This is a genomic window from Streptomyces pyxinae (genome assembly GCF_024756275.1).
GTDB classification, from domain to species: domain Bacteria; phylum Actinomycetota; class Actinomycetes; order Streptomycetales; family Streptomycetaceae; genus Streptomyces; species Streptomyces pyxinae.
Window position 1 is genome coordinate 1 of sequence record NZ_JANUGQ010000032.1, and the last position, 57,671, is coordinate 57,671.

General features: G+C 71.8%; 47 protein-coding genes, 1 other RNA gene, 1 pseudogene and 2 CRISPR repeat arrays (1 of these 51 running past the window's edge). Of the genes and pseudogenes, 22 read left to right on the plus strand and 27 right to left on the minus strand.

From position 1 onward, the window contains the following. Positions 1–96: 96 nt before the first annotated feature. A complete protein-coding gene (locus tag NX801_RS26770; RefSeq protein WP_258790569.1) occupies positions 97–1,791 on the plus strand; it encodes a CDP-glycerol glycerophosphotransferase family protein in 1,695 nt (564 codons plus the stop codon). Positions 1,792–1,853: 62 nt separating this feature from the next. Here the strand turns inward: NX801_RS26770 and NX801_RS30860 are convergent, their stop codons facing one another. From NX801_RS30860 to NX801_RS26820, 10 genes are all read right to left on the minus strand, one after another. Next, positions 1,854–4,307 carry an ATP-binding protein gene (locus tag NX801_RS30860; RefSeq protein ID WP_309505911.1) on the minus strand — a complete coding sequence of 818 codons (2,454 nt, stop codon included), beginning with the start codon at positions 4,305–4,307 and terminating at the stop codon, positions 1,854–1,856. Between the two features lie 276 nt (positions 4,308–4,583). Then, positions 4,584–5,854: direct repeats of the CRISPR family, unit length 29 nt; unit sequence GTTGCGAACCCTCCAGGGCTGATGAGGAC. A 133-nt stretch (positions 5,855–5,987) separates the two neighbouring features. Next, positions 5,988–6,251: a CRISPR-associated endonuclease Cas2 gene (gene cas2, locus NX801_RS26780; RefSeq protein WP_258790516.1), complete on the minus strand. Its 264-nt coding sequence runs from the start codon at positions 6,249–6,251 to the stop codon at positions 5,988–5,990. Between the two features lie 7 nt (positions 6,252–6,258). Further along, on the minus strand, positions 6,259–7,239 hold the full coding sequence (cas1b, locus tag NX801_RS26785) for a type I-B CRISPR-associated endonuclease Cas1b (protein WP_258790517.1): 981 nt from the start codon (positions 7,237–7,239) through the stop codon (positions 6,259–6,261). Between the two features lie 2 nt (positions 7,240–7,241). Next, on the minus strand, positions 7,242–7,760 hold the full coding sequence (locus tag NX801_RS26790) for a CRISPR-associated protein Cas4 (protein ID WP_258790518.1): 519 nt from the start codon (positions 7,758–7,760) through the stop codon (positions 7,242–7,244). Continuing rightward, a complete protein-coding gene (cas3, locus tag NX801_RS26795; RefSeq protein ID WP_258790519.1) occupies positions 7,757–10,174 on the minus strand; it encodes a CRISPR-associated helicase Cas3' in 2,418 nt (805 codons plus the stop codon). Before cas3 ends, NX801_RS26790 begins: the two co-directional genes overlap by 4 nt. 41 nt (positions 10,175–10,215) lie before the next feature. Further along, on the minus strand, positions 10,216–10,920 hold the full coding sequence (gene cas5 / locus NX801_RS26800) for a CRISPR-associated protein Cas5 (RefSeq protein WP_258790520.1): 705 nt from the start codon (positions 10,918–10,920) through the stop codon (positions 10,216–10,218). 13 nt (positions 10,921–10,933) lie between these two features. Continuing rightward, positions 10,934–12,007 (minus strand): type I-B CRISPR-associated protein Cas7/Cst2/DevR, encoded by a 1,074-nt coding sequence (gene cas7i, locus NX801_RS26805; RefSeq protein ID WP_258790521.1) that lies wholly within the window; start codon positions 12,005–12,007, stop codon positions 10,934–10,936. Continuing rightward, a complete protein-coding gene (locus NX801_RS26810; RefSeq protein WP_258790522.1) occupies positions 12,007–13,449 on the minus strand; it encodes a hypothetical protein in 1,443 nt (480 codons plus the stop codon). Before NX801_RS26810 ends, cas7i begins: the two co-directional genes overlap by 1 nt. Next, complete coding sequence (gene cas6, locus NX801_RS26815; protein WP_258790523.1) at positions 13,437–14,138, minus strand: CRISPR-associated endoribonuclease Cas6; 702 nt, start codon at positions 14,136–14,138, stop codon at positions 13,437–13,439. Before cas6 ends, NX801_RS26810 begins: the two co-directional genes overlap by 13 nt. 239 nt (positions 14,139–14,377) lie before the next feature. Next, positions 14,378–15,252: a CRISPR direct-repeat array (repeat unit 29 nt; unit sequence GTTGCGAACCCTCCAGGGCTGATGAGGAC). 130 nt (positions 15,253–15,382) lie between these two features. Continuing rightward, positions 15,383–15,910 carry an HD domain-containing protein gene (locus tag NX801_RS26820; RefSeq protein ID WP_258790570.1) on the minus strand — a complete coding sequence of 176 codons (528 nt, stop codon included), beginning with the start codon at positions 15,908–15,910 and terminating at the stop codon, positions 15,383–15,385. A gap of 172 nt (positions 15,911–16,082) precedes the next feature. Between NX801_RS26820 and cutA the strand changes: the two genes are divergently transcribed. Next, positions 16,083–16,403 carry a divalent-cation tolerance protein CutA gene (cutA, locus tag NX801_RS26825; protein WP_258790524.1) on the plus strand — a complete coding sequence of 107 codons (321 nt, stop codon included), beginning with the start codon at positions 16,083–16,085 and terminating at the stop codon, positions 16,401–16,403. Positions 16,404–16,531: 128 nt separating this feature from the next. Here cutA and NX801_RS26830 read toward each other — a convergent pair whose 3' ends face one another. Together NX801_RS26830 and NX801_RS26835 are read right to left on the minus strand one after the other, a co-directional pair. Continuing rightward, positions 16,532–16,882 carry a hypothetical protein gene (locus NX801_RS26830; RefSeq protein ID WP_258790525.1) on the minus strand — a complete coding sequence of 117 codons (351 nt, stop codon included), beginning with the start codon at positions 16,880–16,882 and terminating at the stop codon, positions 16,532–16,534. 127 nt (positions 16,883–17,009) lie between these two features. After that, positions 17,010–18,368 carry an NsdA family TPR-like regulatory protein gene (locus tag NX801_RS26835; protein WP_258790526.1) on the minus strand — a complete coding sequence of 453 codons (1,359 nt, stop codon included), beginning with the start codon at positions 18,366–18,368 and terminating at the stop codon, positions 17,010–17,012. 123 nt (positions 18,369–18,491) lie between these two features. On the opposite strand from NX801_RS26835, the gene NX801_RS26840 reads away from it, so the two are divergent. The 7 genes from NX801_RS26840 (at position 18,492) to NX801_RS26870 (ending at position 22,510) form a co-directional block, all read left to right on the plus strand. Further along, complete coding sequence (locus NX801_RS26840; protein ID WP_258790527.1) at positions 18,492–18,947, plus strand: ATP-binding protein; 456 nt, start codon at positions 18,492–18,494, stop codon at positions 18,945–18,947. Next, complete coding sequence (locus NX801_RS26845; protein ID WP_258790528.1) at positions 18,917–19,495, plus strand: hypothetical protein; 579 nt, start codon at positions 18,917–18,919, stop codon at positions 19,493–19,495. Before NX801_RS26840 ends, NX801_RS26845 begins: the two co-directional genes overlap by 31 nt. Before the next feature lie 81 nt (positions 19,496–19,576). Beyond that, positions 19,577–20,548: a hypothetical protein gene (locus NX801_RS26850; protein WP_258790529.1), complete on the plus strand. Its 972-nt coding sequence runs from the start codon at positions 19,577–19,579 to the stop codon at positions 20,546–20,548. Positions 20,549–20,681: 133 nt separating this feature from the next. Then, positions 20,682–20,846 carry a hypothetical protein gene (locus tag NX801_RS26855; protein WP_258790530.1) on the plus strand — a complete coding sequence of 55 codons (165 nt, stop codon included), beginning with the start codon at positions 20,682–20,684 and terminating at the stop codon, positions 20,844–20,846. A 146-nt stretch (positions 20,847–20,992) separates the two neighbouring features. Then, on the plus strand, positions 20,993–21,154 hold the full coding sequence (locus tag NX801_RS26860; protein ID WP_258790531.1) for a hypothetical protein: 162 nt from the start codon (positions 20,993–20,995) through the stop codon (positions 21,152–21,154). 53 nt (positions 21,155–21,207) lie between these two features. Beyond that, a complete protein-coding gene (locus NX801_RS26865; RefSeq protein ID WP_258790532.1) occupies positions 21,208–21,888 on the plus strand; it encodes an NUDIX domain-containing protein in 681 nt (226 codons plus the stop codon). A gap of 217 nt (positions 21,889–22,105) precedes the next feature. After that, on the plus strand, positions 22,106–22,510 hold the full coding sequence (locus tag NX801_RS26870; protein WP_258790533.1) for a hypothetical protein: 405 nt from the start codon (positions 22,106–22,108) through the stop codon (positions 22,508–22,510). A 62-nt stretch (positions 22,511–22,572) separates the two neighbouring features. Here NX801_RS26870 and NX801_RS26875 read toward each other — a convergent pair whose 3' ends face one another. Beyond that, positions 22,573–23,832, minus strand: a complete 1,260-nt coding sequence (locus NX801_RS26875) for a beta-ketoacyl-[acyl-carrier-protein] synthase family protein (protein ID WP_258790534.1) — start codon at positions 23,830–23,832, stop codon at positions 22,573–22,575. 64 nt (positions 23,833–23,896) lie between these two features. Here NX801_RS26875 and NX801_RS26880 point away from each other — a divergent pair, with 64 nt between their 5' ends. Next, on the plus strand, positions 23,897–24,529 hold the full coding sequence (locus NX801_RS26880; RefSeq protein WP_258790535.1) for a TetR/AcrR family transcriptional regulator C-terminal domain-containing protein: 633 nt from the start codon (positions 23,897–23,899) through the stop codon (positions 24,527–24,529). A gap of 575 nt (positions 24,530–25,104) precedes the next feature. Here NX801_RS26880 and NX801_RS26885 read toward each other — a convergent pair. Then, on the minus strand, positions 25,105–25,458 hold the full coding sequence (locus NX801_RS26885; protein ID WP_258790536.1) for a hypothetical protein: 354 nt from the start codon (positions 25,456–25,458) through the stop codon (positions 25,105–25,107). A 16-nt stretch (positions 25,459–25,474) separates the two neighbouring features. Further along, positions 25,475–26,728: a helix-turn-helix domain-containing protein gene (locus NX801_RS26890; RefSeq protein ID WP_258790537.1), complete on the minus strand. Its 1,254-nt coding sequence runs from the start codon at positions 26,726–26,728 to the stop codon at positions 25,475–25,477. A gap of 276 nt (positions 26,729–27,004) precedes the next feature. On the opposite strand from NX801_RS26890, the gene tgmA reads away from it, so the two are divergent. Genes tgmA through tgmC form a run of 3 tightly spaced genes read left to right on the plus strand, consistent with a single transcriptional unit; the run spans position 27,005 to position 29,393 of the window. Beyond that, complete coding sequence (gene tgmA, locus NX801_RS26895) at positions 27,005–27,265, plus strand: putative ATP-grasp-modified RiPP (RefSeq protein WP_258790538.1); 261 nt, start codon at positions 27,005–27,007, stop codon at positions 27,263–27,265. 5 nt (positions 27,266–27,270) lie between these two features. Then, complete coding sequence (gene tgmB, locus NX801_RS26900; protein WP_258790539.1) at positions 27,271–28,230, plus strand: ATP-grasp ribosomal peptide maturase; 960 nt, start codon at positions 27,271–27,273, stop codon at positions 28,228–28,230. Further along, entirely contained in the window at positions 28,227–29,393 is a 1,167-nt protein-coding gene (tgmC, locus tag NX801_RS26905; RefSeq protein WP_258790540.1) for an ATP-grasp peptide maturase system methyltransferase, read from the plus strand. The genes tgmB and tgmC overlap by 4 nt, the downstream gene beginning before the upstream one ends. Before the next feature lie 320 nt (positions 29,394–29,713). On the opposite strand, the gene rnpB is transcribed toward tgmC, so the two are convergent. Next, positions 29,714–30,112: RNase P RNA component class A (gene rnpB / locus NX801_RS26910), an RNA gene on the minus strand. A 78-nt stretch (positions 30,113–30,190) separates the two neighbouring features. On the opposite strand from rnpB, the gene NX801_RS26915 reads away from it, so the two are divergent. Both NX801_RS26915 and NX801_RS26920 read left to right on the plus strand, forming a co-directional pair. Next, entirely contained in the window at positions 30,191–30,988 is a 798-nt protein-coding gene (locus tag NX801_RS26915; RefSeq protein WP_258790541.1) for a MerR family transcriptional regulator, read from the plus strand. After that, a complete protein-coding gene (locus tag NX801_RS26920) occupies positions 30,985–31,617 on the plus strand; it encodes a hypothetical protein (protein WP_309505912.1) in 633 nt (210 codons plus the stop codon). The genes NX801_RS26915 and NX801_RS26920 overlap by 4 nt, the downstream gene beginning before the upstream one ends. Positions 31,618–31,639: 22 nt before the next feature. Here the strand turns inward: NX801_RS26920 and NX801_RS26925 are convergent, their stop codons facing one another. Then, a complete protein-coding gene (locus tag NX801_RS26925; protein ID WP_258790542.1) occupies positions 31,640–32,572 on the minus strand; it encodes an NmrA family NAD(P)-binding protein in 933 nt (310 codons plus the stop codon). 237 nt (positions 32,573–32,809) lie between these two features. Between NX801_RS26925 and yaaA the strand changes: the two genes are divergently transcribed. Continuing rightward, on the plus strand, positions 32,810–33,595 hold the full coding sequence (gene yaaA, locus NX801_RS26930; protein ID WP_258790543.1) for a peroxide stress protein YaaA: 786 nt from the start codon (positions 32,810–32,812) through the stop codon (positions 33,593–33,595). Positions 33,596–33,739: 144 nt separating this feature from the next. Further along, positions 33,740–34,456, plus strand: a complete 717-nt coding sequence (gene eda / locus NX801_RS26935) for a bifunctional 4-hydroxy-2-oxoglutarate aldolase/2-dehydro-3-deoxy-phosphogluconate aldolase (RefSeq protein WP_258790544.1) — start codon at positions 33,740–33,742, stop codon at positions 34,454–34,456. Between the two features lie 178 nt (positions 34,457–34,634). Here the strand turns inward: eda and NX801_RS26940 are convergent, their stop codons facing one another. The 3 genes from NX801_RS26940 to NX801_RS26950 all read right to left on the minus strand — a co-directional run bounded on the left by NX801_RS26940 (position 34,635) and on the right by NX801_RS26950 (position 37,764). After that, positions 34,635–36,044 carry a bifunctional RNase H/acid phosphatase gene (locus NX801_RS26940; RefSeq protein WP_258790572.1) on the minus strand — a complete coding sequence of 470 codons (1,410 nt, stop codon included), beginning with the start codon at positions 36,042–36,044 and terminating at the stop codon, positions 34,635–34,637. A 68-nt stretch (positions 36,045–36,112) separates the two neighbouring features. Then, a complete protein-coding gene (locus tag NX801_RS26945; RefSeq protein WP_309505914.1) occupies positions 36,113–36,856 on the minus strand; it encodes a zinc ribbon domain-containing protein in 744 nt (247 codons plus the stop codon). Beyond that, positions 36,853–37,764, minus strand: coding sequence for a Nif3-like dinuclear metal center hexameric protein (locus NX801_RS26950; RefSeq protein WP_258790546.1), 912 nt, complete (start codon positions 37,762–37,764; stop codon positions 36,853–36,855). The genes NX801_RS26945 and NX801_RS26950 overlap by 4 nt, the downstream gene beginning before the upstream one ends. A 356-nt stretch (positions 37,765–38,120) precedes the next feature. On the opposite strand from NX801_RS26950, the gene NX801_RS31065 reads away from it, so the two are divergent. Further along, positions 38,121–39,902, plus strand: a complete 1,782-nt coding sequence (locus NX801_RS31065) for a hypothetical protein (RefSeq protein ID WP_428986245.1) — start codon at positions 38,121–38,123, stop codon at positions 39,900–39,902. A 416-nt stretch (positions 39,903–40,318) separates the two neighbouring features. On the opposite strand, the gene NX801_RS26960 is transcribed toward NX801_RS31065, so the two are convergent. The 4 genes from NX801_RS26960 to NX801_RS26975 all read right to left on the minus strand — a co-directional run bounded on the left by NX801_RS26960 (position 40,319) and on the right by NX801_RS26975 (position 43,064). Next, complete coding sequence (locus tag NX801_RS26960; protein WP_258790547.1) at positions 40,319–41,758, minus strand: MFS transporter; 1,440 nt, start codon at positions 41,756–41,758, stop codon at positions 40,319–40,321. Positions 41,759–41,826: 68 nt separating this feature from the next. Beyond that, on the minus strand, positions 41,827–42,009 hold the full coding sequence (locus NX801_RS26965) for a hypothetical protein (protein ID WP_258790548.1): 183 nt from the start codon (positions 42,007–42,009) through the stop codon (positions 41,827–41,829). Between the two features lie 287 nt (positions 42,010–42,296). Next, a complete protein-coding gene (locus tag NX801_RS26970; RefSeq protein WP_258790549.1) occupies positions 42,297–42,485 on the minus strand; it encodes a hypothetical protein in 189 nt (62 codons plus the stop codon). Positions 42,486–42,587: 102 nt separating this feature from the next. Further along, positions 42,588–43,064, minus strand: a complete 477-nt coding sequence (locus NX801_RS26975) for an NUDIX hydrolase (protein WP_258790550.1) — start codon at positions 43,062–43,064, stop codon at positions 42,588–42,590. Between the two features lie 78 nt (positions 43,065–43,142). Here NX801_RS26975 and NX801_RS26980 point away from each other — a divergent pair. After that, positions 43,143–43,538, plus strand: a pseudogene (locus NX801_RS26980) (tyrosine-type recombinase/integrase); the annotation flags it as partial. Between the two features lie 162 nt (positions 43,539–43,700). On the opposite strand, the gene NX801_RS26985 reads toward NX801_RS26980, so the two are convergent. From NX801_RS26985 to NX801_RS26995, 3 genes are all read right to left on the minus strand, one after another. Then, positions 43,701–44,171, minus strand: coding sequence for a DUF4262 domain-containing protein (locus NX801_RS26985; protein ID WP_258790552.1), 471 nt, complete (start codon positions 44,169–44,171; stop codon positions 43,701–43,703). A 13-nt stretch (positions 44,172–44,184) separates the two neighbouring features. Next, positions 44,185–51,198, minus strand: a complete 7,014-nt coding sequence (locus tag NX801_RS26990) for a polymorphic toxin-type HINT domain-containing protein (protein ID WP_258790553.1) — start codon at positions 51,196–51,198, stop codon at positions 44,185–44,187. A 142-nt stretch (positions 51,199–51,340) separates the two neighbouring features. Then, positions 51,341–55,057: a LamG-like jellyroll fold domain-containing protein gene (locus tag NX801_RS26995; protein WP_258790554.1), complete on the minus strand. Its 3,717-nt coding sequence runs from the start codon at positions 55,055–55,057 to the stop codon at positions 51,341–51,343. Positions 55,058–55,520: 463 nt separating this feature from the next. On the opposite strand from NX801_RS26995, the gene NX801_RS27000 reads away from it, so the two are divergent. The 3 genes from NX801_RS27000 to NX801_RS27010 all read left to right on the plus strand — a co-directional run. After that, a complete protein-coding gene (locus tag NX801_RS27000; protein ID WP_258790555.1) occupies positions 55,521–56,183 on the plus strand; it encodes a class I SAM-dependent methyltransferase in 663 nt (220 codons plus the stop codon). Positions 56,184–56,402: 219 nt separating this feature from the next. Continuing rightward, positions 56,403–57,344, plus strand: coding sequence for an N-acetylmuramoyl-L-alanine amidase (locus NX801_RS27005; RefSeq protein WP_258790556.1), 942 nt, complete (start codon positions 56,403–56,405; stop codon positions 57,342–57,344). A gap of 75 nt (positions 57,345–57,419) precedes the next feature. Further along, positions 57,420–57,671 carry the 5' end (the start) of a DUF5336 domain-containing protein gene (locus NX801_RS27010; RefSeq protein ID WP_258790557.1) on the plus strand. 642 nt of this gene lie beyond the right edge of the window, so 252 of the gene's 894 nt are visible here — the first part of the coding sequence; its start codon is at positions 57,420–57,422; the stop codon falls past the right edge of the window.

Here is a 57,671-nt window from a genome sequence, read left to right on the forward strand (position 1 = left end):
CCGCGAGCCGCGAGCCGCGAGCCGCGAGCCGCGAGCCGCGAGCCGCGAGCCGCGAGCCGACGCGGGCGGGGTTGCGCGTAGCGTTCCGGGGTGGCCATGCACTCTAGTCCGCCCCTCCGGGTGCCGGTGGGACCCGACGCCCACCGGTGGAGCACCTTCCGCGCCGAGCGGACCCTTGTCGTCGCCGCCCGTACGGTCACCTCGACCGTACGGGTCCTGGAATGCCTGCCCGCCCTGATCCGGAATGACAGCAGGGTCTCGGTCGTCTTCGCCCACGACCCCACCTCGGCCTTCGGTGACGGCGTCCTCCAACTGCTGCACGACGCCGGTTGCCGGATCATGCCCTGGGACCAACTCGCGGAGGCCGCACCGGATCTGATCCTCACGGCCAGCGAGAACATCGACGTCCCCGAGGGGGACTGCCCCGTCCTGGTCCTGCCGCACGGGGTGGGGTTCCAAAAGCTGGTGCCGGACTCGCGGAGCGAACGGGTGCGGCTCTCCGGGGTCGTCCCGGCCGGGCTCCTGGAGGCCGGCCGGGCCTGGCTCGCCGTCTCCCACCCCGAGCAGGAGGAGCAACTGCTGGGCAGCCACCCCAAGACGGCCGGCCGCACCCTGCTGATCGGTGACCCCTGTTACGACGAGTTGCTCGGCAGCCGTCAGGAGCGGGACGCCTACCGGCGGGCGCTGGGTGTCCCGGACGGGCGGCGGCTGGTGTTGGTCAGCTCCACCTGGGGCCCCACCTCACTCATCGGCCAGGACCCGGACCTGCCGGGCCGGCTGCTGGCCGCGCTGCCGTACGACGAGTACCGGGTGGCGCTGGTGGCGCACCCCAACGTCTGGGCCGGCCACGGCTCCTGGCAGCTGCGCACCCTCCAGGCATCGGCCCTGGACGCCGGGCTCGTCCTGGTGGACCCGGTGCACGACTGGCGTCCCGCGCTGGTCGCCGCCGACCTGGTGATCGGTGACCACGGGTCGGTGACGCTCTACGGCGCCTCGCTGGGAACCCCGGTGCTGCTCGCCGCCTTCGGGGCGGACGCGGTGCCGGGGACGGCGGCCGAGGCCCTGGCGCGGGTCGCTCCCCGGCTGGACGACCGCGCGGACCTGGCCAACCAGGTGGCGGAGGCCCTGCGTTCGTACGACCCGGAGCCCTGCGCGGCCGTGGCCCGGCGGGCGTTCGCGGATTCCGGTCGGGCCCATGCCCGGCTGCGCAAGGAGTTGTACCGGCTGCTGCGACTGCCCGAGCCCGCCGGCGCCTCCCCGCGCGCACCGGTCCTCGCCCCGCCCGCACCGGCCGGGGCCCGCTGCACCGCCTGGCGGGTGACCACCACCGTGACCGCGGCGGGGCCCGGCCGCCCGGAGGTCGCGGTACGCCGCCTCCCGGCCGCCGTCGCGGAACCGGGCACGGAGGCGGCCGGCACCTTCGTGCACCTGGCGTGCGAGGAGGGCGAGCGGGACCGGCACCTCGCCGAGAGCGCCTCCGTCATTCTGGGGCGCCGCCCGGCCGGGGCCGACGCCCCGCGCTGGATCGCGGACGCCCTCGACCGCTACCCGGGCTCCCGGATCGCCGCGGTGCCCACGGGCCCGGGTGCCGTCCTGGCGGGGCTGCGCGACGGCCGGCTGCTCGCGGCGACGGTGGCCGTGCCGGACGTCCCCGACCCGGGTCCGGTGGCCGCCGGGCTCTACGCCCTGCTCCGGGCCGGCCTCCCGCTCCCGGACGCCCGGCTCACCCTCCGTACCGGCACGGCCCCGTCGACCGGGGTCACCCTCCACCCGTACGTCCCGCCCGCCTGACCCGACTGACCCGCGAAGGCCCCCGGAAGCCCCCGGAAGTCTCCGAAAGCCCCAGGGAATCCCTACCCCTCGCCCAACCCCTCCAGCCGGGCGCGCAGTTCGGCCGCGTCCCGCTGCCCGCTGCGCTCATGGATCTCCACCGCCCTGGCCAGGTCGGCCCGGATGTGCGTCCGGTCGCCGCCCGGCCGCTCCGCGATGGCCACCAGGTCCAGCAGCGCCTCCGCCTCGTAGTGGCTCGCCTTGCTCTCCCGCAGGGCTTCCACCGCCTCGCGCAGCACCGGGACCGCCTCCTCGGTACGCCCCAGACGGTCGAGGGCCCGGCCGATCGCGGCGGTCGCCCGGGCGGCCATCCGCAGGTCCGGCGGTGTCCGGTCGAGCAGCAGGCGGTGGGCGCGCCGCAGGGTCTCCAGCGCCCTGGCGTGCTCCCCGGCGGCATCCTGCGCCCGCCCGAGGAACAGCGTCACGATGGCGACACCGCGCTCTTCTCCCGCCTCAAGGTTCAACTCGATCGAGCGCCGGTACGCCCCCATGGCGCGCGCCGGGTCGGCGTGGTCCCAGTAGCGCCCGAAGAACTCCATCACCGAAGCGGTCACTTCGGCCCGTCCGGCCACCTCCGCGCAGGCCAGCGCGGTCTCCAGCTGACGGCGCGCCTCCTCGTACTCCCCCAGGTCCATCAGCGGCCGGGACAGCAGGCTGCGCAACCGGGCCTCGGCCGCCGGTACGAGTTCCTCGGCGGCGGCCGCCGCGGTGGCGCCCAGCTCCAGGGACTCCCGCCAGTCGGCGAGATACCGGCCGTGCAGAAAGAGCACGGTGAACGCCTCGGCCAGCTGCCACACCGGTGTGTGCAGCCCCAGCGCGGAGGCGGCCCGGAGCACCGTCATGATGGTGGCCCGTTCCGCCGCCAGCCAGTCCAGCGGAGCCGGTCCGCCCGGCTTCGCGAACGGATCGGGGACCCCCCGCAGCAACTCTTCCAGGTGCGCGATGCGCAGCCGCTCGGCCCGGACGGCCCGGTCCGCGAGGGCGGTCAGCACCAGATAGTGGCGGATCAGCCGCTCCGTCACGGCCCGCCCCGCCTCCGGGGGCTCCCCGGCGAGCGCGTGTTCACGGGCGTGCAGCCGTACGAGATCGTGGAACCGGTAACGGCCGTCCGGTCCCCGCTCCAGCAACCCGGCGCCCACCAGCATGTCCAGCCGCCCCGCCACCACCTCCACCTCCGTCCCGGTGACGGCGGCCGCCGTGCCCGCGTCGAAGGTGCGGACGGGCAGCAGCCCCAGCAGCCGGTAGACCCGGGCCACCTCGGGCTGAAGCTGCCGGTACGCGGAGTCGAAGACCGCTGTCACGGGACGCTCCCCTCGAAGTGACATCGCGTCCAACCGGCGGCTGTCGTCCGCCAGTTCGTCGGCCAGCCCGGCCGCCGTCAGCGCATTCCCACCCGCCGCCAGCCGCGCGGCCACCACATGCAGGGCCACCGGCAGCCCACCGCAGAGCTCGACCAGCCGGCCCGCCGCCTCCGGATCGGCGGCGACCGCGCCAGGACACCGGCCGGCCAGCAACCGGAGCGCGCTCTCCCGATCCAGCGGTGCCAGCGTCAGCAGCTCCGCCCCGGACACCGCCAGCTCCCCCAGCCCGCCCGCGTTACCGGTGACCACCACCGCGCTGCCCGGCCCGTTCGGCAACAGCGCCTCCACCTGCGCCGGTTCGCTCACATCGTCCAGCACCAGCAGCACCCGCCGCTTCCGCAGGTGCCACCGATACATCCTCCCCAACGCCGCCCGGTCCAGCGGGAGATCACCCTCCACTCCCAGGGAGCGCAGGCACTTCTCCATCGCGGCGGAGACGTCCGCGCCACCCGACAGGCCGCGCAGCTCCGCGAAGTCCACATACAGCCGACCGTCCGGGAACAGCGGCTTCGACGCGTGTGCCGACCGGATGGCCAGAGCCGTCTTACCCACCCCCGGGGGGCCGCACAGCACCATCACCCCCACCCGCCCTCCGTCCCCGTCGCGCGCGGCTCCGCTCAGCATCTCCGCAGCGGCGGCCAGCTCCGTGACCCGGTTGATGTACTCCACCCGGAGCGGGGGCACGTCGTCCGGCACCTCCCCGGGCGTGCCGTGCGGCCTCACCTGGTACGGGATGCCGCCATGCACCACCGTCCCCGCGAAGACGACGCTCTCCCCCGCCGCCCCACCACCGGGCGCCCGCTCGGCATTCAGCTCCCGCGCCAGCAGCCGCAACTCCCGCACCAGACCCGGCTCGTCCTCGGCCATCCGTACCAGCCGCAGCCGCCAGTCGCCCTCGATCCGGTCCGCCGCCGCCTCGTCCCCCGCCGCCCGGGCCTGAGCCAGCTCCTGCCCGTCCTGTTCCAGCTCCTCCGCCACCACCGCCTCGTCGTCCCGCGAGCGCCGGGCCAGGAACCGCGCGATCCGGTTCTTCGCCTGCGTGTACGAGTCCGTCACCGCGGCCCCGAGCAACGTCGTCGCCACCGACGCCACGAGCGCCACCAACTCCGCTTCCACCCGGCCCCCTCGTCCACCCGGCGCCACCCGCCGTGAACAACACCGTAGAGACCCCGGCCACCCCACAACACCCCCTCCCCGGCGCGCCGCCCAAACTCACCAACCCAGACCACCGCCCCCGCCCGCCACAAGCGCGTCCCGGAACCCTCCAGGGAATGGATGAGCCCCCACTAGACCCCCGAGGCGCAGGAACCCGGCCAGGCGTACATGTTGCAAGCCCTCCAGGGGCTGATGAGGACCCAGCCTCCTCGCCCGCGAGCCCCACCTGACCGTCACGTTGCGAGCCCTCCAGGGCTGATGAGGACAACGTTCGCCGCCTACCGGCTGCCCAGCCTGCCCAAGTTGCGAACCCTCCAGGGCTGATGAGGACCCCTCGCGGTCGGCGCCACGCCTACGCGCACGTACACGATGTTGCGAACCCTCCAGGGCTGATGAGGACAGCCGACCGGGACCCGGAATGGTGGCGCACGGAGCGGTTGCGAACCCTCCAGGGCTGATGAGGACCGTGGGGTGCGACGGTCCCGGACGCTACGACCAGGCGTTGCGAACCCTCCAGGGCTGATGAGGACGGCCGAGGGGCTGGGTGGGGGGGATGGGCTGGCCGGGTTGCGAACCCTCCAGGGCTGATGAGGACCGGTGCCGGGCCGGCTGCGAGATCCTGGCGGGCATGAGGTTGCGAACCCTCCAGGGCTGATGAGGACGCGCTGGCAGGAGACGACGCGGTCCTCGTGGCCCGGGTTGCGAACCCTCCAGGGCTGATGAGGACCCCCGGCCTGCGAACCCGTGAGCTACCGGCGGCGTCGTTGCGAACCCTCCAGGGCTGATGAGGACCCCGCGCCGCCCGCGCGGCCCGGCGCACCGCACCGGAGTTGCGAACCCTCCAGGGCTGATGAGGACCGCCGGGAAGGCGCGGCCGGAGCCCGCCTTGCTGCGGTTGCGAACCCTCCAGGGCTGATGAGGACCCGTTTCGTCACGTGACGGAGCCGGGGCGTCCGGGCGTTGCGAACCCTCCAGGGCTGATGAGGACGATGGACACGAGACGAGCAGCTTCCACCCTGCCCAAGTTGCGAACCCTCCAGGGCTGATGAGGACGCCGCTGGGCGGGTGTGAGCACATTGGCGAGGTGCTGTTGCGAACCCTCCAGGGCTGATGAGGACGGCGGGCCAGCGGGAGGACCACGTCGTTGACGCAGGGTTGCGAACCCTCCAGGGCTGATGAGGACCGACGGCCGGCCGGCACGCCAAGCCCTACCCGTACTGTTGCGAACCCTCCAGGGCTGATGAGGACCGGCGAGCGGGTGCTCGGGCCGGATCCCGGGGTAGGGTTGCGAACCCTCCAGGGCTGATGAGGACTGACTCCTCCCCGGCGGGCGCGGCGGACTTGCCGGCGTTGCGAACCCTCCAGGGCTGATGAGGACCCAGAAGCAGGCGCGCCGCCTTGGCCGCTCCCTCCCGTTGCGAACCCTCCAGGGCTGATGAGGACCCCGCCTGGAGTTCACCATCGGCGGTGGCCGTGATCGTTGCGAACCCTCCAGGGCTGATGAGGACCCGAGGGTAAAGCCCCAGGTCAGGCGCGTCCACCCACCGGCATCCGGCGCCGCGTTTGCAGCGACCCGGCGGTAGTGCATCACCGCAGGTCAGAGCCTCGGGTAAGAGGCCACGCACACCACCGCCCGGCCCCTCACAGGATGTCCCCCGGTCCACCCAGGTCCACCCCCAGCGTGGCCGTCTCCACGAGGTCCGGGGAGCGGACGACGTACGTGACGATGCTGTCGTGGTCGGCGTCGATCACCGTCCGGAGCGCGGTCGTCAGGGCGCGGTACTGGGCGGCCGACAGTTCGCCCTGGAAGACGCTGCGCTGCGTCCAGTGCAGGTACTTGCGGCAGGTCTTCAGCACCTTGGGGTTGCGCTCGACCGCCGTGTCGTAGACCAGGATCACGAACACCGGCCGCTCACCACCACGGCCGGAACGGCTTGTACGGCTCGTTCCCCAGACAGAGCCGGACCAGCTTGAGCGCCTCCAGGTGGATAATCTCCTCGTAGCTCACCTTCCGCTTCAGCGACCGGTGGTACACGGTGGTCTCCAGCTCGTCCCGCACCATCCCGGCCACCTTCTTGCGGCCGTCCTTGCTCAGCGAGGCCCGGCCGACCTCCGTCTCGAAGTCGGACGGCTTCAGTGTCTTCCGCGCCGCCGCCCGCTTCAGCAGCCGCTCGGCGAACAGCGGCTTGAAAGGTTCGGCCAGGTCCAGCGCCAGGGTGTTGCGGCGGCGGTCGGTGTCGGCGTGCAGGAAGCCGATGGCCGGGTGGAGCGGGGTCGTACGCAGGGCGGTGAGTACCCGGGAGTACACCAGTGCGTTGAGATAGCTGATGAAGGCGTTCCCGGCGTTGGTCGGGGGTCGGCGGCTGCGGCCGTCCAGCCGCAGCCAGGCCGGCAACTGGGTGTCGAGCACCGCCCAGCCAGTACGCCGGTAGTTGCCCTCCTGGGCCATGGTCTCGTCCCGGTCCTTCGCGTCCGGAAGGGCCGTACGAAGCGCGGCGAGGGCGGAGTCCAGCAGGTCGGTGTCCAGCGCCCAGCGCAGGTTCTCCGCGGTCGCCAGGACGAGCGACCTGCCGATGGCGACCCGCCGTTCCGCATCGGCGGTGATCTCCACTTGGCGGCGCAGCACACTGGCGGAGGCCATGGACTCGGTCGGGGCGAAGTGCCCGGCGTGGTTGCCGTAGTGGTCCAGGACGTGCAGCGTGACACCGTTGCGGCTGAGGAGCGACAGGACGGAGGTGTTCACGTCCACGTGGTCGAAGGCCACCAGGTCCCGGATGTCGGTGACGGGGAGGCGCACCGGGCTGCCGTCGGCGCGTTCGATACGGACACTGTTGTCCTCGCGGCGGATCCGGCACGGCTCGGTCAGCCAGTACGTACGGCCGACAGCGGGCATGGTCAGTCTCCCCAGCAGTAGTCGAGGTAGGAACAGCCCCGGCAGGCGGCCCGCTTGAGCCGGCCCGGTGCGGTCGAGGCCGCGATGACGGCCTGGGCCTCGTCCTCCGACCGCTCGGCCTCGTCCCGCGCCTCCGCGTCCCAGGTGACATCGACCGTCCGGCGGATCAGCGGGTAGTGGACGACTCCGCCCCGGACTGCCACGCCTCGGCGCTCCAGGAGCAGGCAGTAGTGACGTACCTGGGCGGCGTGGGCCGGCGCAGGGGCGCGGGAGGACTTGGTCTCGTGGACGACGGCCCCGGCGGTCACCCAGTCGATCTTGGCTTCGCCCAGGTCCACGTCCCGGCGGCGGGTGAAGGTGGTGTCATCGACCACCTCCCCGAAGGCCACCAGGCCGCTGCGCTGCTCGGGGCGGTAACCGCGCCCGTACAGCCAGAGCTGGCGCGGGCAGTGGTACAGGTACTTGATGTGGACGCCGCCGATCTGCCCCTCCTCGCCGGCACCGGCCGAGCGCCCGCTCACAGGACCGTCTCCGGTACGAGCGCGGGGCTCGCGGCCCCGGGGCGCAGCCCGGTGTCCCGGTCGTAGACGCCGCGTACCACCTGGACCCGGAGGCTCCGGTCGAACACGGCGTCGTACTGCCGCAACTGGCTCCACCGCAGCGGGATGAGCAGTCCCGAGGCCAGCAGCGGATCGCCCTGCTTCCCGCGCGCCAGGCTCCGGTACTCCTCCACGTCCTCGTGGTGCAGCACCTCCACGGTGTCGAACCGCTCACTGAGCCGGTCCGCGAACTCCGTCCGGTCGTGAAAGGGGTCGGTGAAGGTGAGGAACTCCGCCGCGAAGCCGTCCCGGGCCACACGCGCGGCACGCTCCCACTTCTTCCCCCACGGCGTGTCGTACGCCAGCTCCAGCAGCCGGTCGATGTCCTGCTCGCTCAGGGTGTCGGCGCCGGCCCCGACCAGTTGACCGAGCGCGCTCCAGGCCGTCTCCATCGCTTCCCGCGCATACGGCAGATGCTCCGTCTGCGCGTGGACCCGGAACTCGACCGGGCCCTCGGGGTGGCGCCCCCGGCGGTTGACGCGGCCGGCGCGCTGGGCGACCGCCTCCACCGGCGCGCACTCCACCGCGCCCCGGTCGAAGTCGAGTTGCAGCGACACCTCGACCGCCTGGGTGGCGACGACCAGTCCACCGCGCCGGCCGGTCTCGCCCGGCTCCCGCTCCGGGTGCCGCCGGAGCAGCTCCTTCTCGATGGCGTCGCGGTCGCGGTTCCTGAAGCGCGAGTGCAACAGCAGCGCCGCGCACGGGTCGTCCGGCGACGCCGCCCTGGCCTCCTCGGCAAGTTCGCCGTACAGCGCCTGGGCGCGAGCGACCGTGTTGGTCACGGCGAGCACACTGTGCCCGTCCGCCAGCCAGTCGCGCAGCCGCTCGACGCTCCCGGGTGCCGTCAGCGCGGAGTCGTCCAGCACGAGCCGATGACGTACCGGACCGGTGCCCGGCTCGGCGCGTACGGTGGTCACCGGGGCTTCCAGGCTGTTGTCGATCAGCTCCCGCACCGGCCGGGCGAGGGTGGCGGACAGCACGGCGACCCGGCTGCCGAGGCGTTCCCAGAGCCCCATCGCGGCGCAGATCCGGCCGAAGGTCTCGGGATCGTAGGCGTGCAACTCGTCCATGACGAAGAGCGAGTTGGCCTGCTCCAGCAGCACGGAGGAGTACGCGGGTCCCGCGATGGCGGCCCGCAACAACTGGTGCGGGGTTGCCACCCGCATCCGCTGGGTGAAGAGCCGCATCGCGTCGGCCCGGACCCGCGACCGGCGGGCCTGTGTGGCGCTCGCTCCCTCCCGGCCGGCGGCGCAGTCCTCCTCCACGGCCTCGGTGAGCAGCACATGGGCCACCGTGCCGTGCAACAGCCCGATGTCCGCCGCCCGCTTGCCCGGCTCGGGTGCGAGTTCGCGGCGGAACCGGAGCCGGATGGCGTTGAGCGACGCCCGGTAGGGCAGCGTCCACACCAGCCGCGGCAACCCGGGCATGCTCTCCAACTGCCGTGCCGCCCAGGCCAACCCGCCCTCCGTCTTCCCGCTGCCGGTCGGTGACACCAGCACCAGGTGCCCGTCCGCCTCGGCTGCCCGGCGTTGATGGGCGTGGAGCGGGAAGGGCAGCCGGGCGGTGTAGTCGGGCGGTAGGGGCATGTGCCGCTGAAGCCGTACGTGGGCCGAGCCCGCGTGGTCCGCGAGGGTGAGCGCTCCCTGCGCCAGCACCGCCAGCAGTCCCCGCCGGGCCTTCACCGGCCGGCGCCAGGCGTCGAGCAGGTACTCCAGCTCCCGCCGGGCCCGGGCCGCCAGGTTCGGCGCGTCCGGCGGCGGCTGCGGCGGGTCCGTACCGAGCGCCCCGGCCAGCCACGCCACCCACTCCCGGTGCACCCCGCGCGGGACCTGCACCTCGGTGCCACCCGCACCGTCCGACGTGGCCGTGAACGCCTCGTCCCAGTCGGTATGGGGGTTGTAGAGGTCGGACAGGGTACGGCCGGTGGAGCCGTGCAGCGACCGGTGGTGGGTGGCGACCAGGGAGCCGATCAGCAACCGGTCCTCGTCCCCCCACCCCGCCGCCGAGGCCAGCAGATCCAGATAGGCGAGGGACAGCACCTCGTGCCGCTGGCCCCAGGGCCGCGCGCCGGGCCGCAACTGGTTCTGGAACCCCTCCGCCACCTTCCCCGCATCGTGCAGCAGAGCCGCCCGGCGGACCCGCTCCCAGAAGTACGGCTCGGCCACCAGAACCCCGGCCGACCCGACCCGTTCCTCGATCTGGGCGACCGTGTCGTGGACCGTACGGGAGTGGGTGGTCAGCCGCTCCGGATCCGACCGGGGCTCCGACTTGGCCCGTACGTCCGTCAGCACCCGCACCGGCCGCCGGGCGGGCCCCTCCGCAGAAGCCGAATTCACCCGGGCCGGACTCACCGAGGCCGGATTCACGGGGGGCGGATTCACGGGGTGAGCAGCCATACCGCCTGCCCCTCCTCGTCCTCGTACGCACCCTCCACCGGTTGGCTCCCGGTCTGCCGGTCACACCACAGGTAGTCCGCCCACCTCGTGGTGAGCCGGTCCGGGGAGACCGCAGTCGCCATCCGGTGCACCCACGCCGCGCCGACGCTGTGCCCGTCCGCCGGCGCCAACGCATGGTCGACCCTCGCCGCTCCGGTCGGCCGCAGAAGAGTCCGCCGAGCGACCGTCCGGCGCTCCCCGTCCCTCTGCGGCAGCATATGGGCCACGTCCTGGGAGCGTCCCAGCCGCAACGGCCAGCGCGGTCGCCGCAAGGCGCCAGCGATACGCTCCCCGTCCGCCCCCGGCAACCACAGCACCAGACGCACATCCACCAGGAACGGCCGGTCCCGAATCGTCATCCCGCCCTTCCCCGCTCGCACCCGCCCGCGCACCGACGGGTTGGACCGGTTGGCGGCGATGGGGTGATACGTCTCCGCATCGATCCCGGCGCCCTCCGCCCAAGCGGCCATCCCCAGCGGGACAGGTTCCGCTTCCTCCCCCGTGGCGGCGGCCAACAGCCCCCGTACCGTCGACGGCGGAGGCACCGGCAACCCCCGCGTCACACCCGGAAAGAGCGGGTCCCGGAACGACGCGACCGGCGCGTAGAACTCCACCCGCCACGCCACCACTTCCTCATCGCTCACCACGCGTACGCCACCCTCAGCTCGCCGCTTCGGGCCCCATGGGCGCGGGGTCCTCGAACCAGGCGTCGTACTCGCCCGCCCGCAGCTCGTCGGCCAAGCTCCGCAGCACGGTCCGGGGATGGTCGATGACGACCTGGCTCTCCTTTCCCTTGACCTGTCGGATGAATTCCTCCCGTGCCTCGTCCCGGAAGCCAGGCCGCCAGCCCACCCGTACCGGCGCCTCCCACTCCCCGTCCCATGCGGCCAGCTCGTCCAGCAGTACGTCCCCGCGCACCCGCAGGCCGGCACCGGGCTCCCAGCCGACACAGTTCGCGAGCGGATTGACCCCGCCCTTGAACGGGACGAGGAACAGCAGGCTCGGTACCCGGTCCCCGTAGTGCAGGGCCTGCTTGGCACCACCGCTCAGCTGGGCCAGTGCCTCAAGGAGCCGCGCCGCCCGGTCCCGCCGGGCCTCGATCGGCAGCCGTACGGCCCCCTGTCCCCGGAACTCCACCTCCTGCGCTCCCTGCTGCACCGCTCCCGACACCTGAAGCGCCTGCTCCTTGGTGAGGTAGTTGGGCCTGCCGACCCCGGTGCTGCTGGGCAGGGTGAACGTACCGATCCTCGGCAGGTCCAGCAGGAATGGTGCGGCCAGATCTGCGGTGTAGAACTCGTGCCCGTGCAGGACGGGTTGGTCCACGCCGCGCGCCATCACCCCGAAGTCCTCGGTGACGGTGACCGGCTCCACCGACATCAGCGTCCCCAGCATGAACGGGCTGTCCCGCAGGGTGGTGGCCTCGTCCGCGCTCTTGGCGCCCGCCTTCATATAGCCGAACAAGTCGTCGTCGGCGTACCGCATCGGATCGGCGTCGGTATTGGCCTTCTGCGCCTTGCCCTGGGCCTTCCCCACCCGGGTGACCGGCGAGGGCGCGGCCCCCAGCTCGGCCATGCCGTCCCGCACCCAGCGGCGTACCGCCTGCGCGGAGATGTAGGGGTAAGTACGTCCCCGTACCCGCGCGAATTTCACCCGGGCCCGGGTCTCCTCACCCCTGCCGTTGTTCGGCGCGCCGGCCTCCACGGCCAGCACCATCTTGCCTGCCAAGTACGCCATCAGGAAGGTCCGTTCACTTCGTCGTCTTCATACGAGAGGATCGGGCTCTCCACCGCTTCCCTCACCCGGCGCTCCTCGTCCTCACTCACCCGCTCATTGAGCCGGACTCCTCGATCGGCCAGGATCTTGGAGACGGTCGGGGTCAACAGCATCCGGTGCTCCCAGTGGCCCGACCGCTGGCCAATGAGCGGCCTCCAGTCGTTTGCCGTCGCGGGAACGTCCCGGCCGTCCAGCATCAGCCGGTTCTGTGCCTTGTTCAGCAGCAGCCCGAGCCGGTAGCCGTTCTGGGAGACGTTGTAGTACTCGGCCCACCGGCCCCGTGGGCTTCCGCTGCCGTGCTCGATCCAGTCCGCGAGCAGGGTGGCCACCGGTACCAAATCCGGTTCCATGCCCAGAATCTCCTTGGTGTAGGTCAGCGCCAGCCCCATCAGGTCGGCCTCGTCCTGGGCGTACCGGGGGCGTCCCTTGTCATTGAGCAACTGGCACAGCTTGTACAAGAACGAGACGCTGCGCCCGTCCTCCGCCTCGAACAACAGCCGGGCGGCCTCCGCCGATCCGCTGCTGACGACAGCTCCCTGCTTGTCCCTGCGGGTAAGCCAGAGCTCCAGCAGCCGCCAGGCCCGCCGGAGCGGGGCGTTGCCCTCCACCACGGCGAGGAAGCACGGCACCGCCCGGCGTGTACGCGTGACGCGCAACCACGGTTCCTGGTTGTCGTTCTTGAAGCTCCACAGCGTGGTGCCGGACAGCTCGGCGCGTACGGCTCGCAGGGCCCGGAGCGCCACCAACTCCGGCCGCACCCCCGCGCCCAGCACCCGATCGAAGCCCAGCTGCATCACCCGCCGGGCCCGCCGGACATTCCCCTCCGCGAACTCTCTTTCGGCCGCGTCCCTCTCACAAGTCAGCACCGTGGCCGACCCGGCCGTCACCCATGACCCGTACGGCAGGGCCCAGACGGCGATACGGCACCCCCGGCACACCGGCCACCCGGGCACACCCGGTGGCAGTGTGTTCAGCGCCTTGTTGGTGTCGAACAGCGGCAGATTGCTCTTCGCCCACACCACGGAGGCCCCGCCCCTGCAGAACGTACAGCTCCGGACCGCCACCCCACCCCCCTCCGCATCGACCACGAACAGCTCCTCCACGGCGGCCTTCAACACCACACGGTCCTGCGGTCGCTTGCTATGGGTCGCCTTGGAATTCGGATAGAGGGCGAAGAGCGCCTTCCACCAGTCGTACGCCGCGCTTCCCTTGGCAGCCGTCGCGGCCGCGCACACCTCCTCCACGATCCGCTCGGCCACCTGGTCCAGGTCCGCGGCACTCACCTCGTCCACCGTGGGCCGGCCCGCCAGCACCACCACGGCCCACGCGCCGGCCCGTTGGAACGGGTGCCCGGTCAGCGTCAGCGACGCCGTCGTCAATGCCGGGCCGTTCACCGCACCCATCCGAACCCCTGTACGTTGTCCAGCCCCAGCCCCCAGGACCTCAGCGCCTTGACGAGCCGGCCGTCCGCCTCCAGCACCACCCGCACCTGCGCCCCGATCCTGGGCGCACCCCGTACCGTGAACCGGCGGCGCGGCCCCGCCTCCAGCACCCGCAGTCCACTCGGCACCGGCAATCCCAGGACATCGGCCTTGTGCGCCAGGTTGTGCAGCAGCACCTCCTCGAACCCCTGCTCCCCCGGCAGGAGGTACCGGCTGTCCCGCTTCACCACGACGGGCGTGGCCGTGCTGAGTTCGGCGTACCCCCCATCCGACGCCCCCCCGACCTCCACGTTGAACCCGTGCAGTCGCAGCCGTGCCGTGCCCCACCGGATCTCCGCCCGGCCCGCCAGCGCCGCGACCAGCACAGAGACGATCTCCGGCACCGGCGACCCGAACCAGATCGTCCCGTCCCCCGACGCGGCATAGACGCCCTTGCGCCTCTGGGTGCCCCGGAACAGCGGCACGGTGAGCCCCAGCGGCTTCAGCGGCTGTCCCGCCCACCCCTCGTCGTGCAAGGCCCGCGCCAACTCCGCGTCCTCGCTCCCGAGCAGCCCGTACACCACCGCCCGCGCTGGCCCGTGCACGTCCTCCCACGGCAGGCTGGGCACATCGCTGCCCACATCCACCTTGACCCGCACTACGTCCCCCATGTCCCGACACGGCACCGCCGACTGATCCAGTGCGACGGAACGTAGCGGACCAGGGGCACCTACGTCCGAGTTCCGCTGAAGTCGGGACACAGCACGCCTACCTGCGCTATAAGCACGCGATGCAGGGAAGCGGTTGGACGCCGACTCCCGGGGGCTCGGCGCCCACAACCAGCTGCGAACCCTCCCAGGGGCTGATCAGGACGCTTGGAGGCAGCGCGCGACAAGCTCGACAAGCTGCGGTTGGGATCCCTCTGGGGCTGATGAGGACGCCGGGGCGGACGGGGGCCGGGAAAGCCCCGCGCCGTTGCGAACCCTCCAGGGCTGATGAGGACCTCGGAAATCGCCGCCGTGGTCGGCCTCTCCCCGTAGTTGCGAACCCTCCTGGGCTGATGAGGACGCAGCAGCTCCACCGCCTGGTCCGCCACCTGGTGGAGTTGCGAACCCTCCAGGGCTGATGAGGACGCCGGGGGTTCACCGTGGCCCAGGCGCTGGCCCTGCCGTTGCGAACCCTCCAGGGCTGATGAGGACGGCCGAGGGTGGACTTGTCCATCGCCGGGCGCCCGGGTTGCGAACCCTCCAGGGCTGATGAGGACTGGGAGCCGTCCTCGTCGTGCTCGGTGTAGTCCGCCGGTTGCGAACCCTCCAGGGCTGATGAGGACCATCGAACTGGTCGCCCGTGAGCTGTTCAGCACTTCGTTGCGAACCCTCCAGGGCTGATGAGGACCGCAACGCCGCCTCCGGCCGGATCAGCGCCGTCCTCGTGTTGCGAACCCTCCAGGGCTGATGAGGACGAGCGATCCGGCTCGGCCGGTCTCGCGGACGGCCTGTTGCGAACCCTCCAGGGCTGATGAGGACTGGCGGACCACGCCGTAGAGCCGCTCCTGTGCCCGCTGTTGCGAACCCTCCAGGGCTGATGAGGACCGTCGGGCACCTGAGCGTGCGGCCGTTCACCGCCGTGTTGCGAACCCTCCAGGGCTGATGAGGACCACGTTCACCCCGGTCCTCGCCGCCGGCGATAACCTGTTGCGAACCCTCCAGGGCTGATGAGGACGCAAGAACGCCAAGCGTGCCGAGGACGCCGCCCGGTTGCGAACCCTCCAGGGCTGATGAGGACCCGACAGTAAAGCCGCAGCTCAGGCGCCCACTTGTCGGCGTTACGAGCTCCGATTTTGCAGCAGTCCGACGGTAGTGCAGCATCGCAGGTCAAAGGCGCAGTGACACGAACCCCACGGGCTCCCATTAGTTCAAGGCAAGTAAGTCTGCTGCCACTCGATCGAGTTCATGTTGAGCGCCGCCTCAGCGAGTGCCCGAGCTGAAGCCGTCCGGAGATGGGCCACGCTGCTGTCGATCCAGGGCTGGACGTTCGTGTAGCCCTGCTCGCGGTATTCAACCGCCTGAAGGAGGCACTCCAACTTGTCGGCGTCCCGGGCGCAGGTGGCCTCCGGGGAGTCACCGGTCTCGTACTCCTCCACGATCCGCTGGGCGCCCGTCCGCACCGCTGGGTGCGATGCCGACACCTGGTCAGCGGTCACCTTCTGGTTCGAGGCGGCGTCGAGATAACGTCTTCCGATGTGCGGGATGTCGCCGACGCGAGTCTCCTGGGTGTCGTGCCACAGCCCGAGAAGAGCGGTCTTCGCCGGGTCCGCGCCTTCCATCATGGCGAGCACGGAGCCGATGAGAGCGACGCGGAAGCTGTGCTCCGCGATTGTTTCGGGATCCTTCACGCCGGCAATCCACCAGCCTGAACGCTTGGCCCGCTTGAGCATGCCCATCTCCAGGAGGAAGCCCGCTGTCCCATTGATCTGCTCTGATCCGGTGTCATCGGCCACGTGCGATCTCCGATCTCCTTCATCCGAGGCTGGCGCAGTACGTAGTGCGGTTCGAGGGGTGCAGGCAGCCGACACCGAAGGTGGGCGCTCCCCCGGAGGCCGTAGGCTCACCGGCATGACGGACAGCGGACATGCCGTAGTGACCACGACGACGGACACCGAGGAGAAGGCTCACAGCCTGGCCAGCGCTGTGGTGGAAGCCGAGTTGGCTGCCTGCGCCCAGGTCTACCCCATCGCCTCCGTCTACCGCTGGCAGGGGAAGATTGAACGCGACAAGGAGTGGCGGATCGACTTCAAGACCCGAGCCGATCTGGTCCCGCGGTTGCAGGAGTTCATCATCGAGCATCATGACTACGACAAGCCGGAAGTCATCGGACTCACGATCACGAGCGGCACCGCCGGGTATCTCAACTGGGTGTCGGAAGAGACCAAGTAACACCGCCGTACCACAGCGGCGCGAGGTCTCCTGGCGGAAGTCCTGCGCCGCCTTGCTGCCCGGGAGCACTCGGGTCTGCCCATACACGCTCGATCCGGCCCAGCACCGTCGCTCTACCCACCTGGCTCTCAACGGGGCCGCAACATGACCATCAGGTCCGGGGAGTCGGGCGACGGCTGGGACTGCCCTACGTCCTTGTATCCCCACGTCTCATAGAGACGGTGCACCTTCCCCTCCCCCGCCCGGAGGTTGACCATGAGGGCGTAGATGTAGCCGACCGCTTCCCCTCGGTCGTATTCGACGACGACCTCCCACCCGGGCTCGGCGGCATGGCGAGCCAGGCGTTCACCGCACCGTTCGATGGAGTAGTGAGGGTCGTGAAGCCGGTCGGCCCGAACCTCGGCGTAGATTTCGATCAGTGTTTCCCAGACTGCTCCGACATCGGAGAAGCGCCGGAGTTCGAAGCCCGTCGTGTTCACGACTTCTCTCCCGGTGTCGATGGGGCAGGTCGAGGACTACGGACATGACACGGATGTCCGGTGAGGCGCGGAGCGCCCGGTGCGCACACCGCGCCACCGGCCTGGACGAGATCGCCGCGCAGGCCGGCTAAGCGGCTTTGACCAGTTCCCGGGCGCGTTCACTGAAGTCGGCGGCGAGCCGGTGCCTCCCGAAGCGGCTCATACGCCGGTCCAGATCCTGCACCGCTTCCACGGCACGCGAACTCTGCACTCGCCCGGCCAGCGACAGCGTGCGCAGACCCGCCTGGTAGGCCGAGTCGAGGTCTCGTCGTTGAAGGTGGGAAACGGCAAGCGCGGCCTGGGACATGGCTCCGCGCCTGGCCCGGTTCTGCTTCTTGGCCTGCTCGATGGAACGGTGTGCATGCTCTGCCGCCGAGAAGGGATCACCCGAGTCCCGGAAGGTGTGCGCGTGCTCTCCGTGCAGGTAGGCCGCGTCAATGAACTCGGCCCACGCCTGCTCCGTCCCTGGCCGGACCTTCTCGAATTCCTTCTCCGACTTGGCCACCGCGGTTGCCGCAGCCGCCTTGTCCCCGAGCCGGGCCAGGGCTCGGGCCTCAAGGCACCAGAGGTCGGCCAGACAAGCAGCCGATCGCGTACGGGCGAGACCCTGGCGGCCGGCCTGAGCGAGGCGTCGACCTTCAGCCGGGTTGCCCAGGAGTGTCGCCTGGTCGGCCATGCCCGCCAGTACATGTGCTCCAAGAGCGGCGTTCCGGGACTCTTCAGCAAGTCGCAGAGCTTGAATGAGATAGCGCTGGGCCGTGCCGTGCTCTCCGTTGTCGTACGCCATCCAGCCGAGCAGGTACGTCTGCTCGGCCGCCGCTTCACACAGAGCCCGTCGCACCTCGTCGGAGTAAGCCCGACGCAGCAGTGGATAAACATGGGCGGTCATGTACTGGGCCAGTGCCATCCTGCCCGACCCCCCGCCCTGAAAGATGTCCATGCGCTGGAACGTCGCGAACATGTTCTTCACGGCCGTTACGTCTTCCAGCCTCACGCGAGGGCCGGGCTCCGGCTCCTGGTCCAAGGTGTTGAGCAGCCAGTCGCGGGACGGGCCCATCCCGGCGACGGCGGCGAAGGGGGCGGTGGCAAGCAGTTTGCGGCGGTCCACGTCGGCTCTCCCCAAGTCGGCTACGGCTTCAACGGTAGCGGCATACGAGGGGTTGTAAACGAGCGCCCGATCCGCCCCCGCGCAGTCGCCGTACCCGATGTCGTACGTGGTGACGCGGCGCCCGAAGTGCTCGGAGAACACATCGGCGAGGATCTCCGGCACAGGCCAGCGAGGCGTCCCGCCTGCGATCCAGTCCCGAATCCGCGAGGCATCTGTCGAGATGTGGTGCTGCCTCCACTCCACGGCCTTCGCTTGCACACGACGGGCCAACTCCTTGCGGCTCAGGCCCGAACGGGCCAGGCAGTCCGCGAGCTTGTCGTTCGGCGCCTTCGTCTTCACGGCCTTCCTCCCGCCAGAGGGTGCGGAAACACCACCCTTCACCACCAGCTCGGACGGTACCCCGACTGTGGCTCTGGGTGTTGCCTGGTTACACAATCCGCAACCTCATGAGGGAGGGCCGCGATGCCGAACGGCACGAGCGCCAGCACTCCTCACAGCAACTCCCCGAGCGTGGTCCCTGCCGCGCCGGTGAACAACCCTCTACCCGACTGCCTGGTGGCGTCATTCCCTTCCCATCCACGACGGGTTGACCACGCCCGTCGACTCACCGCCCTGCATCTGAGAGCCGCGAGCCCTCTCTCGCCCGATGTGCATCACACAGTGCAGCTTCTCGTCAGCGAGTTGGTCACCAACGCGATCGTCCACGGGAGCGGGCCGAGCGTGACCTTTTCGCTTGCCTGTTGCTCCTCCGTGGTCCGGGTGGAGGTGGACGACCACTCGTCCACCCCGGGGTCTCCGGTCGTCAAGTGCCCGGCCCCGGAAGCCGAGAGCGGGCGCGGGATGGTGCTGGTCGACACGCTCGCGACGGCGTGGGGGCGGAAGGGGACGTGCACCTGGTGCACGGTGGCGGTGCGGTGACCGTGCCGTACTTCCGGGGAGAGGTGTTCGTGGAGCGGCGGCTCGGACCGGATGTGAGCGCGCCGTGCGAGTACGCCACCAGGGCAGACCTGTTGGGGCCCGTCCTGGCGCTGCGCTGGCTCCATGGGCGGTGCCAGCGGGTGGCCCGGGTGCTGGAGGCCGAACGGGCATCGGCCTGGGTGCGCCCCGCCGGCCGGTATGTCGAGGTGCCGGGTCCGAGCTGCGCCGCGCGGCTGCTGGCCTGGTGCGAGGACGAGCGGGAGCAGCGCCAGGCCCGGGAGCGGCTGAGGGGCGGCTCGGGGGTGGCGGTCGTCTTCTCCGACAGCTCGCACCGCGTCACGCTCTCCCTTCTCGCCTGCCCGGGGGTGAGCCGGGGCGGCTTGCCCGCGGTGCCAGCCGGCAGGCCCGTACGGCACCGGCAGCGAGCCCGACGGGGGACGACGGGTCGGTGGCCGCTTTCCCGGACGGCGCGTACGGCGCTGGTGACCGCGTCGGCGGTCACCGCGTACGCGGGGCTGGTGTGGGGCCTGATCGCCTCACGCCGCTGAGCGTTCCTCCGATCTCCGTTGCCGTTGCCGATGTCCATGCCTTGTGCGGTGGCCGGGCCATTCCCTTGTTGAGGATCCGCTGTGACAGAAGAACCTGTGTACGACCGGGCCGAGCCGAGCGGGGCCGTCCGGCTGGTCGAGTACCACCTCGGTGTGCTGGGACTGGCGCCCGTGTACGAGCTGCGCGGGGACGGCCTTCGGCACCGGGTGCTCCCCGAGGGCAAGGGGTGGTGCCACGCGGTCGCGGTGTCCGAGGCGGCGTGGCCGGTCGATGCGGAGCTGTGCGTGGCGGTGCGGTGGGTGCCGGACGAGGCGTACCGCCGTGACCCCGCGACCGGGCGCGTCCCCCTGGGCGCGGTGGCGCACTGGTCGGAGCGGCTGATGGCGACCGTCGCCGCGCTGGAGGCCGCGGGCTTCCTCGCGGAGCCGGCGGGACGGCCGCAGACCCCGTACCACCATCCCGGCGCCGATCTGCTGGTGTATCGGATGCGGCCGGGCGACGGGACCGATCGTCCGCCGGTACGGGCATGGGCGCCCGCTGAGCCCGCGCGGCCGAACCATGTGAAGCCGGTTTTCACGGCCGGGGACGAGAGCCCGGAGCGGGAGGTCGAACGGCTGCTGCGGTCGGAGGGGCTGAGCCGCTCGTCGCCGGACAGGAACGCCCGGTTCGAGGGGGCCAACTCCTGCCTGCTGCGTCCGGCGCCCGCCGTGGAGTGGCCGCCGGACGCGGCGGTCTGCACCGCGATCCGCTGGGACCCGGAACCCGGCTACCGCCGCCGGCCGGACGGCACGGTGCCGGAGAGCGCCGGGGGCCACTGGGACCGGTGCACCGCCCTGGTGACCCGGGTGCTCCGGGCCGCCGGATACGAGGTACGGCGCCCCCGACGCCCCTGGTGCCCCGAACGCGACGACTGCGTGGTGCTCCTCGCGCACCGGACGATCGCACCCGGGACGCCCGTCCCGCCGGAGGCCCTCGCCGGGGCCGGCTGGCCCGCCGCCCTGCCACCGCCTTCGTGGCCGCCGACGGGCCGGCCGAGTTGCTGGGCCATGTGAGGCCGGAACCCGGCGGCTGACCGTACGACCGCTCTCTCTTCGACCTCCGCTCGCACGGGTGCGTACCGCCGTGGCAGAGCGGGTCCCGGGCCCGACCGGGCCGGGGCAACCATCAGAGGAAAGGAGGGTCGCCGTGATCGCGACCCAGGAACCACCGACCGACGAGCCCGAGGTCATCGCCACGGAGCCGGACGCCGAGCCGGACGACGAGGGGGCCGTGCCGTCGGAGCCCGAGCCGGCCGGGGGGCCGGACGACCGGGACGACGCGCCGGACGACGAGGGCGTCGACGCCGAGTAGCCGGTCCTCGTCGCGCAGGCCCCGTCCGCGCCCGGGAGGGGCGTACGCGATCCGTCCGGCGCACCGTGCACGGGCCGCTCCGAGTCGGAACTTCCCCGCTCGGGGCGGCCGCTCCCCCGCTCGTTCTCTTCGACAGAAAGGCAGCCATGCCCATCGACCGTGGAAACGCTCAGCATGTCATCGGCTTCTCGGCCATACGAGGCCACGACCGGAGCGGCCTCGCGCGCCAGTTGCCGCACGCGGTCCGCACTTTGCTCACCGCTCAGGCCGTACCGACGGTCCTGGCCTTCGCCGTTGCCGTCCGGTGACGGCCATGTGGTCCTGGCGCAGGGACGATCCTCGGTCCAACTACCGGCGGAACGTGAGGCGCCTGCTCCGGCTGCGCCAGAGCCGGTGGCGACGTCTGGTCACCCTGCTCCATGCCCTGCCGCACCTGGTCGAGGCGTACTGGCTGCGGTACGTCCGTCTGCGCGGGCTCTCCGGTCCGCTCGGCGGTGGTGCGGGATCCCGGGCGACCGGCGAGATGCGGCTCGCCCGGTTCAAGGAGGAGGTCGCGGCGGAGGTCGCGGTCAATATGCTGCTCTACCACTCCCATCCGCTCACCGTGGCCGTGCTGATCACCGACCCGCAGGACCGGGCGCTGGTCGTCCGTACGGTCAGTGGGGGCGACCGGTGGGGCCTGCCGGGCGGGCGCGTGGAGCAGGGCGAGTCCCCGCTGGACGCCGCCCGCCGCGAGGTCGGGGAGGAACTGGGGCTCAGCGTCGCGCTGGACGAGGACGATCTGTTCGCCGTCGAGTGGGTCCGGGCCGCGCATCCCGGCCGGCGCGACCGCCTGGCCTTCGTCTTCGCCGGGCCGGTCGTCGCGGCCGACGCCGAAGTGGTGCTCCAGGAGTCCGAGGTCACCGCGTGGGGCTGGAAGGAGCGTCAAGCACTCGCCGGGGTGCTTCACCCGGCCGTGGCCCGGCTGGTCCTCGGCCCGCGCCGGGCGCCCGGTGCCACCGCTTACCGTGAGACCCGGTGCGAAGAGCGCGGGACGACGTGAACGGTTTCCCTTCCCGCCCTTCGCACTTGGGCGCCCGCACCGGCGCCGAGCTGCTGCGGCAGGGCGCTCGCGACATCACCCGGGGCGCCTGGTACTCGCCACGGGTTCGGCCGGGCCTGCGGCTCGATCATTTTGGCGTGAAGTGAAGCAACCACATCAGCGGATTACTCGTATTCCTGAGTGAAAGCACCAACAGGGTCACCAAGGAGGAAATAATATGAACCGCGCATACCGTCTCGTTGCCGCCGGTGTCCTCAGCGTCGCGCTCGTCGGTGCGAGCGCCGCCACCTCCATGGCCGCGCCGGTCGAGCGCCCGGCCGCCCCTGTTTCCCCCGCCCCCGTTCCGCCCACGGCCACCCTCACGGCCAAGGCGAGCGTGAACAGCGTCAAGGCGTGGGAGGAGTTCCGTATCTCCGGCACCTCCACCGGCCTCACGGCCGGCACGCAGGTCAGCGTCCAGCAGAAGCAGAAGAGCGCGTGGGTGACGCTGCCGGCGAGCGTGGCCGTCAACAAGAGCGGCGCCTACTCGCTGCGCGTGAAGCTCGGCATCAAGGGCAAGAACGAGCTGCGCATGGCCGGTGGGGGCGTGGTCTCCCCGGTCGTCACGGTGACGATTCTCTGATCTCCACCATCTCCTCCCTGTGAAGCGCGGCCCCGGTCGACTTCGGTGCCGCGCTTCACTCATCACTCCGTCGAGGCCGGGCGGGGTGCGGGGTGCCGTGCGCCGGTGACGACGAGTGAGACGTTCTGTCCGCCGAAGCCGAAGGAGTTGCTGAGCACGGCTTCCTGGGGGGCGTCTCGTCGCTCCGTGACGACATCGAGGTCGATGTCGGGGTCGACGCCGGCCTCGGTGAGGTTGCGGGTCGGCGGGATGACGCCGTGCTCCACGCTGAGGACGGCGATGAGTGCCTCGATCGCGCCGGCGGCGCCGAAGAGATGGCCGAGCGCCGCCTTGGGGGCCGTCACAGTGGCGCGGCCGAAGACCTCCCCGATCGCACGCGCCTCGGCCACGTCGCCGACCGGGGTTCCGGTGGCGTGGGCGTTGATGTGGTCGATCTGCCCGGGAGCCAGGCCGGCTTGTGCGAGGGCCTTGCGCATGGCGGATGTCTGGCCGGAGCCGTCGGGGGCGGGTGCCGTGATGTGGTGGGCGTCGGCGGCGATGCCGGCTCCCGCGAGTACGGCGTGGACGCGCGCGCCCCGGGCGGCGGCGTGCTCGGCGCTTTCGAGCACCATGACGGCGGCGCCTTCACTGAGGACGAATCCATCGCGGTCCGCGGCGAACGGCCGGGACGCCGAGGCGGGTTCGGCGGTGTGCCGCGACAGGGCCTGCGCCTGGACGAAGCCGGCGACGGTGATCGGGGTGATCGCGGCCTCGGTTCCGCCCGCGATGACCACGTCGGCCTCACCGGCCCGGATGAGCCTGGCCCCCAGGGCTATCGCCTCGGCACCGGAGGAGCACGCCGAGACGGGCGTGTAGACCCCGGCCCGTGCGCCGTACTCGATGCTGATCAGCGCCGCCGCCGCGTTGGGCATGAGCATCGGGACCGTGCGCGGCGAGACGCGCCGGGCCCCGGCCGACTCCAGTACGTCGTCCTCCTTCAGCAGCGTCCGTACGCCACCGATGCCGGTGCCGATCGACGATGCGAGCCGGTCCGGGTCCACCTCCGGCGCACCGGCGTCGGCCCAGGCTTCGGCGGCCGCGACGAGGGCCGCCTGCTGCGAGCGGTCCAGCCGCCTGGCCCCTACCGGCGGCAGCGACTCGGCCGGGTCGATCGCCATCGTCCCCGCCGGGGTGTCGGGAAGGCCGACGCCCTCGTGGCCGGGCAGGCCGCCGCCGCGGATGCCGGACTCGCCGGCGAGCAGGGCGTCCCAGGTGGACTTGACGTCTCCGCCGAGTGGCGTGAGCGCCCCAAGTCCGGTCACGACGACTTCGGTCCGGTGCATGCTTGACCTCTCTTGTATGCCATACAAGCAACTTCCTTTCCGTTGTATCACATACAATCCCGCCGTGGACAAGAAGCGAACCGAAGCCCGATCGAGGGCGCCCCGAGCGGTGTCGGCCCGGGCGCGTGAGCGCGGGCGCGCGACGAAGCGCCGGCTGGTCGAGGTAACCGCAGAGCTCTGCAAGGAGCGGCCCGGGGGCGAGGTGAGCGTCACGGAGATCGCGGACGCGGCAGACGCCTTCCCCAATCACGTCACCTACTACTTCGGCTCCAAGGACGCGCTGCTCGTGCACGCCGCGTTTCTCGGCCTGCTGCACGACGCCCGGCGGCTGGAGCGCATCGGCCAACAGGCCCCCGACGCGGCGGCGTTCCGGCGCAACATCGCCCGCGCCGTACTGGCGATGCCCTCACTCCCCTCGGTCACCCGAGCACTCGCCGCCGGGATCTCCAAGCCCGACCTCGCCTCCGTGGTCGACCGGCACCTCCAGCTGCTGTTCCGGCAGTCCGAGCGTTACGCGAGCCGGCTCATCGACAGCCGCGGCTGGAGGGCCCGTCGGCCGCTCGGCGTGGAGGCCCGAACGTTCTGGAGCACCGCGCTCGGCGCCGTACTCCTCGTCCGCGCCGGCGCACACGGCACCAATGCCGACCTCGACCTCGCCGGAGCCCTGACCATCCACGACGACTCCGAACCCGGGTAGCCCGGCCGACCGGACCCACGGTGGCGACGTGCGCGGTCGCCGCATTGCGGGCGCGCACCGTCGTCGTGAACCCTCCAGGGTTGATGACCACCCAAGTCCCGCGAGCGCCAGCTCATCGCCGGGCACGCATTGCGAACCCTCCAGGGTTGATGACCGCCCAGCCTGGCCGCGCTCACCGCCCAGGGCCTGCTGGAATTGCGAACCCTCCAGGGGTGATGACCGCCCGCCGGGATCGGGTGCGAGGTCGAGCACCGCCACATATTGCGAACCCTCCAGGGGTGATGACCGCCCGACGGGTAAAGCCGCAGGTCGGAGCCGCTCGCCGGAGCAGTAGCAACGTCGATTCTGCAGCAGTCCGGCGGTGGTGCAACAGGGCAGGCCAGACGGCCTTCCAACGGCGGCGATGACACCCGGTGGAGCGGGGCGGCGAGTCGGGCTGTACGCCGGGAACAGGCACCGCAGCGCTATGACCTGTATAACGTGCAGAACGACGCTTCCGTGGCTACCTTGACGGCTACGCAAGGAGGTCCCCCCGCCCGGCAGAGTCCGGACGGAGGCTTCGTCTTTCTCGGGGTTCAGACGGTCTGTTCGATGCGCTCGAAGATGTCCGAGTCCGTCTCCTGCTGCCAGGTCGGCAGGTCGGCCCAGTCGGCGACGTATCCGGGCTTCGGGTCCTCGAAGTGCTTGAACATCTGGGCGGTCCAGCAGATGGCGACGAAGCGACCCTTCTGCTCACGGGTGAGCCGTGCGGCGTGCCCTTCACTGACGCTGATGAAGTCACGCACCTGTCCGTACACGGCAGCGGCAGCCTCGCGCTCCCACTCGGGCGTCTCATCCCACGGCGTGATGTAGCCGGGCTTCGGCTCGCCAGGGTAGTGCCTGGCCACCCCGGCGATCCACGCCTCGCGGAAGATCCGGCCGTCACTCATGCGCGTGTCCCTCTCGTCATGCGGTGCGCGAAAGCGCCGCGATTCGGTGATCCAGATCTGAGACTCGGCCATCGGTCATGAGTGAGGCAAGACGCCCTCGAAGCCCGTCCAGCTTCTTCCCGATGAATCCCGAGTCCGACCGGTGGGCCAGGCCGAGTACGGTCTCCGCGTACTGCACGACCTGATCGACATCGCCCCGATGCGCTCCGAGGACGGCAAGGTCGCTCAAGACAGCAGCACGGCGGCGCAGCGACAGCGGTTGGGCGAGGGCTGCGGTGAGAGCGTCTTCCGCGAGGTCGGGGCGGCCGAGCTGGAGATAGCAGGCTCCTCGTTCCTCGGGAAGGCGGGAACCGTCGAAGCGGAGCCAGCCACCATTGTGGGAGTGGCTGTCGAGGAAGTGCACCTTCTCGGCTTCGTCGAGAGCCCGGGCGCAGCCGTCGATGTGACCCATGGCCGCATACGCCTGAGCCTGGACAGAGGCGACCCAGTGGCGGGTGGACAAGGTGCTGTCGCCACGCCGGGCGATCTGGGAGGCCACTGCCAGCAGGGTCTGGGCGACGAGCGCGCGGCGGGCGTACAGCTCGACATAGGCGTGACGGGTCATGGCGCAGGCCCAGAGGTCGTTGTCACCACCGGCATGGGCGGCGTTGGCAGCCAGCGTGTAGCACTGGGCGGCATCGGTATATCGATTGGCGTCGAAGAAGACTTCGCCGGCGAGCTGGTAGAGGTCGGCCGTCATCGCGCACAGCCGGGCCCGGTCCGTTGCGATGCACGCCTCGGCCAGACCTTTCGTCAGGACGTCGAGTTGCCGGCGGACCGCCGGGAAGACGGTCTGCTTGGAGTCCGAGAGGGTGAAGACCTGCCACAGGCTGCGGTGCAGCTCCTCCCCCGTCTCCAGAAGCGCCGCTGTCGCATGTCCTTGAGTTGCCTCATCCGAACCGGGCAGGGTGACCAGCGCGCCCGTGACGGCGAGCAGGCCCAGCACATCGCGGCGCTTCACATCGTCACCATCACCGTGGAGGAGGGGCGGGGCGTCAGGCAGCGCGGCGGTTTCGGCCGGGTGTTCTTCGAAGAGAAACCCTCCCAGCTCGGAGAGGGTGACTCCCAACAGGCAGGCAATCTTCGGACGTTGGTGCGGCTGCGGGGTGGCACGGCCGCTTTCCCAACGGACCACGGTGGAAGCGGCCACCGTAAGCGCTTCTGCGAATTTCTCCTGAGAGTAGCCCTTCGCCACCCGCCTCTCGGCAAAGCGCCTACGCCGTGAAGCCATTGGTCTCCTCTCGCGAAGGAATCTTTCCCGCTCGCACCGCCCGATGCCCGATGCCCGGAAAACGCCCGGGCAACGCACGGGGTCCGCTCTGGGAGACGGTAACGGATCGTCGTTCACTGGTCACACGCCGCCCGGAGGTCAAAGGCCCCACCAGGCTCCCCCACGGAGAGGAGCGACCACGTGACGACCTCTGAATTGCCCCGAAGGAACCCTGGCGCCGGCGGACGTACGTACACGCCGCCGGAGCCCCGGCCGGTTGAGCCGAGAAGGAGTCTCATGACCACCTCTGTCGCAGTTCCCTCCTCCACGCGGCCGTGGGGTGCGGGCCGACTCGCGCCCTACCCGACGGTCGTCCGCCGACCCCACGCCACGGTCGCCATCGACCCCATGACGCAGCTCGGAGTGTTCCGCGACCACGCCGGGCACGTGGTCGAGATGGGCAGGCACGGCACCAGCTCCGGTACGGAGACCTCCACGACGACGAACTCGGACTCCCGGAACGACCAGGGTCACGATCAGGACAGCAACCAGGACTGATGGCCATGACCGAGAAGAGGCCGGTTCTGGTGGTCACCGAGGCGGACGACATCACTGCCGACATGGTGATCACCGAACTCCACAGACGCGATGTGCCGGTGGTCAGGTTCAATCCCGCCGACATCGGCGAGGGCCTCACGGTCTCGGCTCGGTTCGGCACCTGCCCGGCCCCGGTGGTCGGGCAGGTGCGCACCCCGTCGAGAACCGCTGATGTCACGCAGATCCGGTCGGTGTACTGGCGCCGCCCGGAGTGGCCCACGTTTCCCCACCTGTCTCCTGATGACTCCCGGTTCGCGGCGGCGCAGGTCCGCTACGGACTCGGCGGCACCCTCTACGCTCTGAGCGGCCCGCTCTGGGTCAACCACCCCCTGCGCGTTGCCGCAGCCGACTACAAACCCGCGCAACTCGTTCTCGCCCAGCAGCTCGGCTTCACCATTCCACCCACTCTTGTCACCAACGACCCGGACGAGGCCCGCGAGTTCGTCCACGCTCAGGGGCAAGCGATCTTCAAGACGCTGCGATGGACCCCCTATACGCGTGAGAGCGTGCCGGTGACCGGCTGGGCGGACCCGGTCACCGTCGACGAGATCGACGACAGTGTCCGGGTCACCCCCCACTTGTTCCAGGCCCGTGTGGACAAGGTCGCCGATGTCCGCGTGCTGATCGTCGGCCGGCATACGTTCGCCGTACGCATCGACTCCAGCCTCCTGGACTGGCGCAAGGACTACAGCGCCCTCACCTACACCGTCGAGCACCTCACGGACCAGATGGAAAGAGCCCTGCACGCCTACCTGAACCGGCTGGGCCTGGCATCGGGAAGCTTCGACCTCTCGGTGGACCGAGGGGGCGATTACTGGTGGCTGGAGCTGAACCCCAACGGCCAGTGGGGGTGGCTGGAGAAGGAAACCGGCCTTCCGATGTCCGCGGCCTTCGCTGACGTACTCATTCAAGGAGACAGCCGATGAACGGCTCGGAGCCCGAGCGGCACCGCCTGGCCGCCCTTCTGGTGAGCCAGGGCGTGCTCACATCCCCCTGGCTGCGGGAAGCCGTCGAAACCATGCCGCGCGAGCAGTTCCTCCATCCCGGTGTGTTCCTCGACGAGGGGCGGAACTGGCGGCCTGTCACCGCGCTCGGCACGGCCTCGGACGAGTGGTCGAAGATCGCGTACAGCGTCGACACCCTCACCACTCAACTCGACGGCCACCTCACCGCCGACCAGGTCGGCGAGCCCGTCGCAGGGGTGCCCACCTCGTCCTCGACCGACCCGACCACGGTCGTCGGCATGATCGAGGCCCTGGACCTCACGGCAGGACACCGTGTCCTGGAGATCGGCACGGGTACCGGCTACTCCACCGCCCTGATGTGCCACTACCTCGGCGAAGACAACGTCACCACGATCGAGGTCGACCCGCAGGTGGCAGCACGCGCCGACGCCGCCCTGGAAGCTGTCGGTCACTCGACGTGGACGATGACGGGCGACGGACTCCTCGGCCATCCCCGCCGGGCTCCGTACGACCGGGTCATCGCCACCTGTGCGGTCCGTCGCATCCCGCACACGTGGATCCGGCAGACCAGGCCCGGCGGCATCATCCTCAGCACGGTCGGCTCCTGGCCCTGGGGAACCGGTCTCGCGAAGGTCACCGTCGGCGACGACGGCACCGCCGAGGGCGCCATCATCGGGCGGTCCTCCTTCATGCAGGCGCGGGCCCAGGCAGCGACCCCGCTGGCGGGCGACCTCTCCGCGCGGACCGCGTACGCGGACAGTGAGCGGATCGCTCTGCTGTCCCCTCTCGTGCTTGAGGAATGGATGCCCGCCTTTCTCGCGCAGTTGGCCGTGCCCGGCGCCCAGTTCGTCCGTGCGACGGACGGTGACGGGTCGCTCTTGCGGTACCTGTTCGATGCGGAGCGGGAGTCGTTCGCCGAGTTCGTCGCCGCCGACGGCGGCCGGTGGACCGTCCGCCAAGGCGGCCCGGTGGCCCTGTGGGACGACGTGGAACGTTCTCTCGTCGCCTGGCAGGACGCCGGGCTGCCGGAGATCGAATCCGTACGGCTCCGCGTGACGCCCGCGTCCCACCGGTACTGGATCGACCAGGTCCCCTCCCTGTGCTGGGAGCACCGGATCACCTGACCCGCCGCGCTCCGGACATGGACGACGAACCGCTCTCCCAGCGGGCCGGACGCCGGAGCGTGAGGATCGGACAGCTCCGCCGTACCCCTCGTGACCGGCGACGGCCCGAGGGCATCGCATCCGACCCCCGATGCGCCCCGCGCGCGACCCAGGGATGGAAAGGCCATGCCTGCCGACGCCCACGCCCAGCCGCCCCGAGTGGCTGCCTTCGTAGCGGCGAGGTTCGGTTCGAACCGATACGGAACAAGGTGAGGCGACGCCCACGATTCCACGGGAAAAGGCCCCTGACCTGCGGTATCGCGGGTCAGAGGCCTGAGGGGCAGACGAGCTGGGCTGTACGCCGGGTTCTGTGCCCCGGGACCTCGCGGTCGTCGGGGCGACGGCCATCCATCTAGGACCGGCGTTGCCGCCGGCCTCGTGCGGTCTACCCGCGGACTCGGGCGGGCAGCCCTCGAACGTCCGCGCAGGAGCACCGGGGTGCTCCCTCTTGACCTTGCTCCGGGTGGGGTTTACCTAGCCGCCTGGGTCACCCCAGGCGCTGGTGGTCTCTTACACCACCGTTTCACCCTTACCGAGGACCGAGGTCCCCGGCGGTCTGTTTTCTGTGGCACTGTCCCGCGGGTCACCCCGGGTGGGCGTTACCCACCACCCTGCCCTGTGGAGCCCGGACGTTCCTCGGGAGGATCCGGGGATCCCCACGCGGCCGTCCGCCCGGCTCGTCTGCCGTGCCGACCATGCTACCCGCCCGGCGGCGGGTGCTTGACCTTGCCGTAGCGGCAACGTTTCTACTGGGCGCCATGAGGATCGGAGAGCTCGCCGCGCTGGTCGGAGTGACCACGCGGGCGGTACGGCACTACCACCACCTGGGGCTGCTGCCCGAGCCCGGGCGGCTGGGGAACGGGTACCGGGACTACACCCTGCGCCATGCCGTGGTGCTGGCGCGGATCAGGCGGCTGAGGGAGCTGGGGCTCGGGCTCGACGAGGTGGCGGACGTACTCGGGGACGAGGCCGGGCGCGAGCTGGTCGACGTACTGGAGGAGCTGGACGCCGACCTGGCGCGGCAGCAGGAGCGGATCGCGGCCCGGCGGGCGCGGCTGGCCGGGCTGCTGGTGGAGGCGAGGGCCGGGAGGCTGCCGGACGAGGCGCCGGTGTCGGCGGAGCTCGGGGCGCTGCTCGCAGGGCTGGCGGAGGCGGCGGCCGGGCGGCCGGAACCGGAGCCCGCGACGGCGGTGCGGGACCGGGAGCTGCTGGTGCTGCTGGACACGGTGGCCGGCGGGGAGGAGCGGGGGCGGCTGATGGAGGCGTTGCGGGGGATGACGGAGGCGCCGGGGGCGCTGGAGCGGGCGTACGCGGTCTACGCCCGGCTGGACGAGCTGGCCGGGGCGGACGCGGCGGACCCGCGGGTGGCGGAGGTGGCGCGGGCGCTGGCGGAGCTGCTGCCGCACGAGGCGATGGGCAAGGCGATGGACGGGGTGGCGAACATGGCGGAGGTGGACCGGGTGGTGGCGGGGCCGTTGTTCGCGGAGTTCTCGGCGGGGCAGGCGGAGGCGGTACGGCGGGCGCTGGCTCTGGTGCTGGGGAGGGGAGCGCGGTGAGCCCCGGGCGGGGGAGCCTGCCGAAGCGGCTGCTCGCGCACGAGCTGCGGCTGCTGGAGAGCCTGGGGCGGTGGGTGGCCCGGCGGCCGGAGGGGACGGGGCCGGCGGGGACGGGGCCGGCGGGGATGGTGCAGGGGGCGCGGAGGTTCGGGTACGCCAGGGACCAGGCCGCGTATCTGTACGGGTTCGCGTTCGTATGTTTGGTGGAGACGGTGGGGATGGCGTACCTGCTGGCCTCCTGGCCGGTGGCGCACGGGGTGATGCTGGTCCTGGACGTGTACTCCGTGCTGTTCGTGCTGGGGTGGCACGCCGCCTCGGTGACCCGGCCGCATCTGCTGACCGGTGAGCTCCTCCGCGTACGGCAGGCGGCCCATCTGGATGTGGCGATACCGCTGGAGCGGATCGCGTCGGTGCGGCACGAGCCGGTGTACTCGCACCCGAGGAAGGACGGGGTGCTCGCGGTGACCGTGGCTTCAGGGACCTCGGTGACGGTCGAGTTGCGCGAGCCGGTGGTGGTGCGGCCGTTGCTGGGCCGGGCGTACGAGGTGCGGGTCGTCCGCTTTCACGCGGACGACCCGCGGGGAATGGTGGGCGCCCTGAGGGCCGGGTGCGGGGCCGCTCAGAACTGACCGGGGGCGGGACGAAGCCGGGTCAGAGTTCGGCGAGGGCGGGGCGGAGGTGTTCGTACGCCCAGCCGGAGAGGTGGGTGGGGGTGGTGGTCGTGGTGTCGCGGGACTGCTCGGGGACGAAGCCGTCGCGCAGGCCCGTCGACATGCCCAGCACCGCCTCCGCCTGGGCCCCGGTCAGCCCGGCCGAGCCGAGCATGGCGCGCATGGTGTCGTCCGGGACCCGCTCGGCGCGCACCGGCCGGCCCGTGGCCTCGGACACGATCTCCGCCGCCCGCTCCCAGCTCAGGTCCTCCGGACCGTGCACCGCCCGGACATGGCAGCCGGTCCAGTGGCCGGAGAGCAGCCGGAGGGCGGCGACCTCGGCGATGTCCCGGGGCGCGACCCACGGCATGGCGTGGTCGGTCGGCAGGACGACCGGGATCACGCCCTCCTGGATCGCGTACAGCTGCATCAGCAGGTTGCTGAAGAAGAAGCCGCAGCGGAGGTGGGTGACGGAGGCCCCGGTGGCGTCGAGCAGTTCCTCGGCGCGGCCCAGCCCGTCGATCTCGCCCGCGCCCCGGCGCAGCTCGGCGCCGACGCTGGACTGGAGGACGGTGCGCGCCACGCCATTGGTGGTGACGGCCTCGGCGGCGATCCGGGCCAGCCGCTCGTACCCGCCCACCGGGTCGTCGGCGTCGGTCGGCGGGATCACCAGATAGAGCGCGTCCACTCCTTCGGTGGCTTTCAGCATGCCGTCGCGGTCCGACAGGTCGGTCTCGATCACCTCGGCGTGGTCGGCGTGGCCGGGACGCAGCCGCCGGGCGTCCCGGACCAGCAGGCGAGGGCGTACACCGGCGCGGATCAGGGCCCCGGCCACCTCGCCGCCGACGGCGCCGGTGGGGGTGGTCACGGCCACGGTCGGGGCGGTCGGGGCGGTCTGCACGGCCGGTTCGCCGAACCTGTCGGTGCTGGGCATTGCCGATCCTCTCGCTGGGAGTCTGGAGCCGTTGCGGTCGTTGCGGTCGTTCCGGACGTGTACCCGTGGACGGGCGGGGCGATGGCAGCCGGGTTTGTAGGCTGGCGCGGGAGTGTTTTCCGCTGCCGGGTGATGCCTCGGAAGCGCTTGTACGTCCGTAGATCTGTACGCCTGTACGTCTGTACGCCCGTATCCGTGTATGTCTGCATGCCTGTATGTCTGTCGAGGAGAACTGTCGTGCTCGTGCTGTTGCCGCCCTCCGAGGGAAAGGCCCCGTCCGGCGAGGGGGCGCCGCCGCTGGACCTGGCGGGGCTGTCGCTGCCCGGGCTCACCGAGGCGCGGGCGGCCGTGCTGGCGGAGCTGGTGGAGCTGTGCGCGGGCGACGAGGAGAAGGCGCGCGAGGTGCTGGGGCTGAGCGAGGGCCTGCGCGGTGAGGTCGCCAAGAACGCCGGGCTGCTGAGCGCCGGGGCCCGGCCGGCCGGGGAGATCTACACGGGGGTGCTGTACGACGCGCTGGGCCTGGCCACGCTGGACGCGGCGGCCCGGGAGCGGGCCGGACGGTGGCTGCTGGTGTTCTCGGGGCTGTGGGGGGCCGTCGGGGTGACCGACCGGATCCCGTCGTACCGCTGCTCGATGGGGGTGAAGCTGCCGGGGCTCGGGGCGCTGGGCGCGCACTGGCGGGGCCCGATGGCGGCGGTGCTGCCCGAGGCGGCGGGCGACGGGCTGGTGCTGGACCTGCGCTCGTCGGCGTACACGGCGGCCTGGCGGCCCAAGGGCGCGGTCGCGGACCGGACGGCGACGGTGCGGGTGCTGCACGCGCCGACCCGGAAGGTGGTCAGCCACTTCAACAAGGCGACCAAGGGCCGGATCGTCCGGAGCCTGCTGGAGTCCGGTACGGCTCCGGGGTCGCCGCGCGAACTGGTCGAGACGCTGCGGGACTTGGGGTACGCGGTGGAGGCGGCCGAACCGCGGGGCGCGGGCAAGCCGTGGTCGCTGGACGTGCTGGTGGAGGAGATTCACTGAGCCGGGAGCCGGGAGCCGGGAGCCGGGAGCCAGGCTCAGGGAGCAGGGAACGGGGAACAGGCGCCGAGGACCCGAGGGCCGGGGGCTGTTGCAGTGTGTGCAACGGGCGTTGCGGTGGATGGTGGCGGTGGCGAGGATGGCGTCATGAGCTCCGAGCCGCCCCGGACCCTGCCCCCACTTCCGTCCCTGTCCCCGCCCTCGCTTCCGTCCCCGACACCGACTCCGCCGGCGCCGGAGCCGTCCGTGCTGGACCTCGCGCCGGTCGTGCCCGTGGTCGTCGTGGCGGACGCCGCCGATGCCGTACCGCTGGCGCGGGCGCTGGTGGCGGGCGGGCTGCCGGCGATCGAGGTGACGCTGCGGACGCCCGCCGCGCTGGACGCGATCCGGGCGGTGGCGGCGGAGGTACCGGGGGCGGTGGTGGGCGCGGGCACCGTGCGGTCGCCCGGGGACGTGGCGGCGGCGGTCGGCGCGGGGGCGCGGTTCCTGGTGAGCCCGGGGTGGACGGACGGGCTGCTGGAGGCGATGCGCGGGGCCGGGGTGCCGTTCCTGCCCGGGGTCTCGACGGCGTCCGAGGTGCTGGCGCTGCTGGAGCGCGGAGTGCGGGAGCTGAAGTTCTTCCCGGCCGAGGCGGCGGGCGGAGCGGCGTATCTGAAGGCGCTGGCAGGGCCCTTGCCGGAGGCCCGGTTCTGCCCGACCGGCGGGATCACGGCCGCCTCGGCGCCCGGGTATCTGGCGCTGGCGAACGTCGGCTGCGTCGGCGGTACATGGATGCTGCCCGCCGACGCGCCGGCCGCCCGCGACTGGGCGCGGGTCGAAGCCCTGGCGCGGGAGGCGGCGGCGCTGGGGCGGGACGCGCCCTGAGCCGCGAACCGCCCGCCCCGGCCCACCCGTACGACCTCTGACCCGTACGACTCTCCGCTGACCCGTACGACGTCTCCGCTGACCCGTACGACTCTCCGCGCCTTACGACTTCTCAAGCCGTACGGCTCCGCTCCCCTGGCCCGCCGGTGAGCGGCCGGGCGCCGCCCGCCCCGGGGCGTCAGCGCAGGTGGGCGGTGTCGTTGAGGAGCCGTACCGAGGCGTTGCCGTCCCGGTAGTAGGCCACCGCCGACAGCGAGGCGGCCGACAGCTCCATCCGGAACAGCGACTCCGGCGGGGCGCCCAGCGCCAGCCGGACCAGGGTCTTGATCGGCGTCACATGGGTGACCAGCAGCACGGTGCGGCCCGCGTACCGCTCGGTCAGCCGGTCGCGGGCGGCGGCTACCCGGTCCCCGACGACCGCGAAGGACTCACCGTCACCGGTGGGCGCGGCGTCCGGGGAGGCGAGCCAGGCGTTCAGGTCGTCCGGATACCGCTCGCGCACCTCGCCGAAGGTCAGGCCCTCCCAGGCGCCGAAGTCGGTCTCGCGCAGCCCGTCCTCGATCCGGACGTCCAGGCCGAGCCGGGCGGCGACGGTGGCCGCCGTGCGCCGGCAGCGGAGCAGCGGGGAGCTGACGATCTCCTGGATGGTGCCGCGCGCGGCCAGGGCGGCGGCGACGGCCTCCGCCTGGCGCAGTCCGGCGGCGGACAGGTCGGGATCGGTGCCGCCGCTGCCGGAGAAGCGCTTCTCGGGGGTGAGCGCGGTCTCGCCGTGGCGGAGCAGCACGAAGGTGGCGGGCGCGCCGAGGTCCGCCGGGGCCGCCCAGCCGACCGGCGGGGTGCCGGCCTTGGCGTGCGCGGTGTCGGCGGCGGCCGCGGTGACGACCGCGGGAGTGGTCGGGGCCTCTGGACTCTGCGGCAGGTGGCCGGCGTCCGCCAGGACGTCCTGGGCGTCGGTGCCGGGGGCGGTGGGATCACCGGCTCCGGAGCGGGAAGTCGCGCCGGCGCCGGTACCGGCCAGGGCGGCGCGGGCGCGGGCGGCGCCGGCCGCCGCGTCGCCCACCACCCGGGCGGCGTCCTCGTCGGCGCGGGTGGAGCCCGAGGCGGGCCCGGACCGGCCGGAGGCGGCCGATCCGGCGGTGTCGAGGGCGGCCGTGGAGCGGGCGGGCGTCCACTGCTCGCCGCGCTTGCCCGCGTCCATGGCCTCGTTGGCGAGCCGGTCGGCGTGCTTGTTCCGCTCGCGCGGGATCCACTCGTACGACACCTGGGACGGCGGGAAGACCCGGGCCGCCTCGGTCGCGAGCGGCTTCATGTCCGGGTGCTTGATCTTCCAGCGGCCGGACATCTGCTCCACGACGAGCTTGGAGTCCATCCGCACCCGGATCCGGGCGCCCGGCGCCAGGGCCCGGGCGGCCCGCAGTCCGGCGACCAGGCCCTTGTACTCGGCCACGTTGTTGGTGGCGACACCGATGTACTCGGCCGCCTCCGCCAGTGGCTCGCCGGACACCGGGTCCAGGACCACCGCCCCGTAACCGGCCGGGCCCGGATTGCCCCGGGAGCCGCCGTCGGCCTCGACGATCAGCTCCTGGATACCGCCACCGTCCGGCGTCCCGTCCGATGCCCCGTCCGGCCGCTCCGGCAGTCCGTCCGGCTCCGGCATCAGAGGCCGGACTCCGAGGTGCGGACCAGGATCCGGCGGCAGTTCTCGCAGCGGACGACCGTGTCGGCGGCGGCCGCGCGGACCTCGTTCAGCTCGGTGATGTTGAGCTCGATGTGGCAGCCCTCGCAGCGGCGCTGGTACAGCCGGGCCGCGCCCACCCCGCCCTGCTGGCCGCGGATCTTCTCGTACAGCTTCAGCAGGTCGTCCGGGACGGAGCCGGCGACGACCTCGCGCTCCTTGGCGGCGGAGCCGGCCTCGTCGTCCAGCCCCCGCTGGGCGCTGTCCCGGCGGGCGGTGGCGTCGTCCACCTTGGCCTGCACCGCGCCGACCCGCTCGGTCAGCTCGGCCACCCGCTCCTGGGCGGACTCACGGCGCTCCATGACCTCCAGCACCACGTCCTCCAGGTCGCCCTGGCGCTTGGCGAGGGAGACCAGCTCCTTCTGGAGGTTCTCCAGGTCCTTCGGGGAGCGGACGGAGCCGGAGTCCAGCCGCTGCTGATCGCGGACGGCGCGCTGGCGCACCTGGTCCACGTCCTGCTCGGCCTTGGTCTGCTCGCGGGCGCAGTCGCTCTCCTCGGTCTGCGCGGCCACCAGCAGGTCGCGCAGCTGGCTGAGGTCCTTGGTCAGCGACGTGATCTCGGCGTGCTCGGGCAGCGACGCGCGCTTGTGGGCGAGCTGGGACAGGCGTACGTCGAGGGCCTGGACGTCGAGAAGTCGGATCTGGTCGGCGGGCGCGGCGTTCAGTTGGGGGCTCCAGGGGACGAGGGTTCAGCGGAGGGTTCGGAGGCACCGGCGGGGGCGTACGAGTCTGCTCCGTACAGGCCGTCTCCGGTGGCGGTGGCGGTGGTGGCGGGCGCGAAGTGGCCGGCCCAGGGGTCGGTGACGGTCCTGGACACATGGACCCGGAGGTTCCAGCCGTGCCGGTCGGAGATCTCGTCCAGCTGGCCGGCGGCCAGTTCGCACCAGGGCCACTCGGTCGCCCAGTGGGCGGCGTCGACCAGCCCGAGCGGGGAGTGCTGGGTGGCCTCGGACGCCGGGTGGTGGCGGAGGTCGGCGGTGAGGTACGCGTCCACCCCGGCGGCCCGCACGGTGTCGAAGAGGCTGTCGCCGGAGCCGCCGCTGACCGCGACCCGGCGCACCGGGGCGTCCAGGTCGCCGGCGACCCGGATGCCCTGCGCGGTGGCGGGCAGCCGCTCGGCGGCGCGGGCGGCGAACTCCCGCAGGGTCAGCGGGACATCGAGCTCACAGATCCGGCCGAGGCCGTTCTCCGGGACGAGCGGGCCGGTGACGCGCAGGTCCAGCGCGCCGGCCAGGGCGTCGGAGACCCCGGGGTCGGCGGTGTCGGCGTTGGTGTGCGCGACATGCAGGGCGATGTCATTTTTGATCAGGGTGTGCACGACCCGGCCCTTGAAGTGATCGGCCGCGACCGTCGTCGTCCCGCGCAGATAGAGCGGGTGGTGGGTGACGATCAGCTGGGCGCCGAGCTTCACCGCCTCGTCCGCGATCTCCTGGACCGGGTCGACGGCGAACAGCACGCGGGTGACCTCGGCGTCGGGGTCGCCGCAGACGGTGCCGACGGCATCCCACTGCTCGGCCCGCTCGGGGGGCCAGAGGGCGTCGAGTTCGGTGAGGATTTCGGAGAGACGGGGCACGGGGAAAGGCTACCTGCCTCCCCTTTGCCCCCGCACCAGACCTGGGCCTTGCCCCGCGCCAGACCTGGGCCCTGCCCCCACGCCAGACCTGGCTCGCCGCCCGTCCGGGGCGCCCGGCGGCCACGGCGAGCCGCCGCCGGTCCGGGCCTGGCGCGGGCTCGGTGCGGGTCCGGTGCGCGCCTGGTGCCGGGGGCACGCGGACGGGGTGTCCGGCGGGCCCCGGATGGACGCCGGGTGGACCCGGGTGGCTTGAAGCACACCTTCGTTCCATGCACCCGCGAAACCGGACATCGCCACCCTTATAGGTGAAGCAGGGTGACTCTCCTGGTCCGGCCGGAAAGGCAAAACTAGCGTCGGTGGCTGGAGGTGACGAGTCGATGACAGCCTGTGCCATAGAGCCCACTGCCGGGGATGCCGGAGCGGCTTGGCGTCCGGTGCTCGCGATCGCGGCGGGCGGGGGTTACGCGGCGCGGCTCACGGGGAGCGGCGAGGACCGCTGCCCGGAGCGCTGGACGCTGGACGGACCGGAGCCGTACGCGGTCCCCCTGCCGCTGGCCCGGCCCGAGGCGCCGGACGCGCAGCTCGCGCCGCTGGCGGACGGCCGGGTGCTGATCGCCCGCCGGACCGGTGCGGAGCGGTACGCGTTCGCGCTGCTGTATCCGTCGGGCCGGCGGACGGCCGAGCTGGCGCTCGGCTCGGTGGAGGCGGCGGCCGGGTCGCTGCGGCTGCTGCCGCCCGCGCCGGACGGCAGGTCGGCATACGCCCTGGCGGCCGGTGAGCGCTCGGCCACGCTCTGGCGGGTGGCCGGCGGGGCGGACGCGCGGCCCGAGCGGGTGGCCGAGGTGCCCGGCCGGTGCGAGGGCGGGGTGTGGCTGGACCGTACGGGCCGGCTGCTCGCCCTGGACCGGCGACCGGTGGACGCCGGGCCGGTGAAGGCGGTCGCGGTGGACCTGGGGCGGGGCGGCGAGGTGACCCCGCTGCTCCAGATCGCCGAGGAGAGCGACGACCGGTTGCTGCTGGCGGACCCGGACAGCGGGCTGGTGCTGGTCCGGTCGGACGCGCCGTCGCCGGGCCATGAGCGGCTGGGCTGGGGGGTGTTGAACAGCACGCTGCCGGTGCGGTTCCCCGAGTGCCTGCGGTTGCCGGACGCGGCGGTGACCCCGTTCGCGGTGCAGCCGGGCCAGTTGCTGGCGCCCGAGGGGTGCGCGGTGGCGCTGCGCATCGACGCGGCGGCCGGGACCTGGCTCGGCATCTGGCGCCCGGCCGAGCGGCGCCTCCATCAACTGGCCGCCCCACCCGGCTGGTTGGCGGGCGCCGGGGTATGGACGCCGGGCGGGGTGCTGCGGCTGCCGTACGCGACCCCGGCGGTGCCGTGCGGGCTGGCCCGGCTGGCCCCGGTGAGCCCCCGGCCGGCGCCGGGCTCCGGGCCGCCCCCGGACTCCCGGCCGGGCCCCGGGGCGGTTGGCGGGCCGGGAACGGCTCCGGGGGCCGGGGTCCCGGCCCCCGGGCACACCACGGTCACGGTCACGGGGCCACGTGCGGGCACAGCCGCAGTCCCCAAGGTGACGGAAGCACCAGGGAATTTCCCGGCGGACGGCATCACCGACCCGGGAGGTGTGTCCGACCCGGGAGGTGTGTCCGACCCGGGAGGTGTGTCCGACCCGGGAGGTGTGTCCGACCCGGGAGGTGTGTCCGACCCGGGCGACGGCCGGACCGCCGGGTGGCCCTCCGGACACTCCCCCGAGCCCTCCCCCGCCCACCCTCCCGATCCGACCCGGTCCCCCTCCTCTCTCTCCTCCCTCTCCCCGGGTCCCCTCTCCCCGAGTCCCCTTTCCCGGGGTGCGCTGTCCGGGGCGCCTCTCTACCGGGACGAGGACGGCTCCGGTCCCCCGGGCGGCGGTCCGGACCACTCACGGCGGCTCCCGGACACCCTCCCGCTCCCCCTCCCCGCCCAGACGCCCCCCGCGCGCCCCGTCCGCCCCGCCTTCGCCACCACCCACACCCCCCTGCGCTTCCCCCTCCCCCCACCAGCGGAATACCCAGGTCAGGATCAGTCGGGCGCTCTCGATACCCCCACCCCTCACAAGCCGGTGCCCCTACAGCAGGCGCCGCTCCTCGGGCGGTCCGGCCACGGTTAGACTCTCGGGCCGCACATGTCAGCGATCAACTACGGGGTGACTTCCCATATGGCTGAAGCCAGCACCGACATGACCCACGGGCGACCGCAGGGGGACGCCGGGACTTCCGGCAAGCACCGCGGGGGCGCGGCTCAGGTGGAGGACTCGGCGGCGCAGCCGCACGGCCGCCACCGCCGTGAGCCGGACCACCGCGGCGACACGGTCTGAGCCGCCGGCCGCCGTGGTCACCGGCCACCGGGAACGGGGGCCGGTGAAACGTCCCTCCACCGCGAGTGGAGAGGGGCGTCCGGTGGGCGAACGGTGTCCGCACCACAGGGCGGGCCGCCCCGGAACTCTCCGGGGCGGCCCGCCCGTCCTCGTCCATGGCCCCCATCGGACTCATCGGGCTCATCCCCGGAAGCCCATCGGGCCGCCGCTCAGCCCTCGGTGCGGCGCGGCAGCCAGAGCAGCATCAGCAGGGCGCTGCCCAGCAGCACTCCCGCTCCGGTACGGAAGGCCATCGCGTATCCGGCCGTCAGCGCCTCCGGGGCGGTGCTGTGCCCGGTCCGGGCGGCGGCGACGGTGGACAGCACCGCGAGGCCCAGCGCCCCGCCCATCGTCCGGGAGGTGTTGACCAGTCCGGAGACCAGTCCGGCGTCCCCCGGAGCGGCCCCGGCGGTCGCGAGGGCGGCGAGCGGGGTGATGATCAGGCCCATGCCGGCCATCATCAGGACGCCGGGGCCGAGGATGTCCGCCAGGTAGGAGCCGTGGGCGTCCATGGTGGACTGCCAGGCGAACCCGGCGCCGGAGATCAGTGCCCCGGCGACGGCGAGGTCTCGGGCTCCGGTGCGGTGCATCAGGCGCGGGGCGAGCTTGGAGCCGATGACGATGGCGGCGGAGCTGGGGATGAGGGCGACGCCGGCCGCCAGCGGGGTGTAGCCGAGCACGTTCTGGGCGTACACCGTCATGAAGAACCACATGGCGAAGGAGGCCGAACCCGTCACCACCATCGCCGCGTTGGCGCCCGCCACCACCCGGGACCGGAAGACCTTGAGCGGCATCAGCGGCTGGGCGGCACGGGCCTCCACCAGGACGAAGATCCCCAGGACGGCGGCTCCCGCGAACAGCGGCAGCAGGGTCTCGGGCGCGGTCCAGCCGGCCTGCTCGGTCTGGACGATGCCGTACGCGACGGCGGCCAGCCCGGCGGTGGCCAGCACCGCGCCCCGCAGGTCGAGCCGCCGTCCGTGGTGCGCCCGGCTCTCCCGTACGAAGAGCACGGCGGCGACCAGGACCACCGCCCCGACCGGGACGTTGATCAGCAGCACCCAGCGCCAGGAGAGCAGGTCGGTGAGGAGGCCCCCGACGAGCCCGCCGGCCGCTCCTCCGCCCGCCCCGACGGCCGACCAGGTCCCGATGGCCCGGGTCCTGGCGGGGCCCGGCTCGGCGGTGGCGGTGACGATGGTGAGCGAGGCGGGGGCCAGCACCGCGGCCCCCAGCCCCTGCACCGCCCGCGCCCCGAGCAACTGCCAGCCCTCCTGGGCCAGTCCGCCGGCCAGCGAGGCGGCGGTGAAGAGCCCGAGCCCGACGAGGAACATGCGCTTGTACCCGAATATGTCGGCCGCACGCCCGCCGAGCAGCATGAACCCGGCGAAGGCGATGGAGTAGGCGTTCAGCACCCACTGCAACCCCAGCGCCGAGAGCCCCAGGTCGGCCCGCATGGACGGCAGCGCCACATTGACCACCGACACGTCCAGCACCACGAGGAACTGCCCCGCGCACGCCACCGCCAGCGCGACCCAGGCCCATTTCCCACCCCCGGCCGGCTCCCGAGCGGACGGATCGACAGCAGCGGCACGACGGACGCGAGACGAGACCATGCCCCCATGGTCGCAGCCGCCCGGGGCCGGACGGCAAGACCTGCTCCCTCCCCCGCGCCCTCGGGGCACTACCGCCAGAGCGCGCGCTCTTCGAGCCTGCCGAACCGCACGGCCCCGCTGCGCAGGTTCACCAGAATCGGCCAGCAGTCGAGCAGTTGGTCGGCGGCGGCTCGCGTCCGGAGGAAACGGGCGGAGTTATAGGGGACGACCAGCAGCTCACCCTTTTCGACAACGTTAGACAAATCGATCATCAGGGAAGGCTCGCCCGGCTTCACACTTCTCTCAAGAAATTGTCGAGCCGTCAGCAATGCCTCGTCACGAGTCATCAACCCAACCCCCTTCCCGAAGCCGCACCCACGGAAATATGGAGCCTATTTAGTTCCCCTGAGCGGGCCAAACTTCGAGGGTGCATGGTGATCACCGCGGTCCTCATGCCACACGCATCGGCGTGCCAGCACGTAACCTTAACCTCCATTAAGAATGGTAGAGTACTGCCAGACTTGAAACTCTCGGCCCCACTCTGCAACCCTCTCCATGCTCACCTTCCAGAAAGAAAACCAGGCACGGTCACCTTCACTTCGGCTCCGCCCCGATAGAACGTGATACTGTCCCACGATCGATCGCCAACTCGCACAGCCTTACCCACGTGGTACATCTCCCGCTCGATGGCGAACCAGTTACTCTCGCCGGCCAGCACATAGTACGTGTGCTGCGCGATACTCCTCATACCTGCTCCTTCGCCGGCCAGTATGGGTTTTGCGTTCCGCTGACATCCATGGTTGTGCGCGGAAATCCGTGGGTGTTGCCGTCGCTACTGCCGTCAGGCGGTTCAGCCCAGGCAGAAGCTTTCACGGTGTTCCAGGAAGTGCTGGAGCCGGAGCCGTTGGGCGTGGTGCATCGGCAGCTGCTCGATCTCTTCCTGCGATACATAACCGAGTTCGGTGGACTCGTCGGAGATCTCCAGCTGGCCGCCGGTGATGCGGGCGGTGAAGCAAACGTTGAACCGGCGGCGGACCTCGCCGCCGGTGTAGGCGATGATGTGCTTCGGGTCGGTGTAGGTGCCGACCAGGCCAGTGATCGCTACGTCCAGGCCGGTCTCGTCCTTGACCTCGCGGACGGCCGTGCCAGGCAGGGAGTCGGCGAGGTCCACGCCTCCGCCGGGCAGCGCCCACAGGTCGTTGTCGCGGCGACGCTGGAGGAGGATGCGCCCGTGATCGTCGGTGACGACGGCGGAGGCGGCGGCGGCGACGACCATGCTGTTCGGCTTAGGCGCGTTCGGGTCGTCGTAGTACTCGGTGCGGGCCACGGTCAGCCTTCCTCTCGTACAGGGGTTGCCGTTGCCCACACGGCGTTGAAGCTCTCGGCGTGGGTGTGTCGAACATGCCGCTCTCAGCGCGAGCGCGAGGCCGCAGGCACCACGTGGCAGCACAACGGGCACGTGTTCACCACTCCCCAGGGCAGACCGATCGATCCGACCAACCTCACCCGCACCTTCACCACGCTCCTCCGCAAGGCCGGCCTCCGCCGCATCCGCTTCCACGACCTCCGCCACTCCACCGCCACCCTGCTCCTGGAACAGGGTGGCGAACTCGTCGTGATCAAGGAACTCCTCGGCCACGTCCACATCGGCGTCACCGCCGGCGCCTACGCCCACGTCCGACTCCGCCTCCAGTGCGACGCCATCGACACCCTCAGCACCGCGCTCGGCAACCCGGAGATCACCGAGACGGCCAACGGCGACGGCGACGAACCGCCAGTCTGCGCCGCCCTCGTCCGTTGACATTGCCGTCAACTACTGGCGTCACCCCACACGGAAGCCCCACCAGGTAACGCCTGGTGGGGCTTCCGTATTGCTGTCGCACATGGCAGATCTGGTGGCGTCGGAGTGAGATCAGCGACCTGCCCCGACAGGATCTCTTGGGATCTGCGGTCTCACCCTTGGCTACGGCAACAAGGCTTGTCGATCACTCAACCAGGCAGGTGCATCTTCTTCATCGGGGAAATTGCCATCCCTGTCAGGCCAAAGCAGCTGGAGTGCATCGAAGGATCTCTCGCCGTAGAACACCGAAGCCTGCACCAGGTTCGAGATCAGAACATCTTGCGAGATCGCCCGAAACTGAACATTGAATCCCTCAAGAATTTCGCCCGACGCGTCACCATCTCTATACGTTCCCCCGTCAGCCAGCATGGCTTGCACTGAGCTCAACACGCTTCCTGAAGTCTCCTCCGGAAGTCCAGCCACAACGACTTCGGGGTGGCCGAAACTGGAGCCGAAGCCGATGCTGTACGCAAAGGGAGGCTGTTCCGCGTCAGAATCGAAGACCCAAATCCAGCTCCATCCTTGAGCTGTCACGTCACTATGGATCTTTCGCTGAATCGAGCTAAGGTGCATCCCGCCCTGTTCACTGTTCACAGGGAATCACCTCTCAGTTATCCGACTTTTCCCTATTGCAGACCCGACACAAGACCTGACCGTTGGACGGGTCGCCCGATCCACCTCGCGACTTGGGCTGGATGTGATCGATCTGCCATTCATTTTCAGGGGGCGTCACTCCGCGCTGAGACTTTTTGGGGCGAACAACCTCCTTGCCGCATATCTCACAGGTCGGCACCCCGTACTTATCCTCATTTGCGTCAACAACCTTACCCTTGCCAGCGGGCGTAAACGGCTTACCTGGCCTACTGCCAGGAGCGCCCCCGACAACGCAATTGCTGTTGTGAACGAGTACCGGCGTGGCCCCCGCCAGCACATAGTACGTGTGCAGGTCCGCGACGGTGAGGTTGTAAACCGTCGCCTGCTGCGCCCACCGTTCGATTGCGGTGATCTGAACGCGGGTGCCGGCACCGGTGAGGAGCCACTGCCGGACGTTCAGCTTTCCGGCGTCCACCCACTTCCGCAGGGCGGGGACCCAGAACGGATGCCCCTCCGTGGCGGTCACCGCGACGTGTTTGCCGCCGATCTCAAGGGTGACCTTCACCAAGTCCTTGCGGCCGACTCCCCTGATCTCGGCCTCGATCTCCTTGGGCGCCGTCTCCCCGGTCTCCGGATCAGTGGCCATGACCCGGTCCCCGACTCTGACGTCCTTGATCTCCTTGGCGGTCCCGTCTGCCATGAGGACCTTGGTCTCGGGGGTGAAACTGTTCCTGAAGCAGGTGCTGCCCATGCCACGGACGGAACCAATGTTCGCGCGCAACGCGTTGCCCACGGGCATGCGCACCACCGCACCCCGGTCCTCATAGCCCGCGTACTGGCTGATGCGCAGCCATTCCATGTCCCAGAGAATGTTCCGCATGCCATCGGGGCACTTGTCACCGCCGGGTCCCACACAGAGATTCAGCGCCGTGGCGATGAGATCGTCGGCGGTCACGTCGCCGTGGTCCGCCCGGATGGCACTGATCTCCTGGTTGTATCCGGAGCGCCAAGCTGCGTAGTCGACGGTCTTCGGGAAGTAGTAGGTGGCCGTCTCGGTGATGGCCTCCTCGACGATATTGACGGGATTGGTCGCGGCCTGAATGTCATTCGGCGAAGGAGCCTTGGGCTTCCTTCCCGTGTTCTTAGCGCCGGGGTTGTACTTGACGTAGTCGCTGTTCGGGGTGACCTCCCAGTCACCCGAGTTAGTGGGGTGGCAGCTGAATCCGCCTCGGCCGCAGTCGTCGGGGGCGAGGCCGGAGGGGTCGGAGAGGGTGACGGGGGTGTTGTTGGCGTAGGAGTAGCCGTTGAGGGACTGGTGCTGGTCGAGGGTGAGGAGGGGGTCGACGCTGAGGAACTGGCCGGTGGCGGGGTCGTATTCGCGGGCGCCGATGTGCGTGAGGCCGGTGGTGGTGTCGGCGGGGGCGCCGAGGAACGCCTTGTCGTCGGGCCAGGCGGTGGGCTTCGGGCCGCGGGGGGCGCCGAAGGGGGTGGTGTAGCGCTTGGTGACGGCGAGGGTGGCGGGGTCGATGGTGAGGCCGGCGGTGCCGTGGTGGTCGCCGGCCAGGAAGGTGAGGGTGCTGGTGGTGGAGCCGGCGGTGGCGGTGCGGACGGCGATGGTCCGGTCGCCGGCGGAGTAGTAGCGGCTGGCGCTCAGGGTTTTGGTGGCGCCCTTGACGGTGAGGCGGACCTCCATGCCGCCGAGGTAGAGGACGGTGTCGCCGTCACCGGAGGCGCGGCGGATGAGCAGCGCGCCGGAGGCGTCGTAGAGGTAACCGGTGCTTGCGGTGGCCTCGGTGGTGGTAGCGAGCTTGCCCTCGGCGTTCCAGGTCAGCGTCTGCTGGGCCTTGCCACCGGGGCGGTTGGTGGTGTTGCCGGCCCGGTCGTACGTGTAAGTGGCCGGCCGGGCGCCCGTGGTGGCGGTGAGGGCGTGCGGCTGGGCGGCCGGGGCGGGGGTGCCGTAGGTGTAGGCGGTCTTCCTGTCGCCGGCCGGGGTGTGCTCGGTCTCCGAGGTGCGCTGGCCGGCCGTGTTGTAGGTGTAGCCGGTCCAGTAGGGCGCCGCGCCGTCGAGAGCGGTGAGCGCGGGGGCGGCGGCGCAGTCGGCGGTCCTGGGCGTCCACGCCTCGGTGAGGCGGCGGTGGCCGTCGTACCGGAAGCACTGGTGGTCGGCCTTGGCCGTGCCGCCCCGGGTGGTGGGGTCGGAGATCGAGGTGACGTTGCCGGCGTCGTCCTGGCGGAAGCGCAGGTCCTGGGTCTTGTAGGCGTGGACGTCGTCGGTGACCGAGGCACCGGTCAGCCGCCGGGTGCCGGGCTCGTACTCGTAGGTCAGGTAGGACTTCTTGGCCGTGCTCGCCGACGAGGTGCTCAGGGCGAGCTGCCGCAGGTCACCGAGCGGGCTGTAGACGGCCCCGGAGAAGTAGCCGGTCTTGCCCGCGGCACTGAGCGGCTGGCCCAGCGGGGTGTACTCGTAGGAGACGATCTCGGAGGGGAGACCGCCGGCCGCGGGCTGTCCGGCCTGGAGCACGTTGCCGTCGGGGGTGTAGTGCACCGAACTGGACAGGGTCTTCGGGACGCCTGCGGCAACCAGAGGGTCGGTGTCGGGAAGGATCAACTGGCTGCCGGTGGCCCGGTAGAGGGCGTCGTAGCTGGTGACCTTCTGGGTGTAGGCCCGGCTGGTGGGCTGGTTGACACCGTTCTCGTAGCGGACGGAGGCGTCCGGCAGGCCCTTGGCGAGCGTGTCGAAGGTCCAGGCGGCGAGCTTGGCCGCGTCCGTCTTGGCGGCGCCGTCCCAGAGGCCGGTCCGCCGGCCCAGGAGGTCGTACTCGGTGGTCAGGGTGCGGCCCCGGCCGTCGGTGGCGGTGACGGCCCGGTCGAACTCGTCGTATCCGGTGCGGGAGGCACCCTTGTCCGGGTCCTGGCTGGTCACCTGGCGGCCGAACAGGTCATAGGTGTACGCCCAGGCGGCGCCGTCCGGGCCGGTGACGGCGCGCTGCTGTCCGGCCGGGGTGTAGGTGTAGGCGGTACGGGTGAAGTCGTCGCCGGCGGGCTGCGGTCCGCCGTACTCGCGGCGCTCGGTGGTGCGGCCCAGGGCGTCGGTGACGACGGCGGTGGCCTGTCCGCCGGGCGGTGCGGTGGCGGTGACGGTGTCGCCGGTATAGGTGGTGCGGGTGGACCAGCGGGCGGTGCCGTAGGTCTTGGTCACCGCGCTCACCGCGCGGCCGGCGCCGTCGTAGGCGGTGTCGGTCTGGACGGGGGCCTGGCCGCCGTCGGTGGCCACCAGGGTGCCGGAGGGGGCGTTCTTCTCGTCCCAGATGTCAGTGTTGGTGGTGGTGGCGAGGCCGCGCTCGTCGTAGAGGGTCTCGGCGATGACGCGTCCGCCGGCGGTGGTCGGCGCCTGGACCTGGCGGGTGCGGAGGAGACCGTCGTAGATCTCGAAGGTGGTGTTGTACTCACCGGCGTTGGTGGCCGTCAGGGTGCCGGTGGAGACCCAGGATGGCGCGGTGGCGGAGATGCCGTACGCGTAGACGTAGTTGGGCTTCTTGCCGATGGAGGTGGGCTGGTTGGGCAGCCACACCTTGGTGATCCGGCCGAGGGCGTCGTACTCGGTCTCGGTGATCTTCTTGTTGGGGTCGGTGGTCTTCGTGGCCGCCCCGGTGGCGAAGTCCAGTTGGGTGGCGGTCGCGTAACCCTTGGCGTCGGTGGTGGTGGTCGCGGTGAGCGGTCCGCCGACCGCCGGGGTGTAGGCGGTCGTGGCCGTGGTGGTGTCGTTGGTGTCCTTGATGACCAGCGGACGGCCCAGGGCGTCGTAGCCGGTGGTGGTGAGCCGCTGCCACTGGGGCCGGCCGTCGATGCCGTACCCCTTGGCCCGTCCGGTCCAGCGCGGTTCGCCGAGGGTCGGTGTCTGGGTGTCGCTCCAGCTGGTGGAGTCGTAGGCGACGGCGGTGTCGGAGATGACGTCGCCGGGCCGGGAGGCGTCGGCGGGCAGGTCGAGCGCGCCGTCCGCGCCGCAGACTCCGGCGGTCGTACGGGCGCGGGAGACCAGGTTGTTGAGGCCCTTGGCGTCGTTGCGGGCGTACCAGGTGCGGACGCAGGTCTCGTCCCCGGTGCGGTCGTCGTCGCCCTTGTCGGTCACCTGGTACGCCATCCCGTAGGCGTCGTACGCGGTCTCGACGGTGCGGACGCGGTCGCGGGCGGGGCCGTTGGTGAGGGCGGTACGGGCGTGGCTCGCGCCGGTGCGGACGTAGTACGCCTCGGCGTCGGCGTAGGACTTGTGCTGGGTGGCGGTGCGCTTGGACCAGGGGTCGTTGACGGTGCCGGAGACCTCCTGGTCGCCGTTGTAGGTGACGGTCTCCCGGGTGAAGCCCGCGTACTGCTCGGTGTCGGTGAGCGGGCCGGCCTTGACGCCGGTGACGGTGACGGTCTTCCGCTTGTCGGGGTCGGGCGACTTGCCGTCCGGGCCGAGGACCCGGTCACCGTTCATGCCGCGCAGATGGACGGTGACGGTGCGGGACTGGGTACGTCCGGCGAGGCCGGTGGTGTGGGTCACCCGCTCGAAGCCGCGCCAGACGGACCAGGTGCGGTCCTTCTCCTTGGTCAGCGGGTCGTCGTTGTAGTGCCAGGCGCCGCCGCCCGCGTAGCTGTAGGTGTCCTCGACCGGGAGCGCGGCGCCGGAACGGTCGCTGGTGGTGACGCTGGTGACCGGGTACTTGTGGAACCAGTCGAGCTTCTTCTCCTTGCCCCCGTTGGGCGCCCAGTTGACCGGGTAACAGAGACCGGTGTTGGCGTCCGGCTTCGGCCTGGGCCGGCCCGCGAGGCAGTCGGCGGCCCGGTAGTCGACCACGGTCACCGCACCCGTCTCGGAGGTGATCGTGTACAGCCGGGGCCGGTTGAGCGGCAGGATGTCGTCGCTGTTGCCGTCCACCCGGTTCGGCCGCCACTGGTGGGTGAAGGTGACCGGCGGCAGGGTGACGGCGGTGCCGCGCCGGCCGGTGTGGCGGATCTCGTCCAGCCAGAGGGACTGGTCGGTGGCGTCTCCGGTGTCGCCCGGGTCGAGATACTTCTGCTTCAACGCCCAGGAGTCCACGGGCACATAGGCCGGGGTAGTGGCGGAGGAGTCCCACGCCTCGGTGGTGATCCCGGTCATCCGCTTGCGGGTGTAGAAGCTGGGCCCGACATTGCCGGTGCACTTGACGTCCGCCTTGCACTCGGCGTCGAAGGGCACGTCGGGCCAGTTGTCGCGGGTGTCCTCGGTGAGCGAGTCACAGCCGGTGCCGGTCTTCTCACACCGTTCGGCGTACGCGAAGAGCACCCGGTCGGAGGCGGCCGGCGCGGCGAACAGGCTGTCCTTGCGCTGCCCGTAGCGGATCTCCTTGAGGATGCCGCCCCGGGTGTAGGGGGTGCCGGTGTCGTCGTCCCCGAGCAGGTCGTAGTGGTTCTGCTCGGCGGCGTACCAGTAGGACATGGCGTTGCCGTGGGTGTCCTCGACGTAGTCGAGGTTCCAGCGCCAGGCCTGCTTCTCCCAGCGGTCTTTGAAAGCAGCCCCCTTGTCGTAGCCGGGCTCGTCCTTGTCGTCGCCGAAGACGGGGACGGTCCACACCGACTGGGTGGCCTGGGTGGTGGCGCCGGGGAGCTTGTTGAGGCCGAAGTGGTAGACGGTGCCGTTGCCGGTGGTGACGGTCCAGTACTCGCGGTCCTCGTCACCGTTGTCGGCGCCGTCCGTGCCCTGGTGGTGGACGACCGTGGAGGCGTCGTCGTTCTTCAGCCGCCACTGGCCGCTGGTGTCGTCCTTGACCAGCTCGGAGGCGCGGCCGTTGAGGACGAGGGAGGCGTTCTCGTACTTCCAGCACAGGTCGTGCTTGTCGTCCTGGCCGTCGTCGTCGCAGGAGCCGTAGCTGCGCTCGATGAAGGAGGAGGTGAGATCGAAGCCCTCACCGACCACCGAGCCCTGGTTGTTGGTGGTCGCGGTGCGGCCGTCCACGCTGCCGGAGTCGTACGAGATGCTCAGGTCGGGGGCCGGCCCGGCGGCGGCCGGCGGCACCCGGAGCGGGTAGGACCAGGTGAAGGTCCCGGAGGAGCCGCCCGCCTCCCAGGTGGCCGAGGCGGACAGCGGGCTGGCCTTGTGGTCCCCGCCCCCGGAGGAACCCTCGGCGGCGACCGCGAGCACCATGGCCCGGCCGGCGGCGGGAGCCCTTCCGGTGACAGCCTTGCCGACGGTGGCCTTTCCGGCGGCGGTCTTCCCGGTGGCAGTGGCCTTCTCAGCGAAGGACGCCTTCCGGGCGGCCGGGGCCGGGGTGGCGGCCGGAGCGGCCGGGAAGGTCAGCGGGGTGTCGAGCCGTTCGTCGCGGCGGTGGTTGACCGACGCCAGGGGGGTACGGGTACGGCAGGCGGGCTTCGCCGGATCGGTGAGCGCGCAGTCCGGCAGCCGCACCAGCCGCAGCCGGCCGGCCCAGTCGCCGCCGTACGCCCCGGCGAACCCGGTGTAGTCGACGCCCAGCCGGGCGCCGCCGCCCGAGGCGGGGCCGGTCACTGTGAGCACCACGCCCCTGATCCCGAGCGCGGCGGCGCGGTGCTGGTCCAGGACGGTCGCCCGCACGGTGCCGGCGGCGGCACCGGCCCGGGAGCCGGACGGGGCGAGGGTGACCGGGAGGCCACCGGGTGCGGCTCCGGCGGTTCCGGTACGGGGCAGGGCCAGCGTGGCGCTGCCCGGCCCGGGCCAGGTCACCCGCCGGTCCTGGTCCTGGGCCGCCCGCTCGGCGTCGGCCCGCCCGGCCGCCTCACCCCGGCGCAGCGCCTCGGCGGCCCGCCGGTCCAGCTCTCCCCGGAACGGCGTCACGTCGGCCGCGCGGGGAGCGTCGAGCTCCGGCCGGCCGAGCGGCTCCGCCGCGGCGGCGAACGCGACCGGGGTCAGCAGACCGGGCAGCAGGGCGCAGCCGAGCACGGCGGCGAGATGGCGGCGCAGCGCGCGGCGACGTGGCGCGGCGTGTCCGCCGCGGCCCCGGGAGCGGTCACCGGGGAGACTGAACGGGTTCATGGGTTCCGTTTCCTGTGACGTCCTCCGGCCGCGTGCGGCGGCGGAGGGAGGAGTGCGGGCGGCGTGTGGTACGGGCCGGACACCGGGGGCCGGTGTCCCCGGGAGCCCCCGGTTGCCCTGAGGTGCCGGAACATCGGCCCGGTCAGCCGCTGCCGCCGTTCAGGACAGCTGCCTGGATCTGTTCCGTGTTCATGGCGCCGGCCCAGAGACGCACCTCGCCCACGGCTCCCGGGAGATGGTGGCCGGTGGTGCCGAGTGCCGTCCCGCGTCCCACCGTCAGGCTCCCGGTGCCCTGCGACGGGTCGGTGAAGGCCGAGGGCGCGTCGGTGACCTGCTGGGCGGCGCCCAGGTGGAGCCGCAGACCGCCCCGACCTCCGGTGGCCGCCGGATCGGCCGCGTCGAAGACACCGGTGAGCTGTACCCAGGTGTCGAGTTCGGCCGGATCCTCGGCGGAGGCCGCCACCGACTGGACCACCTTCCCGGCCGCGTCCGTCGAGGTGCGGCCGAAGTACCAGCGGTAGCCGTCGGCCGAGACCTTCTCCGCCCACAGCGCCCACGCGGACTCGCCGCCCGTCGCGGTCGCCCGGCCCAGGACGTACGAGCGGGCGCCGACCGGCTTCTTGGCGAGCAGGGCGCTGTCCAGGCGTACGGCGGCGGTGACGGTGAAGGAGGCGGTCTCGTCCACGACCGGGCCGGCGGCGGTGGCGTGGCCGGCGGTTCCGTCGAGGAGCAGTTCGGTGCCGTCGTCGCCGGTGGCGAGCCGGGCGCCGGTGGCGGAGAGGGTCAGGGGTGCCCGGGCGTAGCCGCTGGTGTCGCGCACCTGGGTGCCGGTGGCGCCCTCGGCGTTCCAGCGCCCGACGAGCGCGGTGGCGGCCGTCTCGTCCTCGCGCAGCTCCGCGTCCTCCCGTACGAGATCGGCGCCGCGTGCCTCCTGCCAGACCGCGACCTCGTCGAGGTACCCGCGGAAGTACTGCTGGTAGGTGCCGGCGACCTTGGCGCGGCCGATCTGGAGGCCCTCGGTCGACGCCCACGGCTGGTAGCCGGCGGCGGTCGCGGCGAGCCGTACGGGCCGGCCCTGCGGGCGGCCGTTGACGAAGAGCTGGATGGTGTCGTCGGCGGCGTCGGTGGTGCCCCGGGCGTCGAAGACACCGGTGAGCTGGGTCCAGACGCCGGTGGGCGGATCGAGGGTGTCGGCGAGGGAGAGCGCGGTCGTGGTCGTGGCGGTGTCCTGGGCGGCCCGGCTGAAGGCCCAGCGCCGGTGGCCGGAGGAGTAGGAGAGCGTGAAGGCGCTCTGCTTGCCGCCCGGTGCCGAGAGGACGACATGATTGGTGGTCGGGTCGGCCAGATACGCCCAGGCGGAGACGGTGAAGGAGTCGGCGGTGTTGACGGCGGGCTCGGTGGTGGCCGCGTACGCCTGTTGCCGGGCCGGGTCGGTGCCGCTGAGGTCGAGGGCGTGGTCGCCGGCGCCGCGCCGGGACCGCTCGGACCAGCCGGCGCCACCCGCCAGGGTCGCGGGGTGCCGTACGGTGCCCTCGGTGGCGGTGTCCCGGGTGGTGGTGCCGGTGGTCGTCCCGGCCGGCCGGTCGGCGAACTGCCAGCGGCCGGTGGCCCCTTGCGGGGGTGCGACCTTGAAGACGAACTCCTCGGGTTCGCCCCAGCGTTCCCGTACGTCCTTGGCCTCGACGCTCAGCACCTGGACGCCGGCGAGTCCCGGAGTGACCGGCCGGGCGGGCGGGTTGGCCCCGGTGACGGTGGTGGCGCCGGTCTGGGTGAGCAGCCGGTAGCGGTAGCCGGTGATGTCGGTGGCGCCGGTGGTGGCGTTGACGTCGGCGGCGTTGGGACGGAAGGTGAACGCTCCCGCGCGGCCGGGGCCTCCGGTGCCCGGGCAGTCGTCGGAGTCGCAGGGCCGGTAGAGGCCGTCGGTGGTGATCCTCGGCGGCTTGGGGGCGGTGGTGTCGGTCTTGAAGTAGCACCAGGGGGTGGCGGCCGAGGACATGAAGGAGGTCGTGCCGCCGACCGTCCAGTACGACTGGGTCCGCATCCGCACCCGGTAGAGGATCTGGTCGGCCCGGTTGGTCATCCGGAGGGTCTCCAGGTAGCCGTCGGGCCGGAAGCTCGCGGACTGGCCGTCCCAGGTGTGCACCCACGCCTTGTCGGCGGGGTCGTACCGCTCGGCGTCGAAGCGGGCCTTCAGCGAGCCCTTGAAGCCGTTGGACGCGGGCTGCACCAGGGTCTGGGTGCCCGCCTGCACCCGGGGCGTCGGAGTCGTCACGACCAGCGGGTCGTTCGACGGGTTGCAGTACCGCATGGTGCCGTTGCCGGGGATCACGCCGTAGGGCGTCGGCAGTCCGGGCTTGGGGACGTAGGTGATCTGGAGCGCCGCGTTGTCGTCGAAGCGCTTCCAGGCGTCGGGGTCGTTCTCGTTCTTGGCGGCCAGCATCAGGGTGAGCCGGGGGAACTTGCCGTCGGCGAAAGCCCGTACGGTGGCGGTGAGGTTCTCGTCGCTCTCGGCCGGGTTGTCGTGGAACTCCACCCAGGAGTCGGGCTGTTCGGGGGAGCAGTACTCGCCCCGGCCGGCCGACACGTCCCGGTCGCCCATGTGGTCCAGGCGTGCCGGGCCGGGCCAACTGCTGCCCTCGGAGATGTTGTTGGTGCGCCACAGCTCCACCGGCTGCGGGTTGCAGGAGAACGACCAGGTCTCGTACGCCCGGAAGACCGCGTCCACCACCTGCTTGCCCGCGAGGTTGGTGGGGGCGAACTCGAAGTACATGCGGTTGGTGTGGTTCTTGTCGCAGTACCAGGGCCCCAGGCGGCTGCAGTTGCCCACGCCGAGGTCCCCGTCGAAGTCGTAGAACCGGTCGCCGTCCGAGGAGAGCACCGTGCGCTCGGAGAGGGCCAGTCCCATCGGCGGGTCGATGTAGACCGGGTAGACGGTGTCCGCGCCGTGGAGGACTGCGGGGTCCGGGACCACGCTGACGGTGCCGTCGCCGACGGTCACCGGCAGGACGGCGCTGGAGTCCCCCTCGCCCGGGCGCTCGGTCCCGGCGGGAGCGTCCCCGGGGTCGCCGCCGGGGCCGGGAGAGAGTGGAGCGGCGGGGCGGGCGGGGCCGGTGGACGCCGCCGCCGGGGCCGGCGCCGTTCGCGCGGCCCGGGCGCCGGGGGCGGCGGGGGTGGAGGCGGGACCGGAACCGGGGGCGGAGGTGGAAGCCGTGGCGGGCCGGTTGCCCGGGGTGGTGGCCGCCGGGGAGCCCGGGGCCGGGGCGGGCCGGTCGCCCGCCGAGTCCCACATCAGGCCGGCGGCACCGGCGAAGACCGCGTTGCCGTTCGCGTCGACCGCCCGCACACCGCCGCCCGCCCCCGGCTCCAGGTTCAGGCCGTCGCCGCGGGTGGCGAGGGAGATCCGGTCCAGCTCCGGCCGGGCGGCGGCCTCCGGGGTCTTGACGACCAGCACCTCGCGGTAGCCCTCGGCGGTGGCGGTGAGCCGGAGGTCCACTCCCTCGTAGACGTCCTGGTACGTGGCGGTGGCACCGTCGAGCCGGGGCTCCGGAAGCGGCGCCGCCCAGCCGAGGGACACGGAACCGCGCCGGTCGCCCAGGCGTATCGCGTTCCGGTCGCCTCCGCCGGGGAAGGCGAGGTCCACCGCGGCGGACCTGGGCCCCACCGTGCCGTCGGGCCGCCGCTCCAGTGTCACGTCGACGGGACGCCAGGAGCCGTCGGCGGCCTTGCTTCGCTGCGGGGTCGTGTGCTGGGTGAGGGTGAAGGTGCCGTCGGGGTTGGCCAGAGTGGTCGAGTACGCCGTCCGCTCGGCCAGGACCTCCACCGGTTCACCCGTCTCCGCCGCCCGGGCGGACTCCGGCATCCGCGCGGACTCCGATGCCCGGGCGGGCTGCGGTACCGCCGGTGTTCGGGCGGCCGCCGGTGTGACGGTCGGCGTACCCACCGCCAGTACACCCGCCAGCAGCGTGACGATCAGTCGTCCGCGTCCATGCCCATGTCTGCGGCTGTGCCCGTGTTCGTGTCTGCGCCCGTGTGTGCCGACGGACATGACCCACCCCTCCCCCGGGGCCCCCAGACCCCTGCCTGTCAACGACCTGTGAAGATCGCAAATGGACTGTAAAGCCGGGGGCGGGGAAGTGAAGAGGGGTTGGGCGGGGAATTCCTGTGGGTGCAGGAAGCTGACCCCACCGCAAAGGCCGCATGGGGGAACAATGTGATCATGGGCATGATCAAGAGCGCGCCGAGTGCCGGGACGAGGCGGGCACCTACCATGTGACTGGCCGGTAGGGGCTGATGACCGTGTAGTTCGTTCAGGAGGAAGCGCTATGACCGCCATGACGGAGCCGCTGCCGCAGCCGGAGCCGGAGACGCTGGTCGCGTTCGAGGCGGCCAAGGGGTTCATGCCCGTCGGGGAGGGGCTGGCGCTGTACGGGGCGGCGGTGGCGGCCGGGCGGCTGGGGCTGCCGTTGCTGGAGGTGGGGACGTACTGCGGGCGCTCCACGATCCTGCTGGCCGCGGCGGCGCGGGGCGCGGGCACCGTGGCGGTGACGGTCGACCACCACCGGGGCAGCGAGGAGCAGCAGCCGGGGTGGGAGTACCACGACCCGGAGGTGGTCGATCCCGAGGTGGGCCGGATGGACACCCTGCCGACCTTCCGCCGCACCCTGCACGCGGCCGGTCTTGAGGAGCACGTGGTGGCCGTGGTCGGGAGGTCGCCGCAGGTGGCGCGGGTGTGGGCCGGGGAGGTGGGGCTGGTGTTCATCGACGGCGGCCACACCGACGAGCACGCCACCGCCGACTACGAGGGCTGGGCGCCCAAGGTGGCGGCCGGCGGCCTGCTGGTGGTGCACGATGTGTTCCCCGACCCGGCGGACGGCGGCCAGGCGCCGTACCGGATCTACCGACGGGCCCTCGCCTCGGGGGCGTTCGAGGAGGTCGCGGTGCAGGATTCGCTGCGGGTGCTGCGCCGTACCGGCCCCGGGATCTGAGCCCCCGGCAAGGACCCGGGAGCCGCCGGGAGGAACTGGGAGGGCCGGGGAAGGAACCGGGAGCCCCCGGCAAGGACCCGGGAGCCGCCGGGAGGACCGGGGAGCCCGGGAGGGCCCGGAGGACTCGGAGGACTCGGGGGGGGGAGAGAGACGACCGGCGCGGGAGGCGGGGGCGGCGGGTTCACGGGGGCGGGGGTGGCCGGGCTTTAGCATCGGCCTGTGCACGACGACTACCGCCGGTCCCCCGTCCGTCCGAAACTCGTCCTCGCGCTGGCCGCGCTGCTGGCGGCGGCCCTTGCGGGGTGGCTGATCAGTGACGCGGTACGCGGCGGGGAGGGCGACCCCAAGGCACCGGGCGCGCCTACCGGTACGGCGGCGGGCCGGGTCGCCGGGAAACCCCCGGAAGGTTCCCCGGCGAATGGGGTGACGGGCGGGGCGGCGAACGGAAGAGCGGACGGGCCGGGTTCGCTGGCGGGGAAAGTCGTGGTGATCGACCCGGGTCACAATCCGAGTAATTTTCAGCATGCCCGTGAGATCGCGGAACTCGTGGACATCGGAACGAACCACAAGGAATGCGACACCACCGGAACGTCCACCGACGACGGTTATCCGGAAGCCGCTTTCACACGGGACGTCAGCCACCGGCTGCGCGACCTGCTCCGGGAACGCGGCGCCACGGTGCGTCTCACCCATGACGCCGACCGCCCCTTCGGCCCCTGCGTGGACGAGCGGGCGGTGATCGGGAACCAGGCGGGCGCGGACGCCGTGGTGTCGGTGCACGCGGACGGCTCGGCGGTCGGTCACCGGGGCTTTCATGTGATCCTTCCCGCCCTGGTCAAGGGCGGGAAGGCGGACACCACGAGGATCGTCGGGCCGTCCCGGGCGCTGGGCGAGCGGCTGGCCCGTTCCTTCGGCCGGGCCACCGGCAGCGCGCCCGCCAACTACCTCGGCGGCGGCACCGGGCTGGATGTCCGCGAGGACCTGGGCGGGCTCAATCTCTCGACCGTGCCCAAGGTGTTCCTGGAATGCGGCAACATGCGGGATCCGCAGGACGCCGCATTGCTCACCGATCCGGCCTGGCGGCAGAAAGCGGCGACGGGGATCGCGGACGGGATCGGCGCTTACCTGCTCGGTCAGGACGCCGGGACGGATGAACGATAGATTCATCCGTACGATGGGGCCGCCCCCCGTGCTTCGCGCCACCCCGACGAGACGAACCGACGAAGGAATTTTCACGTGAACATCCGCTCCCTCAGTCGAGGCGACGGCGTGGTGATCGGAGCAGCGGTCGTGCTGTTCATCGCCTCGTTCCTCGGCACGACCAGTGTCGAGTGCCCTGCCGGTGTCGACTGCTCGCGCTTCCAGACGAACGCCTGGGACTCCCTCGGCCTGCTGATGAGCATGTTCCTGTCCGGTGTCATCGGCGCCGTGCTGCTCGTCCTCGGGCGGAGCATGCCGGGCCGGAAGGTCGCCGGTCTGGACCTGGGT

What these genes read in the sequence shown, in the direction of transcription:
- cas7i (WP_258790521.1), bottom strand. Translation starts at nt 12,007, where the DNA reads ATGGCGTACTTGGCAGGCAAGATGGTGCTGGCCGTGGAGGCCGGCGCG.
- NX801_RS26915 (WP_258790541.1), top strand. Translation starts at nt 30,191, where the DNA reads ATGAGGATCGGAGAGCTCGCCGCGCTGGTCGGAGTGACCACGCGGGCG.
- NX801_RS26820 (WP_258790570.1), bottom strand. Translation starts at nt 15,910, where the DNA reads ATGGGCATGCTCAAGCGGGCCAAGCGTTCAGGCTGGTGGATTGCCGGC.
- NX801_RS26960 (WP_258790547.1), bottom strand. Translation starts at nt 41,758, where the DNA reads ATGGTCTCGTCTCGCGTCCGTCGTGCCGCTGCTGTCGATCCGTCCGCT.
- cas1b (WP_258790517.1), bottom strand. Translation starts at nt 7,239, where the DNA reads ATGCCCGCTGTCGGCCGTACGTACTGGCTGACCGAGCCGTGCCGGATC.
- NX801_RS26885 (WP_258790536.1), bottom strand. Translation starts at nt 25,458, where the DNA reads ATGAGTGACGGCCGGATCTTCCGCGAGGCGTGGATCGCCGGGGTGGCC.
- NX801_RS26860 (WP_258790531.1), top strand. Translation starts at nt 20,993, where the DNA reads ATGCCCATCGACCGTGGAAACGCTCAGCATGTCATCGGCTTCTCGGCC.
- NX801_RS26970 (WP_258790549.1), bottom strand. Translation starts at nt 42,485, where the DNA reads ATGAGGAGTATCGCGCAGCACACGTACTATGTGCTGGCCGGCGAGAGT.
- NX801_RS26810 (WP_258790522.1), bottom strand. Translation starts at nt 13,449, where the DNA reads ATGGGTGCGGTGAACGGCCCGGCATTGACGACGGCGTCGCTGACGCTG.
- NX801_RS26890 (WP_258790537.1), bottom strand. Translation starts at nt 26,728, where the DNA reads ATGGCTTCACGGCGTAGGCGCTTTGCCGAGAGGCGGGTGGCGAAGGGC.
- cutA (WP_258790524.1), top strand. Translation starts at nt 16,083, where the DNA reads ATGACGGACAGCGGACATGCCGTAGTGACCACGACGACGGACACCGAG.
- NX801_RS26995 (WP_258790554.1), bottom strand. Translation starts at nt 55,057, where the DNA reads ATGCCGGAGTCCGCCCGGGCGGCGGAGACGGGTGAACCGGTGGAGGTC.
- tgmC (WP_258790540.1), top strand. Translation starts at nt 28,227, where the DNA reads ATGAACGGCTCGGAGCCCGAGCGGCACCGCCTGGCCGCCCTTCTGGTG.
- NX801_RS27000 (WP_258790555.1), top strand. Translation starts at nt 55,521, where the DNA reads ATGACCGCCATGACGGAGCCGCTGCCGCAGCCGGAGCCGGAGACGCTG.
- NX801_RS26840 (WP_258790527.1), top strand. Translation starts at nt 18,492, where the DNA reads ATGCCGAACGGCACGAGCGCCAGCACTCCTCACAGCAACTCCCCGAGC.
- eda (WP_258790544.1), top strand. Translation starts at nt 33,740, where the DNA reads ATGAGCTCCGAGCCGCCCCGGACCCTGCCCCCACTTCCGTCCCTGTCC.
- NX801_RS26870 (WP_258790533.1), top strand. Translation starts at nt 22,106, where the DNA reads ATGAACCGCGCATACCGTCTCGTTGCCGCCGGTGTCCTCAGCGTCGCG.
- NX801_RS26965 (WP_258790548.1), bottom strand. Translation starts at nt 42,009, where the DNA reads ATGATCGATTTGTCTAACGTTGTCGAAAAGGGTGAGCTGCTGGTCGTC.
- NX801_RS26990 (WP_258790553.1), bottom strand. Translation starts at nt 51,198, where the DNA reads ATGAACCCGTTCAGTCTCCCCGGTGACCGCTCCCGGGGCCGCGGCGGA.
- tgmB (WP_258790539.1), top strand. Translation starts at nt 27,271, where the DNA reads ATGACCGAGAAGAGGCCGGTTCTGGTGGTCACCGAGGCGGACGACATC.
- tgmA (WP_258790538.1), top strand. Translation starts at nt 27,005, where the DNA reads ATGACCACCTCTGTCGCAGTTCCCTCCTCCACGCGGCCGTGGGGTGCG.
- NX801_RS26770 (WP_258790569.1), top strand. Translation starts at nt 97, where the DNA reads ATGCACTCTAGTCCGCCCCTCCGGGTGCCGGTGGGACCCGACGCCCAC.
- cas6 (WP_258790523.1), bottom strand. Translation starts at nt 14,138, where the DNA reads ATGGGGGACGTAGTGCGGGTCAAGGTGGATGTGGGCAGCGATGTGCCC.
- NX801_RS26925 (WP_258790542.1), bottom strand. Translation starts at nt 32,572, where the DNA reads ATGCCCAGCACCGACAGGTTCGGCGAACCGGCCGTGCAGACCGCCCCG.
- NX801_RS26875 (WP_258790534.1), bottom strand. Translation starts at nt 23,832, where the DNA reads ATGCACCGGACCGAAGTCGTCGTGACCGGACTTGGGGCGCTCACGCCA.